This is a genomic window from Nocardioides sp. Root151 (genome assembly GCF_001427925.1).
Lineage (GTDB): Bacteria > Actinomycetota > Actinomycetes > Propionibacteriales > Nocardioidaceae > Nocardioides.
Map to the genome: position 1 here is coordinate 1,178,892 of NZ_LMGG01000001.1, position 57,671 is coordinate 1,236,562.

The following is a 57,671-nucleotide window of genomic DNA, read 5'->3' on the forward strand; positions in this document are numbered from 1 at the left end:
GCACCCCACCAACGGCGGCAAGGTCGGCTCCCCGCACACTGCCTCCGGCGGCAACAACACCGGCAACACCGGCTCGAACAACCCGAGCACGCCCACCGCGGGGTCGCCGTCCGATGACCCGACCACCGGCACCCCCGACCCCGGCACCACCGACCCCGGCGACGACCCGACCGACCCGCTCAACGAGACACTCACGAAGACGGGCGAGGCGATCAAGGGCGCCGTCAAGGACCCGGTCGAAGCGGTGCTCACCCTCACCGACGCGATCAACCTGTGCAACGCCCAGATCCCGAGCCTGGGTCTGCTTGGCGACCGCTCAACTGCCGTCGACCGCTGCGCCCAGCGCGTCCAGGGCTCGACCGAGGAGCGTGCGCTCGCGATCATTCCGAACACCCTGCTCGGCATCCTCGACTGGCTGGGGCTCTGACCCACCCAGGCGAACGGCCCGGACTCCACACGGAGTCCGGGCCGTTCGGCATTTGCGCCACCGGGTGCAGCGAAACGGCCCACTCCGCGTGCAGACGCCGTCCGTTTCGCGACTCTCGATGTGGTCAGCGGGCCTCACCGAGCATGTGCACCCGCGCCGGCGACAACTCGGCCAGACCTCGGCGGCGGACCGTGCGACAGGTAAGTCGGGGGCTCGGCATCAGGTCCACGCGCGGATCCGGCCCGAAGTCGCCGAGTTACCTGTCCTACGGTCCGTTGCGGCCCGGAGGCAGGCGAGGAACTGGTCGCCGATGACCCCTGACGTTCATCTGGGCATACAGTTCGGCAGCCGTGGTGCCGAGCTCACGCTCAGCGGTCGCCCGTGCGGCGTGAACCGTATGTCGACATGTGCAACCATCGGCGCGGCGAGCTGGCCAAGGTCAGATCCGCAGGGGGCGAAGCGCACGGGCAGCGTCACCGGCGGTGACGGTGTGCTCGACCTTGCGCACCGGCCTTCTTGCAGCAGGTGACTGCCCGGCGGTGCACACGCCGGTGGGCCAGGCGGTGCACAGGCCCGTAGGCAAGGCGGTGCACAGGCCGGTGGGCGAGGCGGTGCACACGCCGGTGGGCAGACAGCGCGGCGGCGAACCTCAGCGGCGCAGGAGGCGGGCGGCCTCGGCGGCCCAGTAGGTCAGCACCACGTCGGCACCGGCCCGGCGGATGGAGAGCAGTGTCTCCATGATCGCGGCCTCGCGGTCGATCCAGCCGTTGGCGGCCGCGGCCTCGACCATGGCGTACTCCCCCGAGATGTTGTACGCCGCCACGGGTACGTCGACCGCGTCGCGCACCCGGCGGATGACGTCGAGGTAGGCCAGGGCCGGCTTGACCATCACGAGGTCCGCGCCCTCGGCAATGTCGAGCAGCGCCTCGCGGACGCCCTCGACGGCGTTGCCGGAGTCCTGTTGGTAGGTGCGCCGGTCGCCCTGGAGCGAGGAGTTGACCGCCTCACGGAACGGTCCGAAGAACGCGGAGGCGTATTTCGCGGAGTAGGCCAGGATCGAAACGTCGGAGGCACCGGCGTCGTCGAGGGCAGCGCGGACCACCCCCACCTGGCCGTCCATCATCCCGCTGGGTCCGACCATGTGCACCCCGGCGGCGGCGTGCGCGCGGGCCATCTCGGCGTACACCTCGAGGGTGGCGTCGTTGTCGACCCGCCCCGCGTCGTCGAGGACGCCGCAGTGGCCGTGCGAGGTGAACTCGTCGAGGCACAGGTCGCTCATCACGGTCAGCGCGTCACCGACCTCGGAGACGACGTCGGCGATCGCCACGTTGAGGATGCCGTCGGGGTCGAGGGCACCCGACCCGGTGGCGTCCTTCTCGGACGGGATGCCGAAGAGCATGACGCCGCCGAGTCCCAGAGAGGCGGCCTCGGCGGCGGCCTCCTTCAGCGACGAGCGGGTGTGCTGCACGACGCCGGGCATCGAGGAGATCGGCACCGGCTCGGTGGCGCCCTCACGGACGAAGACCGGCAGCACCAGCTGGCGCGCCTCGAGCGAGGTCTCCGCGACCATCGCGCGCAGTGCCGGCGTACGGCGCAGACGGCGGGGTCGGACTGTCGGGAACTCCATGCTGCTCCTCCGCTCGGGTGGAAAATGCCGGACGTCCTGCGTCGTGGCCGCCGGAGCGACCCCGACGCAGGACGTCACGGATGGATCAGGACGTCGTGGCCCGGCGACGGGTCGACGGCTTGCGGTCGGACGGCTTGGTGACCGGCTGGCCGCTCTCGACCAGCGACGCACGACGCGTGGCACCGAAGTCGGCGAGCGCGTCGACGAGCACCTCGACCGACGGTTCGCTGGCCATCACGTCGACCCGCAGGCCGTGCTCCTCGGCGGTCTTGGCGGTGGCCGGACCGATCACCGCGATCACGGTCGAGGCGTGCGGCTTGCCGGCGATGCCGACCAGGTTGCGCACCGTCGAGGACGAGGTGAACACGACCGCGTCGAACTTGCCCGACTTGATCGCGTCACGCGTCGGCGCCGGCGGCGGCGTGGCCCGCACCGTGCGGTAGGCGGTGACGTCGTCGCACTCCCAGCCCAGGTCGATCAGGCCGGCCACGAGGTTCTCGGTGGCGATGTCGGCGCGGGGCAGGAAGACCCGGTTGATCGGGTCGAGCACGTCGTCGTACGGCGGCCAGTCCTCGAGCAGGCCGGCAGCGGACTGCTGGCCCGAGGGCACCAGGTCGGCGCGCAGGCCCCACGCGGCGATGGCCGCGGCGGTCTTGTCGCCGACTGCGGCGATCTTGAGGCCCGAGAAGGCACGTGCGTCGAGGCCGTACTCCTCGAACTTCTCGCGCACGGCCTTGACCGCGTTGACCGAGGTGAACGCGATCCACTCGTAGCGACCCTCGACCAGGCCGCGCACGGCCTTGTCCATCTGCTGCGGGTTGCGCGGCGGCTCGACCGAGATCGTCGGGACCTCCTCGGGGACGGCGCCGTAGCCGCGCAGGCGCGAGGTCAGCGAACCGGCCTGCTCCTTGGTGCGCGGCACCAGCACCCGCCAGCCGAAGAGCGGCTTGGTCTCGAACCACGACAGGGTCTCGCGCAGGTTGACCACGTCGCCGACCACGGTGATCGCCGGCGGGGCGATCTTGGCGGCGCGGGCGTCGGCGGCGATGCGCTCGAGCGTCGAGGTGACGGTCGACTGGGTGGTGGTCGTGCCGGACTGGGTCATCGCGACCGGCGTCGTCGCCGAGCGGCCGGCGTCGATCAGTGCCTTGGCGATGTCACCGATCGAGCCGACCGCCGAGAGCAGCACCAGGGTGCGGTTGTCGGCGTACCGGCTCCAGTCGATCTTCTCGCCACAGGTGACCACGGCGACCTCGCGGTTGTTGCGCGTGGTCAGCGGCACTCCGGCGTACGCCGGCACCGCGGTGGCCGACGAGACACCGGGCACGATCTCGAAGCCGATGTCGGCCTTGGCACAGGCCTGGGCCTCCTCGGGCCCGGAGGCGTAGAGGAACGGGTCGCCGTTCATCAGGCGTACGACGCGGAGCCCGCGCCTGGCCTGCTTGACGACCACCTTGGCGCGGTTCGCGTGGGTCAGCGGCTGGCCGTCGGGGCCGAACCCACCGTCGACGATCTCGGGGCCGGCGGCCTCCTCGAGCGTCTCGTTGCCGTCCTCGTCGGCGACCACCCGCGGCTCCGGGATGCCGAGCACGGCGCGCACGAACGCGGCATGCTCGGGCAGCTCGGTGACGACGACCTCGGCGTCGCGGAGCAGCTCGGCCGCCCGCACGGTCAACAGGTCGGGGTCACCGGGGCCACTGCCCACGAATGCCACCCACCCGCGTGCCTGCGAAGGGATCGTTGACGGGCCCTGCACGGATGCGGGGGCCGGCGTGGTCTTGATCTTTCGTCCAGTCATGCCTGCTGCCTTCTACCTGGTGTGTCGATCAGTTCAGCTGCGCCCTCTTCGAGCATTCCGGCCGCCAACCGGGTGCCCACTCCTGCCGCGTCGGCGAGTGGGCCACTCGCTGATCTGCGGATGTCGATCGTGCCGTCGTGCGACAACGCCACGGCGCGGATCCAGACCTCGTGTCCGTCCTGCCCGTCGTCGACCACTTCGGCCAGTGCTCCCACCGGGGCCGAGCATCCGGCCTCCAGCGTGCTGAGCACGGCCCGCTCCGCCTCCACGGCGGCCCGGGTGAACCGGTCGTCGAGGTGTTCGCGCAGTCGTGCTGCCAGCTCCGTGTCGGTGGTGCGGCACTCGACGGCGAGGGCTCCCTGCCCCGGGGCCGGCAGCATCTGGATCGGGTCGATGGTCTCGGTGACCAGCTCGAGCCGACCGATGCGCGCCAACCCGGCACGGGCCAGGATCACGCCGTCGACCTCACCCGAGGTGACCTTGCCGACGCGGGTGTCGATGTTCCCGCGAAGTCCCACGATCTCCAAACCGAGACCGAGGGCGCCGAGCTGGGAGGCCCGGCGCGGCGACCCGGTGGCGACGACGGAGCCCTGCGGCAGCTCACCGAGGGTGAGCCCGTCGCGGGCGACCAGCACGTCGCGCGGGTCCTCGCGGGTGGGTACGGCGGCCAGGGTGATGCCCTCGGCCGGTGCGGTTGGGATGTCCTTGAGCGAGTGCACGGCCACGTCGACCCGGCCGTCGAGCAGGGCGTCGCGCAGTGCGCTGACGAAGACGCCGGTGCCGCCGAGCGTGGCCAGCGGGGCACGAGAGACGTCGCCCTCGGTGGTGATCTCGACGAGCTCGACCTCGACGCCGAGGCGCTCGCTGATCATCTCGGCCACGTGGCCGCACTGGGTGCGGGCCAGCAGGGAGGCGCGGGTACCGATCCTGATCGTCATGTCAGACGCCCCGCTCGGGTGACCGCGTCGACGGCCTCCGGGTCGAGGGCGAAGAGCTCGCGCAGGGCAGCCGCGTAGGACACGGCACCGGTCTCGTTGGCGAGCTCCTTGACCCTGGTGGTGGGCTGGTGCAGCAATTTGTCGGCCACCCGGCGTACGGCCTGCTCCACCTCGGCGCGGGACGCGTCGTCGAGGTCGGGCAGGCGGGTGAGCAGCCGCTCGATCTCGCCGTCGACGACGTCGGTGGCCATGCTGCGCAGGGCGACCACGGTCGGGGTGACGCTCGCCTTGCGGCGGGCGCTGACGAAGGCGGCGACCTCCTGGCCGACGATCTCGCGGACGCCGATCACCTCGAGGGCACCGTCAGTGCCGGAGAGGTCGGAGGCGAGTCGGCGCAGGTCGATCACGGAGACGCCGGGGAGGTCGGCCACGGCCGGGTCGACGTCGTGCGGGAGGGCCAGGTCGAGGAAGACCAGGGGGTCGTGGTTGCCGGCCCGTGCGGCGGCCACCTGGCCGGCGGTGACCACCTGACCGGTGGCGCCGGTGCAGGAGACCACCAGGTCGGCCGTGGCCAGCTCGTGAGTGATCTCGGAGAGGGGCAGCGAGCGGGCGCCGTACTCGGTGGCGAGGCGTTCGGCGTTGCCCTCGGTGCGGTTGAGCACGGCGATGTCGGCCGCGCCCAAGCGGGACACGGTGGCCACCGAGAGTGCGGCCATCGCGCCGGCCCCGACGACGGCGACGCGCTTGCCGGCGACGCTGCCGATGTCGGCGGCGGCCAGGTCGAGGGCCGCCGAGACCATGGAGGGTGCGGCGCGGTCGATGTCGGTCTCGGCGTGGGAGCGCTTGCCGACCCGCAGGGCCTGCTGGAAGAGCACGTTGAGCGCGGGACCGACGGTTCCGGACTCCTGGCCGAAGCGGAGCGCCTCGCGGGCCTGGCCGAGGATCTGGCCCTCGCCGACGACCATCGAGTCGAGCCCGGCGGCGACGTGGAAGAGGTGCGACACGGCACCGTCGTCGTAGTGCACGTAGAGGCAGGAGAGCAGGTCGTTGTCGAGCGCCAGATCGGCGCCCCGGTCGCAGAGCAGCCGCGAGATCTCCTCGACGCTGCCGTGGAAGCGCTCGACCTCGGTGTAGATCTCGAGGCGGTTGCAGGTGGCCAGCACGGTGGCCTCGGCGACGTGGTCGACGCCGATGACGTCGGTCAGCAGCTTGGCGACACCGTCCTCGTCGAGGGCGAGACGTTCGAGCAGGTCCACCGGGGCTGTGCGATGTGAGATTCCGACCACGAGGATGCTCACGCGATCACCTCCTGGTCCGTTGCGTGGCCCAGGTCCGCGTCGGGAGCCGCCTTGCGCTGCTCGTGGTAGGCGAGGATCTGGAGTTCGATGGAAAGGTCGACCTTGCGTACGTCGACTCCCTCGGGCACCGAGAGCACCGTCGGGGCGAAGTTGAGAATGCTGGTGACGCCGGCGGCGACCATGCGGTCGGCGACGTCCTGGGCGGCCACCGCGGGCGTGGCGATCACGCCGATGGAGACGGACTCGGCGGCGACAATCTCCTCGAGGTCGTCGAAGGGACGCACCTCGAGGCCGGCCACCGCCTCGTCGTGGCGTTCGGGGGCGGCGTCGAGAAGGGCCACGACGCGGAAGCCTCGCGAGCGGAATCCGGAGTAGTTGGCCAGCGCGTTGCCGAGGTTTCCGATGCCGACGATGACGACCGGCCAGTCCTGGGTGACGCCGATCTCGCGGGCGATCTGGTAGCGCAGGTAGTCGACGTCGTAGCCGACCCCGCGGGTGCCGTAGGAGCCGAGGTAGGAGAGGTCCTTGCGGAGCTTCGCACTGTTCACGCCGGTGGCGGTGGCGAGGTCCTCGCTGGAGCAGGTGCCGATGCCGCGCTCGACGAGCACGGTCAGCGCCCGGAGGTAGATCGGCAGCCGGGCCACGGTCGCCTCGGGGATCTCACGACCAGCGGTCCGGGCCACGCCGTCGACAGGTGCAGCCCCATGGGGGCTGCCGGCGGCGGGCGTCCGTGCGGTCAATTGTCTCGTCTCCAAGGCGCCGCCAGGCACGATTCATCACCTGGCTGGAATGCGAGGCGGTGTTCCTTGCGGCGTCGTTCACTTTAGGAGTTTGTGAACGGAAGAACAAAACGAGTCCGCACCGTGGCTACCACAGGCGGGGTGACCCATCTCACGGGGGTCCCGATCAGCCGGTCAGGGCCTGCCTGAGCCGGGCCTCGTCGACCCTCCAGAAGTCGTGCTGGCGCCCGTCGACGAACGTCACCGGGACCTCGTCGGTGAAGCGTGCCTGCAGCTCGGGATCGGCGTCGATGTCGACCTCGTCGTAGGACTCCCCGAGGTCGGCGCAGACCCGTTCGATGACCAGCCGCGCCTCGTCGCAGAGGTGGCAGCCGGTGCGGCCGTAGAGCCGGACCCGGGGCTCAGCCACCGGACGCCTCGTCGGTCGGCTGGTCGGCCGGCTCGTCGGTCGGCTCGTCGAAGAGGGCCACCCGCTGGCGGGCGGCGGCGCGGAGCCGGCCCTTCTGCACCTTGCCGGTGACGGTGTAGGGCAGCTCGTCGACCACGTGCACGGTGGTGGGCTGCTTGAAGCGGGCCAACCGGTCGGCGCAGCGGGCACGCACCGCCTCCTCGAGCCCGGCCTCGTCACCGTCAGGGGTGGCCACGACGTAGGCCACGACCGCCTCGCCGGTGAGCGGGTCCTCGACCCCGATCACGGCGCAGGCCTGCACCCCGGGGACGTCCGCGATGGTCTCCTCGACCTCGGAGGGGTAGACGTTGAAGCCGGACACGATGACGAGGTCCTTGCGCTTGTCGACCAGGAAGAGGTCCCCGTCGGTGTCGAGGAAGCCGACGTCGCCGGTGGCCCACCAGCCCTCGCCGTCGGGTCCCTCGCGACCGTCGGGCCAGTAGCCGCTGAACAGGTTGCCGCCACGGATCTCGATGTCGCCGGGGTCGCCGCCCTCGACGTCGTGACCGGCCTCGTCTCGCAGCCGGATCTCGATGCCGGGCAGCGCCGCACCGACCGAGCCGGTGGGCGCGTCCTTGCTGCACAGCGTCGAGGTGACCACCGGCGCCGCTTCGGTCAGCCCGTAGCCCTGGTGCACCGCGACTCCAGTGCTCTCGACGAAGGAGTCGATGACCTCGGCCGCCAGCGGCGCCGAGCCCGAGAGCACCAGCCGCACGGGGCCCAGGCGCTCGGCGAGGTCGTCGAGCGGCAGCCAGTGCGCGAACACCGGCGGCGCCACCGGCACCACGCTGATCGCCTCGTCCTCGATGAGGTCGAGGGTGCCGCCCGGTTCGAAGGAGTCGGCGAGCACCACGCGCACCCGCAGCCGCAGCGAGGCGCCGAGCACAGCGTTGAGGCCGTAGACGTGGAACAGCGGCAGCACCCCGAGGACCACGTCGTCGGCGGCCAGCATCGGGGGCTGGACCTCGGCGATCTGCTCGATGTTCGCCAGCAGTGCCCGGTGACTGAGCATGGCCGCGCGCGGGCGCCCCGACGTACCACTGGTGTAGAGGAGCGCGGCCAGGGTCTCGGGGTCCTGGAGCGCGGGGAGCGCGCGGCCGTGGCTGGCACTGAGGTGGGCGTAGGACCGCTCCCCCGGCTGCAACGTCGAGCCGACCGTCACCAGACGGGGCTTCGGGACGTCGGCCAGGTCGTCGGGGTCGATGCCCTCGAACTCGCCGTTGCGGGCCCGCTCGACGATCTGGAGGGCCTCGCGGACCACCGTCACGGTGTCGGTGTCGGCGATGATGATGCGGGTGCCGGAGTCGGCCAGCATGCGGGCCAGCTCGTTGGCGGTCGACCGCGGATTGACCGGTACGACGACCAGCTGCGCGCGCAACGCCCCGAGGTAGCTGGTCACGAACTCGATGCGGTTGCCGAGCACGAGCATCACGCGGTAGCCGGCGACGGCGCCCTCGTTGGCATAGCCGGCGGCGACCCGGTCGACCTCGTCCTCGAGCTCCGACCACGTGACCCGGCGTCCGCTGGACGCCTCGACGACCGCCATGCCGTCGGGCAGTTCGCGCGCGGCCGACGTCAGGAGGTCGGCGACCGAGTTCGTCATGCGCAGATACTTCCACACGAAGGTTGGTCGCTGGCGAGAACCCGAACGCCCCGGGGTACGCAGAGCGCGCCTCCGCAACGTGGGTTGCCCACTAGGGTGGAGGCGTGAACGACAAGCGGCCCCAGGCTCCCCGTCGGATCGACCTCAAGGCGCGGTCGACGATGGCCGGCGAGGCCGCGGCCGCGGCGACCGAGGTGGAGTCCGCCCTCGACGTCCCGCCCGACCCGGGGTCGGCGGCGTTCTTCGACGTCGACAACACGATCATGCAGGGCGCCAGCATCTTCCACCTCGCCCGTGGGCTGCACCGCCGCAAGTTCTTCACCACCCGCGACATCGTCGGCGCGGCCTACAAGCAGGCCTACTTCCGCCTCGTCGGCGTCGAGGACCCCGAGCACGTCGCCGAGGCCCGCAACTCGGCGCTCAGCTTCATCGCCGGACACACGGTCACCGAGCTCGAGGAGCTCGGCGAGGAGATCTTCGACGAGGCGATGGCGCACCGCATCTGGCCGGGCACGCGCGCCCAGGCCCAGCTGCACCTCGACCAGGGCCAGCGGGTCTGGCTGGTCACCGCGGCACCGATCGAGATCGCCAGCATCATCGCCCGCCGACTCGGACTGACCGGCGCCATGGGCACCGTGGCCGAGCACGAGGACGGCGTCTACACCGGCCGCCTGGTCGGCGACATGCTCCACGGTGAGGCCAAGGCCGAGGCGATCAAGGCCCTTGCGGCGCGTGAGCACCTCGACCTGAGCCGTTGCTCGGCGTACAGCGACTCCTCGAACGACCTGCCGATGCTCGGGCTCGTCGGCGACCCGGTGGCGATCAACCCCGACGCGAAGCTGCGGGCCCACGCCCGCGAGCAGGGCTGGCGGATCCGGGACTACCGCACCGGACGCAAGGCCGCCCGGGCCGGGCTGGTCCTGGGCGCCGTCGCCGGAGCGGCAACGGGGTCGGTCGCCGCAGCAGCAGCACTGCGCCGCAACCGCAACTGAACGTGTCGGGCACCTCACATTCTGGAGAGGTGTTCACAGATGACCGAAAATTACCTACTCTTGGGTAGCGGGCCAGGGAGAGGACCGCGGGAGGGCAGGATCGATGTCTTGGGGAGCGCAGGACCTCGCGCGCGGCATGACCGCGTTGCGGGACGCGGTTCTCGCGACCCTCGCCGCTGAGCCCGAGCTGGCCCACGGCCTCGCCGGCGGCTCCGGCGTCGTGCTCACCCAGGACGTGCTGGCCGGCACCCGTCCCTCGGGCGGCGGCAACGGGTCGTACGACGACGCCGACCAGGCCGCGTCCTCCGCGGAGAACGAAGCCGATCGCGAACGCATGATCGCACTGGTCGAGCTGGCCCGTGGAGGCGACAAGGAGGCCTTCGGGCAGCTCTTCGACCACTACCACCCGGCGGTCTACCGGTTCCTCTACTACCGCACCCGGTCCCAGACCCTGGCCGAGGACCTCGCCTCGGAGACGTTCTTCCGTGCGCTGCGGTCGATGAACAACTTCCGCTGGCAGGGCAAGGACTTCGGCGCCTGGCTGATGACCATCGCGCGCAACCTGACCACCGACCACTTCAAGGCCGGCCGCACCCGCCTCGAGATGACCACCGAGGACATGGGCGCCCACGACGACGTCACCGACGGACCCGAGTCCGCCGTCCTCGCGTCCCTCACCAACGAGTCGTTGCTGGCCGCCCTGCAGAAGCTCCCCAAGGAGCAGCAGGAGTGCCTGATCATGCGGTTCCTCCAGGGCATGAGCATCGCCGAGACTGCCCAGGTGCTGGCCCGTTCCGACGGCGCAGTCAAGCAGTTGCAGCTGCGCGGCGTGCGCAACCTGGCGAAGTTGCTGCCCGCGGGGATGAGGGACTGATGTCGCCTACGTCTCAGACCGTAACCTCGGTTCCCCGCGCCTCGTTGTTCCTGTCGACAGGGTCACTGCCGACGGCTGCGTGCGGCCGGCGTGACGTGAACGAACCGACGGGAAGAGCGCGATGATCTCGGTGCTTCCGGCACACAGGCGTGCCGAGGAGTTCAACGCCCAGCTCGAGGGCGCGGGCGGCAGCCACAACTCACGGCATGCCGACCTCCTCGAACTGGTCTCCGCCATGCGCTCGGTCGAGGCCCCCGCACCGCGGCCCGACTTCGTCGCGGACCTGCGGGCCCGACTGATGGCCGAGGCCGACGTCGCCCTGACCGAGGTCGACCGCAAGCTGGCCCTGCCGGCCCACCCGCGCAGCCACCGCGACCGGCGCATCGCCGTGCTGGCCGGCACCGCGGCTCTCCTGGGCGCCACGACCTCGGTCGCCGTTGCGGCCCAGGGCACCCTCCCGGGCGACACGCTCTACCCGGTGAAACGGGCCATCGAGGGCATCCAGTCCTCCCTCACGTTCGACGACACCGCCCGCAGCGAGACCGTCCTCGACCAGGCCACCGGCCGTCTCCTCGAGGTCGAGGCGCTGGCCCGCCAGGTCGACTCCAGCCGGGCCGACCAGCTGCCGTCCACCCTCGACGACTTCTCCAGCCAGGCCGGGGAGGGCGCCGACCTGATCTTCACCGAGTACGACGAGACCGGTGACACCGATCCCCTCGTCGAGCTCAACGGCTTCGTCGACTCCAGCATGAAGAAGCTGGTCGACCTCGACGCGCTGCTCCCCTCGACGGTCACCGACTCGCTGCGCAACGCCACCACCGTGCTGACCCGCATCGACGACGAGATCACCAAGCTCTGCCCCGAGTGCGCCGGCGGCATCCTGCAGCTGCCCGCCCGGCTGACCAGTGCACTGGGCAGCGCCGACCCGGGCCCCGTGGTCACCCCGAAGCAGAAGGCCTCCACTCCCGGCGACTCGACGCCCAACCAGGCGATCGACCCGAAGGACGTCATCCCGCTGCCCCCGGTCGGCGGCGACTCGACGCCTGACTCCCCGACGTCCGACCCGACGAAGACGATCACCGAGGAAACCCCCAAGACGGTGAAGAAGACCGTCAAGGCGGTCGAGGGGACGCTCAAGGGCGGCAACGAGCTCCTGCTCGGCACTAACGGCGTGCTCGGCCCCGTCACCACGACGCTCGACCCGCTGCTCGGGCCCATCCTCGGTGACGGCGGCCTGCTCAGCGACTGAGCCGTCGCCCCGCCCTACACACCGGTCGGCCTTCGAGGACCAGCCCGCGAAGGTCACGTTCTCGCAGGTCAGCCGAAGACCGACTTGCGCTCCATCAGCAGCTTGTAGAGCGACTGCTGGATCGTCTCGCGCACCTGGTCGGTCACGTTGAAGACCAGCATCGGGTCGTCGGCGGCGTTCTCGTCGTACTCGTCGGTGCGGATCGGCTCACCGAACTCCAGCAGCCACTTCGAGGGCAGCGGCACGAGTCCGAGCGGGCCCAGCAGCGGGAAGAACGGCGTGATCGGGATGTAGGGGATGCCGAGCAACCGGGCCAGTGAGGGCACGTTGCCGACCAACGGATAGATCTCCTCGGCACCGACCACGGACAGCGGGATGATGGGTACGCCGGTGCGCAGTGCGGCCGAGACGAATCCGCCGCGGCCGAAGCGCTGGAGCTTGTAGCGCTCGGAGAACGGCTTGCCGATGCCCTTGAAGCCCTCGGGCCAGACTCCGACCAGCTCGCCCTGGCGCAGCATGCGCTCGGCATCCTCGCTGCACGCGAGGGTGGCGCCGCCCTTGCGGGCCACACCGCCGACCACGGGCAGCTGGAAGACCAGGTCAGCACCGAGCGGGCGCAGGAACCGGCCGGCCTTGTCGTGCGTGGTGACCATGGTCATCAACCCATCGATCGGCACCGTGCCGGAGTGGTTGGAGACCACCAGCGCGCCGCCCTCCGCGGGGATGTTCTCGAGGCCGCGCACCTCGATGCGGAACCACTTCTCGGCGACCGGGCGAAGGGCGGCCATGAAGAACTTCTCGGTGATCTCCGCGTCGAAGCCGTACTCGTCGACGACGTACTCGCCGTTGACCCGGCGGCGCAGGAACGCGAGGAAGTGGGCCAGCCGCGGCTCCCAGTCGGTGCCGAAGACCTCACGGGCGGCCTGGTTGATCGCGCTCAGCCAGTCACCGATCGGGATACCGCCGCCGGGGGCGCGGTCGACCGCAGTGGTCGCCGACGTCCCGGGTGTGCGCACCGCCGGCTGCTCGATGACCGGGGTGTCGGTCGTCGGCTCGTCGGCCTTCACCCGGGTCGGCTTGGAGGCAGCCTTGCGACCGGTGGCCAGACCGCGCGCGGCCGACGACGGTCGCTTGCTGCCACTGCCGCGACCGGGGCGGCCACGGGTGCCGATCGGGATGATGTCTGCGTCACCCACGGGCGTCTCCTCGCGTCAGCTGGTGGGAGAGTCCGGCCAGCACGTTGTCCGGAGAGGCAAGGCGCCCCGGTGAGTGGATGCCCGGCGGCAGGGTGGCCGCGAAGTCCGCGAACGCGCCGGCGGTGGTGTACTGCGGCTCGAAGCCCAGCTCGGTGCGCATCCGGGTGGTGTCGACGCCGCGACCGAAGGTCAGGAACTTGACCTGCTCGGGCGAGAAGTCGGCATGGCCGAGCTTGCGGAGGGCGGTGCCGAGGCCGCCGACCGCGAAGGACGGCAGCGGCAGGGTGGCGCGGCCCATGCGGCGGGCGGCCTGGGAGAGCATGATGACGCCGTCGCCGGCGACGTTGAACGTGCCGACGGCATCGGAGAGCACGCCGTGGCGCATCACGGCCATCAGGTCGTCGACGTGCAGGAACTGCAGGCGCGGGTCGAATCCGAGGACGGTCGGCAGCACCGGCAGCTTGAAGTACTGGGTGATCGGCGACTGGACCCCGGGGCCGAGGATGTTGGCCGCGCGCAGGGTCGCCACCTCGACGTCGGGTCGGCGGCGCGCGAAACCGCGCACGTAGCCCTCGACCTCGTAGGCGTCGCGGGAGTAGCCCGAGCTCGGCGTGCGCTTCGGGTTCATCTCCTCGGTGAACATCGCCGGGTCGCGGTTGCTGGCGCCGTACACCGTGGTGGTCGACTTGACCACGAGTCGCTGCAGCCCCGGGGCGCGCTGGCAGGCCGCGAGGAGCTGCATCGTGCCGATGACGTTGAGCTCCTTCATCGTCCCCCGACCGCCGACGCCACCAGGGGTGGCGATGACGCTCATGTGGACGACCGTGTCGACGTCTTCCTTGGCGATCACCTTGGCGATCACGGGCGTGCGGATGTCCGCACGGATGAAGTCGACACCGGAGGTGTCACCACGCGGCGGGACGATGTCCACGCCGATGACGCGATCTACGGCGGGGTCGTCGGCAAGTTCGCGCGCCAGCCGTCGCCCGAGGTCCCTCGAGACCCCGGTGACCAGGACGACCCTGCCCATGACCCCGCCCCGAGTCTTACTTGCCGAGCTTGCGGCGCTGGACGCGCGTCTTCTTCAGGAGCTTGCGGTGCTTCTTCTTCGCCATACGCTTACGGCGCTTCTTGATGACTGAACCCACTGTTTTCCTTCCAGAGCTGTGGTCGCGCCCGACAGAGCGGCCGGGGCGACCGGCACAGCCTATCCGCCAATGGGCAGGCAGCAGAAACCAGCGGTCAATTGACCACTATCCGGCTCTGGAAGGAATTGGGCCCCGGCGCTTCCCCGGGAGCCCGGACTCAGTCTGAACAGGCTCAGCCTGCGTCGAAGAAACTGCGCTCGAGATAGGCGTTGACGTCCTTCTCGGTGACGCGGAAGGAACGGCCGACCCGGACGGCGGGGAGCTCCCCGTTGTGCACGAGGCGGTAGACGGTCATCTTGGACACGCGCATAGTCGCCGCGACCTCAGCGATCGTCAGGAACTTCACCTCGGAGATATCGCCCGAGTTTGCCATGGCACACCACAACTTTCCTCCGGCACGTCACTCGCTTCCCCACGAGTGATCAGCGTGCCTCACTCCCGTGAGAATAGGGCCTGATGTGACCTGTGGGGAAGGGTGGACGGAAAAATAGTTCTGGGCACTCGGCGTGTCGGATTGAACTCACTCCCCCACGAACCGTGGATTGTTGCGTCGCGAGCCGTGGATTGTTGATGCGCGAGCCGTGGGTTCTTGGTGGTTGGCCCAGTTGTGGCACCATCGAGGGGTGCTGACGAACCGCTCCACCCAGTGGTGGCCCGCCTGACCGGCGGACCCCACTTCGACGCACCCCTTCGAAAATCGGCCGCCCTCGGGCGGCCGTCGTGCATTTCGGCTGACCCGTGGGCCCTCACCCCAGGAGTCACCATGATCAAGCTCTCGCTCTTCAAGCCCACGGGTCACCTCACGCTCGGCAACCACCTCGGAGCCCTGCGCCCCATGGTGGCCGGCCAGGCGGAGGGCCGCGGCTTCTACGGCATCGCCGACCTGCACGCGCTGACCGTGCCGCACGAACCGGCCAGGTTGCGGGCGCTCAGCGCCGAGATGGCCCGTCTGATGGTCGCCGTCGGCCTCGACCGGAGCACGCTGTTCGTGCAGAGCCGGGTGCCCGCGCACTCCGAGCTCTCGTTCCTGCTCGAGTCCACGGTGCACACCGGCGAGCTGAACCGGATGATCCAGTTCAAGGAGAAGGGCCGCGACCAGCCCTCCACCCGCGCCTCGCTCTACACCTACCCGGCACTGATGGCGGCCGACATCCTGCTCTACCGACCCGAGCAGGTGCCGGTCGGCGACGACCAGCGCCAGCACGTCGAACTCACCCGTGACCTGGCGCTCCGCTTCAACCGGCTGTACGGCGAGGTGTTCACCGTGCCGGAGATCGTCACGCCACCCTCCGGTGCGCGGGTGATGGACCTCCAGGACCCGATCACCAAGATGGGCAAGTCGCACGTCGACGGTGCCGGCATCATCTACCTGCTCGACCCGCCCGACGTCGTACGCCGGAAGGTGGCACGGGCCGTCACGGACTCCGAGGTCGGTGCCGCCTCGGTGCGCGCAGACCGCGACGCCAAGCCGGGCGTGACGAACCTGCTCGACATCCTCACCGCGTGTGGCGGATCGGCCGACGGCATCACGACGTACGGCGCACTCAAGGCGGCGGTCACCGAGGCAGTGGTCAACGAGCTCGAGCCGATCCAGAAGCGGTTCGCCGACCTCGACGACGCCGCGGTCACGGAGGTCTTCGAGAGCGGTGCGGCAACCTGTCGACAGGTCACTGCCCCGGTGCTGGCCGCCGCCCGCACCGCCATGGGCCTGTGATGACGCGTTCCTGCGCACGGGGGCGGGACGGCGAGTGCCCTAGGTTGATCCGGTGATCCGCGCCGTGCTGTTCGACCTCGACGACACCCTGGTCGACCACACGTCTGCGGCCGACGAGGCTGTCACGGCATGGGCCGCCGAACAGGGGCTGCCCGGCACGCCTGACGAGCAGCGCACGCGCTGGACCGACGTGTCGAGCCGGCACTACGCGCGCTACCAGAGCCGGGAGCTGACGTTCGCCGGCCAACGCCGCGAACGGGCCCGGGACTTCCTCGACCGTGAGCTCTCCGACGACGACGCGGACGCCGTGTTCGCCGGCTACCTGGTCCACTACGAGGCGCGCTGGCGGCCGTTCCCGGACGCCCGGCCCGAGCTCGAGCGGCTCGTGGAGCGCGGCCACCTGGTCGCCGTACTCACCAACGGCGAGCGTGCGCACCAGGTGAAGAAGATCAGCACGGTCGGGCTCGACGATCTCGGACTGCCCGTGTTCGCCAGCTCCGACTACCCGCGCGGCAAGCCAGATCCGGCGCCGTTCCTCGGCACCTGCGCGGCCCTGGGCGTCGACGCCGGTGACACGCTGATGGTCGGCAACTCGCTTCGACAGGACGCGGGCGGCGCGCTCGGTGCCGGGCTGCACGCCGTACTGCTCGACCGGAACGACGAACACCCGCACCACACCGGCCGACGGATCCAGTCGCTGGACGAACTCTGACCAGAGCGGACTAGGTTGCTGGGGTGGATCTCCTTCGCGGCCGCGTGGCCGATGCCGACCCTGCCCTCGAGATGGCTGCCTCACACGCCCTGCTCCGACGGGCCAGCCGGGGCGAGATCGACGCCGCGCTGCGCGTGTTCCGGCCGACGACGATGGTGGCGTTCGGGCGCCGGGACACCAACCGTCCCGGCTTCCCGGCCGCAGCGCAGGCCTGTCGCGACGCCGGCTTCACGCCCGTCGTTCGCGCATCGGGCGGCCGCGCCGTGGCGTGTACGACGACCGCACTCGTCATCGACCACGTGCAGCGCGACCCCACGTCGTTGGGCGGGATGGATGACAGGTTCGAGGACTACGGCGCCATGCTGGCCGGCGTGCTCGCGGACTTCGGGATCGATGCCCGGGTCGGGGAGGTGCCGGGCGAGTACTGCCCCGGGGCGCACTCGATCAACGCGCGCGGCGAGGTGAAGCTGATCGGCACGGCGCAGCGCATGGTGCGCGACGCGTGGCTGTTCAGCTCCGTGGTCATCGTCGACGACGCACCCAGTCTGCAGCCCCTGCTGGCCCGGGTCTACGACGCCCTGGAGGTCCGTTTCGACCCGGCGTCGGTGGGCGCCGTCGCCACCGAGTCAGGCGTGGGGGTCGACGTGCTCGAGGAGGCGTTCATCGGTGCGTACGACGACCGCTTCGGGCTCACCGAGTCGGCGTACGGCAGCCTCGACGAGGCCCGGTCAATGGTCGACGACCACCGGGTGGACTGACCGGCAAGTCATCAAGAATCCACGGTTCGCGACGCAAGAATCCACGGTTCGCGACAGGGAAGGACGTCAGGAACCCTCGGCGAGGGCCTGGGAGCGGTTGCGGGCGGCCTCCATGGCGGAGAGGAACGCGGCACGCACCTTGTGCACCTCGAGCTCGCGGATCGCGGCGGCGGTCGTGCCGGCCGGTGAGGTGACCTGCTCGCGCAGGACGGTCGGGTGGGTGCCGGTCTCGCGGAGCATCTTCGCCGAGCCGACGACGGTCTGGATGACCAGCTCGGTGGCGGTGGCACGCGGCAGGCCGAGGTGCACTCCCGCCTCGATCATCGACTCGACGACGTAGAAGACGTAGGCCGGGCCGGACCCGGAGATCGCGGTGACCGCGTCGAGGTGCTTCTCGTCGAGGCGCATCACGTGACCGGTGGCACCCAGCAGCTGCTCGGCCTCGGCGAGGTGCTCCTCGTCGCAGTGCGAGCCGGGCGAGATCGCGGCCATCCCCTCGTCGACCAGGGCGGGCGTGTTCGGCATGACGCGGACCACTGCCACGCCGTCGGGGATGCGGGACTCGATGAACGCGGTGGTGATGCCGGCAGCCAGCGAGACGATCAGCTGGCCGGGGCGGAGGTGCGGCTCGATCTCCTCGAGCACGGCGCCCATGTCCTGCGGCTTGACCACCAGGGCGAGGGTGTCGGCCTTCTGCGCGGCCTCGACGTTGGAGACCACGGTGACGCCGTACCGGTCCTCGAGCTCACCGGCCCGGACGGCACGCTTCTCACCGACCAGGAGGGTGTCCGGGGCAGCACCGGCCCGCAGCATTCCGGACAGGAGGCTCTCGCCCATGACGCCGGCGCCGATGATGGCGGTCTGTGCCACGCGGTCCACCCCTTCTGTGACTACTTCTTGGAGACCAAGGACTTCACGAAGAATGACAGGTTCTGCGGTCGCTCGGCGAGACGTCTCATGAGGTAGCCGTACCACTCCTGGCCGTAGGGCAGGTAGACCCGCACCGTCTCTCCGGACGCCGCCAGTCGCTTCTGCTCCTCGGGACGAATGCCGTAGAGCATCTGGAACTCGTAGGTGCCCTTGTCGCGACCGGCATCGGCGGCGATCGACGACGCGATCGCGACCATGCGCGGGTCGTGCGTGGCGATCATCGGGTAGCCGCTGCCGCGCAGCAGCACCTTGAGGCAGCGCACGTAGGACTTGTCGACGTCGAGCTTGTCCTGGAAGGCGACCGACTCGGGCTCGTTGTAGGCGCCCTTGCACAGTCGCACCCGCGAGCCCTGGTGGGCCAGCGCGCGGCAGTCCTCCTCGGTGCGGTGCAGGTAGGCCTGCAGCACGGCGCCGGTCTCGGGGAAGTCCTGGCGCAGCTCGGCCAGGATCGCCAGCGTCGCGTCGGTGGTGGTGTGGTCCTCCATGTCGAGGGTGACCGTGGTGCCGGCGTTGCGCGCGGCCCGGCAGATGGTGCGGGCGTTCTCGAGCGCGGTCTTGTGGCCGATGCTCGGCAGCGCCTGGCCGATCGCGCTGAGCTTGACCGAGACCTCGGCCTTGCGGGCCAGGCCTCGGGCCGACAGCTGGCCGAGCAGGTCGAGGTAGGCCTCGACGGTGGCGTCGGCCTGGGCCGCGTCGAGGGTGTCCTCGCCGAGGAAGTCGAGCGTGACGGTCAGGCCGTCCTCGACCAAGGTGGCCGTCGCGTCGACGGCCTCTTCGTTGGACTCACCGGGGACGTAACCGTGCACGATCCCCGACGACACGGGCAGGGTGCTGACCAGCTTCTTCACGCGCTCGCTCCGGGCAAGGAGCAGCAGCGGTTCACGCAACAAGGACATGTGACCAAGGCTACGCTGAAAGTCCCCGCAGAACCCAGTCGGGTGTGCCGACCACTCCGGGTGAATGACCCTTACGTCCGCTCAGGTCGTACGTCGACGCAGCGTGGCCGCACCGAGCGCCAGGGCGGCCAGCGCGAAGCCGACGACCACGGCCAGGTCGCCCCACACGTCGCCGGTCTCGGTGGTCGTGGTCAGGGTGCTCATCGCGTCGACCGCGTAGGAGAGCGGCAGGACGTCACTGATCACGCCGAGCACGTCGGGCAGGAGCTCGCGCGCCACGAACAGGCCGCACAGCAGGATCTGCGGGATCACCAGCAGTGGCATGAACTGCACGGCCTGGAACTCGGTCTGCGCGAAGGCACTGACGAAGAGGCCGAGCGCGGTGCCGAGCACGGCGTCGGCCACCGCGACGACGGTGAGCAACCAGACCGGTCCCTCGACGTCGAGCCCGAGCAGCCCCACGCTGAGCACCACCGCGAGGATCGACTGCACGGTGGCGATCGCACCGAACGCCAGGGCGTAGCCGACCAGGAAGTCGCCCTTGCCCATCGGCATCGACAGCAGCCGCTCGAGCGTGCCGCTGGTGCGCTCGCGCAGCGTGGTGACGCTGGTGACCAGGAACATGATGATGAAGGGGAACATCGCCAGCAGCGCGGGACCGAGCCGGTCGAAGGTGTTGCCGGGCAGGTCGTCGAACATCCACCACAGCAGGGACATCAGCAGGCAGGGCAGCACCAGCAGCATGGCCAGGGTGCGGTGGTCGCGGCGGATCTGGGTGAGCACCCGGCCGGCCACGGCGAACGTGATCCGGGGGGTCATGCCGCACCCCTCACGATGGTCAGGAAGGCCTGCTCGATGTCGTCGGCACCGGCCTTCGCTCGGATCTCGTCGGGCGTTCCGTCGGCGATGAAGACGCCGTCGCGCATCAAGAGGAGTCGGTCGCAGCGCTCGGCCTCGTCCATCACGTGGCTCGAGACCAGCACCGCCGCACCGTCGTCGGCGAGGCGGTGGAACATCGCCCAGAGGTCCTCGCGCAGCACCGGGTCGAGGCCGACCGTCGGTTCGTCGAGCACCAACAGGTCGGGGGTGCCGAGCAACGCCACGGCCAGGCTGGCCCGGGAGCGCTGGCCGCCACTGAGGTTGCCGACGACCGCGTCGGCGTGCGACCCGAGGTCGACCGACTCGATGACGCGGTCCACGTGGTCGGCGCCGACGCCGAGCACCTTGGCGAAGAAGCGCAGGTTCTCGCGCACGCTGAGGTCGTCGTACACGCTCGCGGCCTGGGTGACGTAGCCGATCCGGTCGCGCAGGGCGCGGGACCCGGCCCGCGCGCCGAACACCGTGACCTCGCCCCTCACCCCCGCTTGCACGCCGACGAGCACGCGCATCAACGTGGACTTGCCGCAGCCCGACGGGCCGAGCAGTCCGGTCACCTGGCCCACGGGGATCGTGAAGTCGAGCCCGTGGAGGACCTCCTTGGCGCCGCGGACCACTGCAAGCCCGCGCACCTCCACCGCGTTATTCATCATGTGATGAATTATGCTCCCGAGTCGTCCGGATGACAACCCACCCCTCGCGAGTTCTTCACACTGTGACCCGAGACGAACGGACCGTCGAACATGCAGTTCGGCCAGTACGTCGTACGACGCACGCTCACGTTCGCGGGCCTTGGCGCGAACTGCATGTTGAACGGTCCGCCGAGGCTCTCGGACATCGGCGCTTCAGCGAGCGACCCAGCCGGCCAGCCGGTGAGGACCGCGCCTCCGACCCGTCGTGAGTTCTTCGGAGCTCAGGGAAGCTCGCCCGTGAGGTAGCGCTGGAGGGTGGGCGCGTAGATCGCCACCACTTCGTCGGGCGACATCGAGGCCAGCGGCTCGACCTTCAAGAGGTACCGCACCATGATCAGCCCGAGCACCTGGCTGGCGACCAGCGGCATTCGACGCTCCGGCTCGTCGATGCCCAGCGCCACGCCGACCGGTCCGATCACGACCTTGAGAAAGCCCTCGCGCAGCAGCACCTGGCCGTCTGGCTCGGCGATGCTGCGCACCAGTCCCAACAACGGCAGCTGCAGGGCCGGGTCGTCCCAGACGGAAAGGAAGACCCGCAGCATCCGCTCGCCCGCACCCTTGGGCCCCTCGGCGATCGCGGGGGCCAACAGCACCCGCGGGTCGACCGGAAACCGCAACGCGGCCAGGAACAGCGCGTCCTTGGTGCCGAAGTAGTGGTGCACCAGGGCCGGGTCGACGCCGGCGGACTGGGCGATCGCGCGCACCGACGTACCGGCGAAGCCCCGGGTGCCGAAGAGCTGCCGTGCGGCGTCGAGGATCGCGGCACGGGTGTCGGGAGAGCCGGGCCGTCGTCCGGCCCGACGCGCGGAGCTCATCGTGGCAGCTTCGTGACGAAATGGTCCCGGGCGAACTGCAGCGACTCGGCCAGGTCGGTGGTGCGGGCCGAGGAGGTGCCCGAGCGCCGGGTGTTGATCTCGACCACGATGTGCCCCTCGAACCCGACCTCGGCGAGGTGGCCCAGCAGCTCGGCTGCCGGCTGGTTGCCCCGGCCCGGCACGAGGTGCTCGTCCTTGGGTGTCCCGCTGCCGTCGGTCAGGTGCAGGTGCCGCAGGCGCGGGCCCAGCCTCTTGGCCATCGCCAGCGGGTCGGACTGCGCGGTCGCGGCGTGCGAGAGGTCGAGCGTGGTGTTTGCGTAGTCCTCCTCCGACGGGTCCCACCCGGGCAGGTAGACCTCGACGCCCCGCCGCGACGTGGCCCGCCACGGGTACATGTTCTCCACGGCGAACGCGATGCCGGTCGACTGCTCCAACCCCTCGATGCCCCAGATGAACTCGCGGGCGTAGTCCTTCTGCCACCGGAACGGGGGGTGTACGACGACCACGTCGGCGCCGACCTCGCTCGCCATCTCGGCCGAGCGCTCGAGCTTGCCCCAGGGGTCGGATCCCCAGACCCGCTGGGTGATCAGCAGGCACGGCGCATGCACCGCGCACACCGGGATCGCGTGGTGCTCCGAGAGCTGCTTGATCGCGGAGGTCTGCTGGCTCAGCGCGTCGATGCCGACCATCACCTCGACCGCGTCGTAGCCCAGCTTCGCCGCGTAGGTGAAGGCGTGCGCCGTCGACTCGGGATAGACCGAGGCCGTGGAGAGACCGACGAGGGAAGTCACCTCAGACTGGTTCCACCGGGCCAGACGCCCTCGAGCACGCTGATCTGGTCGAAGCGTTCGAGGATCACGCCCTCACGAAGCGCCCACGGGCAGACCTCCAGCGCGGGGAGGTCGAAGATGTCGAGCACCGCCTCCGCCACCAGCGCGCCGGGAACGATCTGGTGGCTGCGGCTCGGCGAAACACCGGGCAGCACCGCGAGCTCTTCGGGCGACATCGCGATCAGCTTGGGCAGCCACTCGGCCAGGGCCGCGGCCGGCAGCTGGCGCGGCACGAGCGGACCGTCGCCGGACGGCGCGGCGCCGCAGATGCGGGCCAGCGAACGGAACGTCTTCGAGGTGGCCGCGGCACGGTCGGGCGCGCCGGCGCGCAGCAGGTTGCCGGCGTCGCGCGCGATCTCCGCGCGGATCTGGCGGCGCAGGGCGCGGATGCCCTCCTCGTCGGGCACACCGGAGCCGAACCAGTCCTTGGCCAGCCGCGCCGCCCCCAGGGGCAACGACCAGGCCACGTCGGGCGCCTCGTCCTGGCCGCCGGCGATCTCGAGCGAGCCGCCGCCGATGTCGAAGACGGCCAGCCGCCCGGCAGACCAGCCGAACCAGCGGCGTACGGCGAGGAAGGTCAGGCGCGCCTCGTCCTCTCCGGGCAGCACCTCGAGGTCGACACCGGTGACCTCGCGGACGTGCTCGAGGACGGCGTCCGAGTTGCCCGCGTCGCGCACCGCGGACGTGGCGAAGCCGAGCATCTCCTCGCAGCCCTTGTCCTCGGCGACGACCAGCGCCTGCCGGCAGAACTCGGTCAGCGCGTCAATGCCGGCCTGCGACACCGCACCCTCGTCGTCGAGGTGCTCGGCCAGCCGCAGGGGCTCCTTGTAGGAGTAGGCCGGCAACGGCGCAGCACCACCGTGGGCATCCACGACGAGCAGATGACCCGTGTTGGAACCGATGTCGAGCACTCCCAGCCTCATGGCACCACGGTATCCCCGTCCGCCACGTATGGTTGCCGCGTGCCCGAAGTGCCCCTCGACTTTCCGCGCGCATGGGTCGAGTTCCCCGATCCCGGCGACGCCGACCAGGTCTTCCGCTGCGACCTCACGTGGCTGACCTCGAACTACACCTGCATCTTCGGATCCGGCTGTTCCGGCATCTATCGCGACTCCCCCGACGTCGGCTGCTGCACGCTCGGCGCGCACTTCTCCGACAAGGACGACGAGAACCGCGTCGCGGCGTACGTCGACCAGCTCGACGAGACCACGTGGCAGTTCCACCCGGGCCGCAAGGTGCGCAAGAAGGACTGGATCGAGAAGGACGACGAGGGCGCACGCAAGACGCTGGCCATCGAGGTCGACGGCCAGAACGCGTGCGTCTTCCACAACCGTGCCGACTTCTCGACGGAGAACTGGACGGTCGGCGCCGGCTGCGCCCTGCACGGACTGGCCCTCGCCCAGGGACGCAACCCGCTGGAGACCAAGCCCGACGTGTGCTGGCAGCTGCCGATCCGGCGCACCTACCGCGACGTCGAACGCCCGGACGGGTCGACGTACAGCGAGGTCACCGTGACCGAGTACGACCGCCGCGGCTGGGGCGCGGGAGGTCACGACCTCGACTGGTACTGCACGGGCAACACCGAGGCGCACGTCGCGATGGAGCCGTTCTACGTCACGAACGCCGCCGAGCTCGTGGAGCTGATGGGGCAACCGGCGTACGACGAGCTGGCGCGTCACTGCGAGCACCACCTGCGATCGCGTTCCCTGCTTGCGATCCACCCCGCCGATCCGCGCTGACCCACCCGCCGGATCACTTCCACGACAACAGTCTCGACGTCAAGAGACAGCACCCCCGATGTGACGTACGGATCATCGAGAGACCAGAATGCTGGGCATGCGCCTGGACCATCTCTCTTTCGCGGCCGGACCCGACGGTCTCGCCGCCACAGCTCAGCGGCTCGGGGAACTGCTCGGCAAGGAGTTCACCGATGGCGGTATCCACCCCCGCTTCGGCACCCGGAACCGCATCCTCCCGCTCGCTGAGAACACCTACCTGGAGATCGTGGAGGTCCTCGACCACCCGGCCTCCGACAAGGCTCCGTTCGGCCAGGCCGTCCGTGCCCGCTCCGCCCTCGGCGGTGGCTGGCTCGGCTGGGTCGTCGCAGTCGACGACATCGCACCTGTCGAACAGCGCCTCGGTCGCGCCGCCGTCGACGGCTCGCGGCACCGCCCCGACGGCAAGGCCCTGTCGTGGAAGCAGATCGGCATCAACGGCCTGATCTCCGACCCGCAGCTGCCGTTCTTCGTGCAGTGGCTCTCGCCTGCCGAGGACCACCCGAGCAACGGCGCGAATGCCGACTTCTCCCTTGCCTGCCTGGAGATCGCCGGCGACCCGCACCGCGTGAGCGAGTGGCTCGGCGAGACCGTCGAGGCTCCGCTCGAGGACGTCAAGGTCGAATGGGTCGCCCCGCACGGCACCCCCGGCGTGATCGCCGCCCAGTTCCAGACCCCCAACGGCCTCGTCCGCATCTGAGTCGGCCAGCCCGACGCGAGGAACGAGCGCCGGGCGTGGGGCCGACCAGGTCGAGCAAGCGACGTGACTGAGGAACGAAGTCACGCGAGCGCGTCGAGACCAGGACCCGCAGGCCGAGAGCGGTCCGAGACCAGGGCCCGCAGTCCGAGACTAGGACCCGCAGGCCGAGAGCGGTCCGAGACCAGGGCCCGCAGTCCGAGACCAGGACCTGCAGGCCGATGACCAGGCCCAGCCAGGGCGCGGTGCCCAGCCCAAACATCTGGCACCACCCGGAGACCTACGAGATCGAGAACCACGCCGCGGACCCCGACGGCGTGATCGAGTCGGCCATGCGCGCGACCACGGACTGGTCCGGGCGCACGTTCCTCGACCTGGGCTGCGGCACCGGCTTCCACCTCGCCCGGTGGGCCGAGACCGCACGCGAGGTCATCGGTGTGGAGCCGCACCCCGACCTGGTCTCGATGGCCCGGCGGCGCGTCCGCCGACTGGGCAACACGCAGGTCCGTCAGGGCACGGCCCAGGAGATCCCGCTCCCCGACGCGTCGGTCGACGTGATGCAGGCCAGGTGGGCCTACTTCTTCGGCCCCGGATGCGAGCCGGGGTTGGCGGAACTCGACCGGGTGATGCGTCGCGGTGGCACCGCGTTCGTGATCGACAACGACGCCTCGCGTTCCACGTTCGGCGGCTGGTTCCGGCGCGGCTACCCGATGATCGACCCCGATGCGGTCGAGCGGTTCTGGTCGCAGCGCGGCTGGACCCGCCAGCCCCTCGACATCCGCTGGTCGTTCGCGAACCGCACCGACTTCGAGGCCGTCGTCCGCATCGAGTTCGACGCTGCGACCGCCGCGCACGTGCTTTCGACGTACGACGGGTTCGAGGTCGACTACGCGGTGAACCTCTGGATCCGCGGCTTCTGAAGCCGCCTCACCGAGCAGCGGCCGCCCACGATGCGACCACCGCGCGGCCGTGGTTGACCACGTGTCGTAGGCTGCAGGGCATGAACACCCGTTGGTATGCGTATTTTGCGTTGGCTCTGGAGGGGCCCGCGACTTAACTGACGCGCACCAACACCCACCAGAGCCACAGGGCGGAGAGCAATCTCTGCCCTTTCGTCATTTCATCGGCGGGCTCTGACCGGGTCCGCCTCACCGGACGGGAACACCATGGAAACCATCAAGGCCAGTGCCGCCACCTCGGACCTGCGGGTCCGCCGCTTCGAGGCACTGCCCGAGCCCCGCGAGATCACCGACGAGATCCCGCTGACCTCCGCACGCGCCGACGTGGTTGCCCGCGGCCGCGACGAGATCCGCGCGATCCTCGACGGCGTCGACGACCGACTGCTGGTCATCGTCGGCCCGTGCTCGATCCACGACACCGACGCCGGCCTCGAGTACGCCGCACGCCTGGCCGAGCAGGCCACGCGGCACGCGGACCGCCTCCTGGTCGTGATGCGGACCTACTTCGAGAAGCCTCGCACCACGGTCGGCTGGAAGGGCCTGGTCAACGACCCGCACCTGGACGGCAGCCACGACATCGCCACCGGCCTGCGCTCGGCGCGCCAGTTCCTCGCCGCCGTCACGGACCTCGGGCTGCCCACGGGCACCGAGTTCCTCGAGCCGATCAGTCCGCAGTACCTCTCCGACCTGATCAGCTGGGGCGCGATCGGTGCGCGCACCACCGAGAGCCAGATCCACCGCCAGCTCGTCTCGGGCCTCTCGATGCCGGTCGGCTTCAAGAACGGGACCGACGGGGGCCTGCAGGTGGCGTTGGACGCGTGCGCCGCGTCCGGCGTACCGCAGGCGTTCCTGGGCATCGACGACCGCGGGCGGGCCGCCCTGGTCGCCACCGAGGGGAACGCCGACGCGCACCTGATCCTGCGCGGCGGGGCCGACGGACCCAACTACTCCGCCACCCACGTGGCTGCGGCGAGCGCCCGACTGGCCGAAGCGGGTCTGAACCCGCGGCTGATCGTCGACGCCAGCCACGCCAACAGCGGCAAGTCGCACGTGCGTCAGGCCGAGGTCGCCGCCGAGCTCGCCGATCAGGTCGCCGGAGGATCCCCGATCGCCGGGGTGATGCTCGAGTCGTTCCTCGTCGAAGGGGCCCAGAAGCTCGACGTCACCGTCGGGCCGGCCGCATTGACCCGCGGGCAGAGCGTGACCGACGCCTGCCTCGGCTGGGACACCACCGTCGACGTGCTCGACCGACTGGCCGGCGCTGCCGGCTGATCCGGCTGCTCGAACCGGGTGTCGGTGCCGTCGCCTAGGTTGTGAGCCATGAGCACCAAGAAGGCAGCCCGTTCGACGTACCGCTGCAGCGAGTGCGGTTGGGAGACCGGCAAGTGGGTCGGTCGTTGCGGCGAGTGCCAGGCGTGGGGCTCGGTCAACGAGGTGGGCGCCGGCCCGGTTCGCGCCACCAAGGCGTCACCGGTGACCACCGCAGCCGTCCCGATCGGCAAGGTGTCGGTCGAGGAGTCCACCACCCGCAGCAGTGGCGTGGCCGAGCTCGACCGGGTGCTCGGCGGCGGGCTGGTCCCGGGCGCCGCGATCCTGCTCGCCGGTGAACCCGGCGTCGGCAAGTCGACGCTCCTCCTCGAGGTCGCCGCCCGTACGGCGCAGGGTCGGCGCCGCACGCTCTACATCACCGGTGAGGAGTCGGCCTCCCAGGTGCGGCTGCGTGCCGACCGCACCGACGCCGTGCACGACGAGCTCTACCTCGCCGCCGAGACCGACCTCGGCGCCCTGCTCACCCACATCGAGGACGTCCGTCCCGAGCTGCTGGTGATCGACTCGGTGCAGACCATCGCCGCCTCCGACGTCGACGGCGTGCCGGGCGGGGTCAGCCAGGTCAAGGAGGTCGCCGCGGCGCTGATCCGGGTGGCCAAGACCCGCAACATCACCACAGTGCTGGTCGGTCACGTCACCAAGGACGGCACCATCGCCGGCCCGCGGGTCCTCGAGCACGTGGTCGACGTCGTGCTCCACTTCGAGGGCGACCGCAACTCCCGCTTCCGCATGCTCCGGGCGATGAAGAACCGCTTCGGCCCGGTCGACGAGGTCGGCTGCTTCGACCTCTCCGCCGGTGGCATCACCGCGGTCACCGACCCGAGCGGGCTCTTCGTCGAGCACCACAACCAGCAGGTCGCCGGCACCTGCGTCGCGGTCAGCATGGAGGGCCGCCGGCCGATGCTGGCCGAGGTGCAGTCACTGGTCACGCCCTCGCCGTCCGACAAGCCGCGGCGCACGACGTCGGGGCTCGACTCGTCGCGCGTCGCTATGGTGCTCGCCGTCCTCCAGAAGCACGGCAACCTCCGGCTCCACCAGCAGGACGTCTTCGGGTCCACGGTCGGCGGCGCCAAGCTGACCGAGCCGGCCACCGACCTGGCCATCGCGATCAGCCTCGCCTCTGCGACGTACGGCCGCCCGGCACCGCAGGGCATCGTGGCCATGGGCGAGCTGGGGCTGGCCGGCGAGCTGCGCCGCGTCCGCGACCTGCCCCAGCGGCTGGCCGAGGCCGCCCGGCTCGGCTTCAAGTACGCCATCGTCCCGAGTGACCGCACCGGCGGCGGCACCCAGCGCAAGGCACAGGCGCGCATCCTCGACGGCATGGAGGTCATCGACGTGCCCGACATCGGCGCCGTGCTCCAGCTCCTGGGCTTCCGCGGGCCGGTCGACCCCGTGAACTGAGCGCCGCGTCGATGCCGAGCGTGTGTCGGGTTCCCCTAGACTGACGGCAATTCGACCGGAACCACGAACGGGGACACCTGGCCATGATCGAACGCTCCGAGGACAGCCTGCGCCTGCGCGCCACCCTCGCGTCGATCGCACCGGGCACAGCCCTGCGCGACGGACTCGAGCGAATCCTGCGCGGCCGCACCGGCGCCCTGATCCTGATCGGCTACGACAAGACCGTCGAGTCGATCGCCACCGGCGGGTTCACCCTCGACGTTCCGTTCACCGCGACCGGTCTCCGTGAGCTGGCCAAGATGGACGGCGCGATCATCGTCGACTCCGACCTGACCCGCATCCACCGCGCCGCCGTGCACCTCATGCCCGACCACACGATCCACAGCGAGGAGACCGGCACCCGGCACCGCACCGCCGACCGGGCCGCCCGGCAGACGGGGTTCCCGGTCATCTCGGTGTCGCAGTCGATGCAGATCATCGCGGCGTACGTCGGCGAGACCCGGCACGTCCTCGAGGACTCCGCGCAGATCCTGTCCCGCGCGAACCAGGCGCTGGCCACCCTCGAGCGCTACAAGCTGCGCCTCGACGAGGTGTCCAGCACCCTGTCGGCTCTCGAGATCGAGGACCTCGTCACCGTGCGCGACGTGGCGGTCGTGGCCCAGCGGCTCGAGATGGTCACCCGCATCGCCCGCGAGATCGAGGACTACGTGCTCGAGCTGGGCACCGACGGCCGGCTGCTCTCCCTGCAGCTCGAGGAGCTGATCACCGGCGTCGACACCGAGCGCGAGCTGGTGATCCGCGACTACCTGCCGACCGGACGCCGGGCCAAGAGCCCCGAAGACGTCCTCGGCCGTCTCGAGACCCTCTCCCCGACCGAGCTGGTCGACCCGGCGTCGGTCGCCAAGGCGCTCGGCCTGAGCGCCAGCGAGCACCTCGACGGCGCGGTCGCACCGCGTGGCTTCCGGCTGCTGGCCAAGGTGCCGCGGCTCCCACCCGCCGTGGTCGACCGCCTGGTCGAGCACTTCGGCACACTGCAGAAGCTGCTCTCCGCGGGCATCGACGACCTGCAGGCCGTCGAGGGTGTCGGCGAGCTCCGGGCCCGCAGCGTGCGTGAGGGCCTCTCGCGCCTCGCCGAGTCCAGCATCCTCGAGCGATACGTGTAAGCAGGCGGCAGCGGGTCTGAGACGCGTCAGCGGATCAGACGATGGTGGTCGAGCGAGCGGCAGGCCTGAGGAACGAAGGCGTGACCCGCGTGTCGAGACCTGGTGAGGTGCAAGCAGACCTGGACCGCGGGTGCTGGCTCAGAAACGAACCCTAGTTGGGCTCAACCGCACCTGATGGCGATGACGAGGCCGACGACGAAGGCTTCTCGGACGTCTTGTCCGACGACTTCTTCTTCGGCTTCGGCTTCTCGGTCTTGTAGACCGTCTTGGGCTTCGGGTTGACCAGCTCGAACTTGTCGGAGGTCGGCTCGCCACCGAGCGCCGCGGCCTCGACGTGGTACCAGCCGGCGGTGGCCCACTTCGCCGTACGGCTGCAGTCGTCGTCGGAGCGTCGACCGTTCCAGACCAGCACGATCCTGGTGGAGGTGGCCGAGCGGACGACGACGTCCTCGCTGGGCACCTTGGCGCACTCCTGGCTGGTCCAGATCAGGTCGCTGCCCGAGGTGATCTTGATGACCATCGTGGAGTTGGAGACCTGGAAGGTGCAGGCCTCGTCGGTTCCGGAGAGCAGGAACGGGATCTCGATGCTGCCGTCGGCCGCGACCCGGTCGAGGTCGGGCTCGACGGTGATGTCGTCGGGCGAGCAGGGGCCGTCGGGCTGCGGCAGCGGTGTGCGGGTCTTCTTCGGCTTCGCGGTCGTCGTGGGGGTCGTGTCGGCGGAGGGCCGGTCCGTCGGGTCGCCCGCGGCCTGCTCGGCGACCGGCGTGCCGGACCCTTCGGACCCTCCGTCGCCGTCGTTGCCCGACCCGAGCAGACGCGCGAATCCGAAGATCAGCAGGAACGCGGTGCCGAGCACCAGGGCGCGCCGCACCCAGTAGACGCGGGCGGGCAACGGGCCGCGCGGCCGGGTGGCACCACTCATGGGCCCACGGTATCCAGCGGGATCCCCCGATCCGGGGAGCAACACTCGACGCCGCGCCCCGGAGACGTAACATGCGCCCGTGAGCGACCTCCATGACCCACTGCTGGAGTGGTACGACGAGCACGCGCGCGAGCTGCCGTGGCGTGGCAACGGCGCCAGCGCCTGGTCGGTGATGGTCTCGGAGTTCATGCTGCAGCAGACGCCGGTGGCGCGGGTGCTGCCGATGCACGAGGCGTGGATGCAGCGGTGGCCGACACCCTCCGACCTGGCCGACGACGACGCCGGCGAGGCGGTGCGCGCCTGGGGCCGGCTCGGCTATCCGCGTCGCGCCCTGCGGCTGCACGCCGCGGCCACGGCGATCCGCGACCTGCACGACGGCGAGGTCCCCACCGCGCACGACGACCTGCTGGCACTGCCCGGTGTCGGCGACTACACCGCCGCCGCTATCGCGTCGTTCGCCCACGGCCAGCGGCACGTCGTGCTCGACACGAACGTGCGTCGCGTGCTGGCCCGGGCGGCCAGCGGTGTCGAGTTCCCCGCTCCCTCGGTCACGAAGGCGGAGCGCGACCTGGCCACGTCACTGCTGCCCGACGACGCCCCCACGGCCGCCACCTGGGCGGTCGCCACGATGGAGCTCGGCGCCCTGGTCTGTACGGCGAGCAACCCGGCCTGCGGTCGTTGTCCGGTCAGCGACCGCTGCGCGTGGGTGGCCGCGGGGCGCCCGGCGTACGACGGACCGGCGCGACGGACGCAGACCTATGCGGGCACCGACCGCCAGGTGCGGGGCCGGCTGCTGGGCGTGGTGCGTGACAGCGAGGGCGCCGTACCCCGGCACCGGCTCGACGCGGTGTGGAGCGACGAGCCGCAACGCGACCGGGCGCTGGCCAGCCTGGTCGCCGACGGACTGCTGGTCAGGGTCGAGCCCGACCACTTCGCCCTCCCCTGAAATGCACGACAGTCCCCAACGTCCGGCTCCTGCCTTCCCTCGGTGAGGGCGCCAGACGTTGGGGACTGTCGGTGAGAGCTCAGTCCTCGGCGCGGGGCACGTCGACCGGGCCGTCGCTGTCGTCGGGACCCTCGGTCGTCTCACCGAGCACGTCGCCGGAGACCACGTCGACGGGCTCCAGCGGCAGGCTGTCGGGCAGCGCGCCGACCTTCTGGCCCTTGAACGTGAACGTGGCCGTGGGGCCTTCGCCCTCGACGTCGACCAGCACGATCTGGCCGGGGCCGACCTCGCCGAACAACATCTTCTCGGCGAGCACGTCCTCGATCTCGCGCTGGATCGTGCGACGCAACGGCCGCGCTCCCAGCACCGGGTCGAAGCCACGCTCGGCAAGGAGGTTCTTCGCGTTCTGGGTGAGCTCGAGAGACATGTCGCGGTCCTTCATGCGAAGCTCGACCGAGGCCACCATGTTGTCGACCATCGCGACGATCTGCTCCTGCGACAGCGGCGGGAAGACCACGATCTCGTCGACACGGTTGAGGAACTCGGGCCGGAAGTGCTGCTTGAGCTCCTCCGTGACCTTCGCCTTCATCTTGTCGTAGGTGCCCTGGGTGTCGGACGCGTTGCCGAAGCCCAGGCTCACCCCCTTCGAGATGTCGCGGGTGCCGAGGTTGGTGGTCATGATGATGACGGTGTTCTTGAAGTCGACCACCCGGCCCTGCGAATCGGTCAGGCGACCTTCCTCGAGGATCTGCAACAGCGAGTTGAAGATGTCGGGGTGGGCCTTCTCGACCTCGTCGAAGAGCACCACGGAGAACGGCTTGCGGCGCACCTTCTCGGTGAGCTGGCCACCCTCTTCGTAGCCGACGTAGCCGGGAGGCGAACCGAAGAGCCGCGAGACCGTGTGCTTCTCGGAGAACTCCGACATGTCGAGCTGGATCAGCGCGTCCTCGTCGCCGAAGAGGAACTCGGCCAGGGTCTTGGACAGCCACGTCTTGCCGACGCCCGAGGGCCCGGCGAAGATGAACGAGCCACCAGGACGCTTCGGGTCCTTCAAGCCGGCACGGGTACGACGGATCGCCCGCGAGAGCGCCTTGACGGCCTCTTCCTGGCCGATGACGCGCTTGTGCAGCTCGTCCTCCATCTTGAGCAGCCGGGTCGACTCCTCCTCGGAGAGCTTCACGATCGGGATGCCGGTGGCGACGGCGAGGACCTCGGCGATGAGCTCCTCGTCGACCTCCGCGACGACGTCCATGTCACCGGCGCGCCACTGCTTCTCGCGGTCGGCCTTCTTCAGGATGAGCTGCTTCTCCTCGTCGCGGAGGGCGGCAGCGGCCTCGAAGTCCTGGCCGTCGATGGCGCCTTCCTTGCGCTGGCGCACCTCGGCGATCTGCTCGTCGAACTTGCGCAGGTCCGGCGGGGCGGTCATCCGGCGGATGCGCAACCGGGAACCGGCCTCGTCGATCAGGTCGATGGCCTTGTCCGGCAGAAAACGGTCGGAGATGTAACGGTCGGCGAGCGTGGCCGCCGAGACCAGCGCCTCGTCGGTGATGGTCACCCGGTGGTGCGCCTCGTAGCGGTCGCGCAGGCCCTTGAGCATCTCGATCGTGTGCGCGATCGACGGCTCGTTGACCTGGATCGGCTGGAAGCGGCGCTCGAGGGCGGCGTCCTTCTCGAGGTACTTGCGGTACTCGTCGAGGGTGGTCGCACCGATCGTCTGCAGCTCGCCACGGGCCAGCATCGGCTTCAGGATCGAGGCCGCGTCGATGGCGCCCTCGGCCGCACCGGCACCGACGAGGGTGTGGATCTCGTCGATGAACAGCACGATGTCGCCGCGGGTGCGGATCTCCTTGAGCACCTTCTTGAGGCGCTCCTCGAAGTCACCGCGGTAGCGCGAACCGGCGACCAGGGCACCCAGGTCGAGGGTGTAGATGTGCTTGTCCTTGAGCGTCTCGGGCACGTTGCCCTTGACGATGTCCTGGGCGAGGCCCTCGACGATCGTGGTCTTGCCGACGCCGGGCTCACCGATCAGGACCGGGTTGTTCTTCGTGCGGCGCGACAGGATCTGCATGACGCGCTCGATCTCCTGCTCGCGGCCCACGACCGGGTCGAGCTTGCCCTCGCGGGCCTGCTGGGTCAGGTTGCGACCGAACTGGTCGAGGACCAGCGAGGACGACGGGGCCTCGGACCCGCTGCCGGACGGCGCGCCAGCGGCCGCGCTCTCCTTGCCCTGGAAGCCGGAGAGCAGCTGGATGACCTGCTGCCGGACCCGGTTGAGGTCGGCGCCGAGCTTCTGCAGCACCTGGGCGGCGACGCCCTCACCCTCACGGATCAGGCCGAGCAGGATGTGCTCGGTGCCGATGTAGGAGTGGCCGAGCTGCAGCGCCTCGCGCAACGAAAGCTCGAGCACCTTCTTGGCGCGCGGTGTGAAGGGGATGTGCCCGCTCGGGGCCTGCTGGCCCTGGCCGATGATCTCCTCGACCTGTGCGCGCACTGCCTCCAGCGAGATGTCGAGGCTCTCGAGCGCCTTTGCGGCGACGCCCTCACCCTCGTGGATGAGGCCGAGCAGGATGTGCTCGGTCCCGATGTAGTTGTGGGAGAGCATGCGTGCCTCTTCCTGGGCAAGCACGACCACCCGACGGGCTCGGTCTGTGAACCGCTCGAACATGTACGCACTCCTCAAACTCAGGTACCAGCACCCCGGGACGGGAGGGGCGCGGACATTGGTACCAACGTCTGGCTCCACCCTACGTGTTCCCGACCAACGAGTAATCCGCTCTCAGCGAACAGGATGCCGCTCGACCCGGCGTGAGCAGGTCCTCCAGGGTGAGATCACGACGGGTCGAGGGGCCACCAGGTCAGTTGGCGGCGTCGTAGGCGGCGCGGACGTCGGACGGGATGCGGCCGCGCTCGGGAACGTCGTACCCGTTGTCGCGGGCCCAGGCCCGCACCTCGGCGGCGCTCGTGCCGGACGCGGCGACGGTGCTGCCGGACTTGCGGCGACCGGAGATCCGGCGACCGTGGCCGACGTACGTCGCGAGGGCTTCGCGCAATTGCTGTGCGTGCGCTTCATTGAGGTCGATCTCGTAGTTCACGCCGTCGAGGCCGAAAGTGAGCGTTTCAGAGGCTTCACTGTCGTCGATGTCATCGACAAGGATGATGTTGACCTTCTGCGCCATGAATTCCTCTTTCTCGTGAATTGAAATTCGATCGAAGGCATCATGGCACGAAGGAATTGTCGCCGAAAATGCCAGCGCGCATTCTTCACAATTCTGCGGATCTGCATTCCGGGCGCCTCGCCCCACTGGATTCCGTGACGGTCCGGGCCCCCGGGTAGTTTGAGCGCATGTCCCAGCCCACTCCGCCGCTCCCCGAAGACGCCGTCCTGCTGCACATCGGCCCGCACAAGACCGGCACCACCGCGATCCAGGGCATCCTTGCCGCCGCGCGCGAGGACCTTCTGGAGCACGCAGTGACCTATCCGGGACGCCATGGTGCCCACCACGGCCATGCTCGCGCCCTTCGTCAGCACCCGGCGGGCTGGACCAACGACACCGAAGAAGTCCCGAGCGAGAAGCAATGGGAGAACTTCGCCCGCAAGGTCAGGAACACGCCCGGGCGGGTGGTGGTCAGCAGCGAGTTCTTCGCGCAGTCCGAGCCCGCGGAGATCTCACGCGCGGTCGCAGATCTCGACCCCGAGAGACTCCACGTCCTCATCGCCGCCCGGAATCCCGGTTCGATCGCTTTGTCGACCTGGCAACAGGTTCTGAGGGACGGCAAGGCCGGGCACCTGTCCGCGTGGCTGGACAAGGGGTTCAAGCGGCAGAGCCCTGCGGTGGTGTCGCGAGGCTTCTGGTCGTGGGCCGACACCGCGACCCTGGTCGAGCGCTGGAGCGAGGTTCTCCCCGTCGACCGAATTCGGGTCGTGGTGATCGACGAGGCGGACCGGGCACTGCTGCCCGCCACTTTCGAACAGCTCCTCGACCTTCCGCCCCAGTTCCTCTCGACCCGCACTCCCGCTTTCAGCAACCGAGGGTTGACCGCCCCGGAAGCCGAACTGTTGCGGCAGGTCATCGAGGAGAACCGCGACCGGCTGACCTGGACCCAGTTCTCGCTGATGATCCGCTACGGGATGGTGGCCCGCATCCTCAAGGAGCGCCGGCCCGACTCGGATGAACCCAAGAGCGCACTGCCTCCTTGGGCTGTCGAGCAGGCCCGGGTCGAAGCAGACTGCATCATCGAACGCCTCAGGGCATCCGGCGTCGCCGTCAGTGGCGACCTCGAGAACCTGCGTCGGCTCCCGGCCACCGGCGAGACTCCGGAGTTCGACCAGATCCCCATCTCCATCGCGGTCCAGGGAATCTCCGGCGCCATCACCTCGGCCCTCAAGGGCATGGAACAGGCCGATGCCCACGGCCGGGAGGAGGCTCTCCGGGAGACCCAGCTGGCTCGCAAGCCCCGCAAGCCCGGTCGCAAGAAGCGCCAGGTCGAAGACATGAGCACGCGTGAGCTGACGAAGGTCCTGAACGCGCGGGTCAGGGCCGGCCTCCGCCGTCGCCTCGACCCGCGCGTCCGGCGCAAGGCCTGAGGCCAGCGGTTGGGACCGGCCCCGCGTCACGCCCTAGGGTGATTTCCCAGCCGCCGTACGACGAGTTCGCCAGACGCACCACAGATCAGACCCGGAAGGAACCCTGCACCTATGAGCAATGAGGCGCGTCCCCTCTTCTCGATCGTGAGTGCCGTCTACAACGTCGCGCCCTACCTCCCCGATTTCATCGCCTCGATCGAGCGCCAGACCCACGGCCTCGACGACGTGGAGATCCTGATGATCGACGACGGGTCCACGGACGAGTCGCCGCGCCTCCTCGCCGAGTGGGCGAACAGGCATCCGAAGACCGTGCGGGTCATCACCCAGGAGAACGCCGGCCAGGGAGCCGCTCGCAACGCAGGCATCAAGGCCGCCCACGGCGAATGGATCACCTTCCCCGACCCTGACGACACCGTCAACGACAAGTACCTCCAGGTGGTGGCGGACTTCATCGAGGCGCACCCCGACGCCCACATGGCGGCCACGCACCGGCTGATCTGGAACGAGGCCGAGGACAAGGTCACCGACCGGCACCCGCTGCGCTCGATGTTCCACGCCAACCCCTACGTCGACCTGTCCCTGAACCCCGAGCGGTTCCACGGCAGCTCGCCTGCGACGTTCTTCAGGCTCGACCGGATCCGTGACCTCGGACTCGAGTTCGACGGCCGGATCCGCCCGAACTTCGAGGACGGTCACTTCAACTCCCGCTACCTGCTGAGCTTCGACCAGCCGCGGGTCGGGTTCCTCGACGCTGCCCGCTACCACTACCGCAAGCGCGCCGACGACAGCTCCACCCTGCAGACCGCGCAGGCACACCCCGGCCGCTACAACGTCGTCCCGAAGCTCGGCTACCTCGACCTGGTCGAGCGCGCGCGCGAGCTGCACGGCCGGGTTCCGCGCTGGTTGGAGTCCTTCCTCCTCTACGAGCTGCACTGGTACTTCAGGGCGACCGACTCCCACGCGGCTTCCACCGGCCGCCCACAGGGGGGCCCCGTCACGGATGAGTTCCACGCCGTGGCCGCCGAGATCCTCGGACAGATCGACGTCGACGAGGCATTGCGCTACGTCCCGCCGACGGTGCCCGGGCAGACCCGACTGATCCTCGCGCACGGCTACGAGGAGCAGCCGTGGCACGACCCGTTCGTCCACCTCAAGAAGTTCGACGTGGACCAGGTGATCGTCAAGGCGTCGTACTTCTACACCGGGGACCTGCCGACCGAGGTGTGGCGTGCCAACGGTGAGCCGATCGAGCCGCTGCACGCCAAGGTCCGCGACCTCGAGTTCTACGGTCGCACACTGATGCACGAGCGTTCGGTGTGGCTGCCCGCCAACAGGTCCCTGCAGCTCGACCTCGACGGCGCCGCTGTCGACATCGTCTACGAACGCCCGTACGGACCGACACGGGTCGCACCGCCCGGGCAGATCCGCTGGTTCGGCAGCCCGCTGTCGCAGCGCGCCCGCAGCCGGGTCCCGAAGCACCTGCAGATCAAGAAGCCCGAGTCCAGGCAGGGCAAGATCGCCCAGAGACTGATGCGGACGCCGCAGGTCCGCAAGAAGTACGCCGACGCCTGGGTGCTGATGGACCGGGTGCATGACGCGGCCGACAGCGGCGAGATCCTGTTCCGGTACCTGCGTGCCCACCATCCCGAGATCAACGCCTGGTTCGTCCTGGAGAAGGGCGGCAAGGAGTGGGAGCGATTCCGCAAGGAGGGCCACGGCGACCGGCTGGTCGCCTACGGCTCGCTGCAGTGGCGGCTCCTGCTCGCCCACGCGAAGCACCTTCTGTCGTCCCACGCGGACGCCGCAGTCGTGGCGCCGGCCGAGATCACCGAGTTCACGCCCCGCAACTGGCGCTTCCACTTCCTGCAGCACGGTGTGATCAAGGACGACATCTCCTCGTGGCTGGACTCCAAGGAGATGGACACCTTCGTGGTCAGCACTCGCCAGGAGATGGCCTCGATCGCCGGCGACCACACGCCGTACGTCTTCACCACCCGCGAGGTCGCCCTGACCGGACTGCCGCGCTTCGACCGGCTGCGCGAGGTCGGCCTGCGGTTCCCCCCGGACAAGCGCGATCTGCTGCTGGTCACCCCGACGTGGCGAAACGGACTGCTGCCGCCGGTGATCAAGGGCAGCCAGCGTCGCGAGCTGGACAGCTCGCTGCTCGAGTCCGACTTCGTGCAGCAGTGGATGTCCTACATCTGCGACGACACGCTGGCCGAGGCGTGCCGGCGACACGGGCTGAAGCTCGGGTTCCTGCCGCACCCCAACCTCCAGCCGCTGCTGCCGATGATGCACCTGCCCGACCACGTGCTCCCGCTGTCCTACGAGGGCGGTGACCCTCAGGAGCTGTTCGCCCGTGCCCGCGCCGTGGTCACCGACTTCTCCTCGATCGCGTTCAATGCCGCCTACCTGCAGCGCCCGGTCGTCTACTTCCAGTTCGACGCCGACACGGTGCTCGGCGGTGGCCACGTCGGACGGGCCGGCTACTTCGAGTACCCCCGTGACGGCTTCGGTCCCGTCGAGGAGGACAAGGACTCGGCGGTGGCCGCCACCATCCAGGCCCTCGACCACGGCCCGGACCCCCTGCCGGCGTACCAGGCCCGCATCGACGCCAGCTTCCAGGAGCGTGACGGCAAGTGTTGCGAGCGGGTCGTGGCCCACGTGAAGCTCACCGAGGGCAACCGGTCGAGGCTCCCTGCGGAGCCGACGCCACAGATGCCCGCGACGGTGGTCCGACCATGAGCGACCCCCGTGTCGTGGTGGTGATGGGCAGCTGCATCACGCGCGACAACTTCAACTCCCGGTTCAACGCTGACTACAAGCAGTGGTTCGAGGTCGGGGCGACCACCAACCAGAGCTCGATGATCGCCCTGATGTCACCGCCGGTGGACGAGCCCTGGGAACCACTCGAGCCGATGAAGCCGTACGGCCTGTGGAACGTCGCCTCAGACCTCAATCGCGAGATCCTGGGCCTCATTGCGGAGAATCCGCCGGAGATCCTGATCCTCGACTTCTTCGGTGACGTGCACTTCGGCGTGCTACGCATGGCCGATGGCCGTTTCGTGACCAACAACCGGTGGCGGATCCACAAGACAGACCTCTACCAGCGGCTCATCGACGACGAGCGCACCGAGGTGCTGAGCTGGCAGGCGGACGCCGATGCCTACTTCGAGCTGTGGACCGAAGCGATGGACCGCTTCGCTGCGTTCGTCACCGAGCACTGCCCCACCACCCGGGTCATCGTGCACTGCGGCTTCAACGCCACCGAGGTGATGCGGCCCAACCTGCCGATCCCGGGACGGCTGCACCCGGTCAACAAGGAGGTCAGGCTCACGCACGTCCGCGGCAACGACTTCTGGGCCCGCCTCAACAAGTACGCCAGCACGTCGTACGGCTGGGACAGCATCGACCTCGGCGGCGAGTCGTACACCTCCTTCAAGGAGCACCCGTGGGGGCCCTTCGAAGTGCACTACACGATGGACTACTACCACCGGTTCCTCGGTGAGCTGCACCGACTGGCTCTGCGCGATGACCTGGCCCCCGACGTGATGACGAAGGTCGACGAGATCGCCGACGCGTCCGCGGAGCGTGTCCGCACCGAGCTCGACCGGCTCAGCAAGGCGTTCGACGCAGTCGCGAACCCGCCGGCACGACCCTCGCCCACCGGATGGCGGAAACTGCTGCCGCGCAAGACGGGCGAAGGCACCGACCCCGGCCCTCCCGCGGAGGTGGCCTGCCGCGACCACGACCTGCTCGACGCACTCCGCGGCTACGTCGACGACGAGACGTTCGAACGCGTCGCCCAGCTGCCGGCCAGCGCCGACGAGCACGTCGCCGTGCTCCGCGGCATCTGGCTGGCGAGGATCGAACGCAGGCGCGACACGGACGGATCCCGATGACCACGGCACAGGAGGGCACCAAGATGACCACAGTGGCCGTCGTCGGCCAGGGGTACGTCGGACTTCCCGTGTCGATGGGCGCGGTGCGCGCGGGCTGCACCGTGATCGGGATCGACACCGACACCGCTCGTGTCGAGCGCCTGCGTGCAGGCGACTCCTTCATCGAGGACGTCAGTTCCGAAGAGCTGAGCGAGGCGCTCACCACCGGTCGCTACACCGCGACCAGCGACTGGACCGGGATCACCGCGTTCGACGTCTGCGTGATCACGGTCCCGACGCCGCTGCGCCAGGGAGCACCCGACCTGACCTACGTCGAGGAGTCCGGCCGCGCGATCGCGCCCCACATCACTCCCGGTGCCACGATCATCCTCGAGTCGACGACCTACCCCGGGACCACCGACCAGTTGCTGCTGCCGATCCTCGAAGCCGGCAGCGGCCTGACCGCCGGCAAGGACTTCTTCCTCGGCTACAGCCCCGAACGCATCGACCCCGGCAACCCGACCTTCGGCCTGACCAACACGCCCAAGGTCGTCTCCGGTGTCGACGACGAGTCCCTGTCCAGGGTGCAGCAGTTCTACGACCTGTTCGTCGAGCAGACCGTCCCGGTGTCGAGCACCCGCACGGCCGAGATGACCAAGCTCCTGGAGAACACGTTCCGGCACGTGAACATCGCACTGGTCAACGAGATCGCCACGGTCTCGAGGGACCTCGGCGTCGACGTCTGGGAGGCCATCGACGCGGCCGACAGCAAGCCCTTCGGCTTCATGAGGTTCACCCCCGGGCCGGGCGTCGGCGGGCACTGCCTGCCGATCGACCCCTCCTACCTCCTGTGGCAGGTGCGGCAGACCTCGCGGGGCGACATCCGCATGATCGCAGCGGCCAACGACATCAACGACCACATGCCGGACTACGTCGTGTCCCGGCTGCAGGCCGGCCTGAACAGACGTCGGCTCGCGGTCAACGGTGCCAAGGTGCTCGTCCTCGGGCTCGCCTACAAGAAGAACGTCGGCGACATCCGCGAGTCCCCCGCACTCACGGTGCTCGAGCAGCTGCAGGCACTGGGAGCCGACGTGCGCGTCGCAGAGCCGTTCACCGAGGACAGCCTGATGCCCCGGGGCGTCGTGCGGGCCGCCCTGGACGCCGACAGCCTGGCGTGGGCCGACGCAGCCGTGCTGCTCACCGACCACGACCAGTTCGACTACGACCTGTTGTCGGCCTCGGAGACCTACGTCCTCGACACGCGGAACCGGTGTGCCGGACCGCAGGTGGAACTGCTCTGATCCCGCCCGCTCGCGGGGGCGCCAGACGGCTACCCTTGCTGCTCCATCCCGCAGTGAGGTGTTCATGACGGTGCCCGATGTCAGTGTGATCATCCCGGCGTACAACGCATTGCCCTGGTTCCATCGTTGCCTGGACTCACTGGAAGCGCAGACCATCGGCACCGACCGGATGGAGATCATCGTCATCGACGACGGCTCCACCGACGGGACAGCGGAGGAGGCCGACCGGCGAGCACTCGCCCACGACGGGCTCTACCGGGTCGAGCACCACCCCGCCTCCGGCGGCCCCGCGGGCCCGCGCAACCGTGGGTTGGACATCGCCACCGGGCGTTACGTCTACTTCGTCGACGCTGACGACTACCTCGGCGTCGAGGCGCTGGAACGCCTGGTCACCGTCGCCGACGAGCAAGGATCCGACGTCGTCGCGGGCAGCCTGGCCAGTGACTCCGAGCGTGGCGTGGGCGCATCGGCCTTCCGCAGGACGGACCTGGACGCCGACCTCTTCACCTCACAGGCCTACTGGTCCATCTCGGTCCTGAAGCTCTACCGGCGGAGCATGGTGGAGGAGCACAAGATCAGGTTCCCCACCGAGTTCCCGGTGCTCAGCGACCAGCCGTTCGCGGTGCTCGCCTACCTGCGCGCCACGAAGATCAGCCTCCTCGCGGACTACGAGTACTACTGGGTCGTCCTTCGTGATGACGGCGGCAACATCACCTACTCCGGGAAGGCCGCCAGCCGGGTCGACGTCATCGAGTCGATGTGTGCCCTCCTGGTCCGCGAGGTTCCCGACCCCGACAAACGGGGCCGCCTGTTGGCCCGCCACTTCCAGCTCGAGTTGCAGCGCGTCCTGCTCGCCCTGCCGGAGCTCGATCCGAACGAGCAACGAGAGTTGCTGGTGCGGGTCGCAGCCCTGGTCGCGGACCACCTCACTCCTTCCGTCATGAAGTGGCTCAGCCCGGACATGCGGCTCCTCTACCACCTGGTCGGACGAGACCTTCGTGAAGAGCTCGTCACCGCCGCCTCCGAGGAGTCGGTGCGGCACAGGTCCTGGAAGGTCGGCATCAGCGACGGTCGGGCACACGCGCTTCTCCCCTACTTCCGCGACGCTGCCGTCGGTGTCCCCGACGAGGTGTACGACGTCACCGAGCGGTTGGGTTTCCGCCAGCACCTGACGTCTGTCTCCTGGAACGGGGCGACCCTGCACCTGGAGGGCGAAGCAGCCTGGGACAGGACGCCCGCCGACTCGGTGGGAACCGTCACCATGCGTCTGCACAGTCGAGACGAACCCGGCACCGACCACCTGGTGACGGCTCGACGTGGCGACGGCGACACGTTCCGGGCCGACCTCGACACGCTCGCGCTCGGCGGCGATCGGCTGCATGACGCGATCTGGGACGTCCACACGCAACTGAGCCACGAGGGCCTCACCCGGGAGCAACAGACTCGGTTGGGCGAGGACGCGGTCACCGGTGACGAGCCGTTCCTGCACTGGGAGATCACGGACGGCTGGACCGTCGCGTCGTACCTCAGTCCCGACCGGCGCCTCAAGCTCGACGTCGGGCAACGCAAGCACCGCGTCGGCAAGATGCTCCGCGACTGGCGCGTCTCCTGGCAGGCCGGGGACCTGGTGGTCGAGGGCCGCCTCGATCTCGATCTCGATGCGCCCCTGAGCCTGATCGCCCGGAAGGACAAGGAGTCGGTCGAGCGCGAGGTGTCACTCGCCGCCGGGCAGTTCAGCGGACGGATCCCGGTCGGCGACCTCGAGCCCGGAAGATGGATCGTCCGCATACGGGCCGGGCAGCCCCCGCACCACGAGAGGTTCGCGGTTCCGGCGCCCACCGGTCTCGGCACCCACACCGTGGGCAAGGGCCTCACGCAGATCGTCGCGGAGGCGGTCACCCTGAAGAGTGGCGGCCTGGCCGTCGATGTCGTCGCGTCGAGCCCACTGCGTTCGGTGACCCAGGCACTTCGCCAGCGGGCCGCCGGCCAGGACAGGACCTAGGAGTCGGGGCTCACCCAGGCATGCGGGCCGACGTCAGCCCCTGCGGGCTTTCGCCAGACGCCTGCGGACCCGGCCGGCCGACCTCCGGGCCCGACTTCCGGCCTTGCGGATCGGGTTGACCGACAACCGGGCGACGTCGTCCTCGAGGGCGGCGATCCGCTTGCGGGACTGGTCGTTCTCGGCGCGCTCGGTGCGGGCGAGTCGGTGAAGCTCGTCGATACGCCGGCCGAGCTGCGACTCGGTCTCACATGCGGCCAGATCCTTGTCGCTCCACGGCTCAGCGGCCTCCGTGCGGGAGAAGTCCCAGAGGTGGCCGAAGCGGTCGAAGTCATCTGCATACAGCTCTTCGATGCGTTCGCGGATGCCGTTCTCGAAGAGCGCCCCGATGGGTCGCAGGGGCGTCGGGTTCGCCCGTGGAACATGCACCTCGCCCTGGTATCCGACCTTCGTCAGGTGTTCGGAGAGATCACTCGTGAGCTGCTTGAACTCGCTGATCTCATAGACGCGGGTGTAGGGGATCGCGTGCTCGACCAGCATGTCGACCTGCCCACGGAAGTGGGGGTCTCGACGGAGAATGTGCTGGGGCTCGTTCTCGAAGAAGGCAACGAACTTTGCGAAGTCCTCGATGACGCTCTCGCGGGTGAGCGGATGACGGGGGTACCAGTCCCGGTTCCGGAACTGCGTGATGTGCGGGTTCTCCATCAGGACCTTGTTCTGCCACGCGGAGAACAATCGGAGCCTCGGGTCTCGCACGACAGCGAAGATGAACCAGTCGTTGTCGGGACGGATCTCGGCACGCTCTTCGGGAGTGAGTTGGCTCAGGCGTGGAGACACCTGCCACAGGTCACGGTTGTGCACGGCCTCCGAGTCCGCGATGTAGCCGCTCCAGCCGGCCTTGAAGGTGGAGAGGTCCTCGCCGGCGAGGTCCGCCATCATCCACTTCAGACTGGTGCACGCGTTCTTGTTCAGCGACTCGAACATCACCTTGGCCTCGGGTGCCAGGTAGGTGCGCAGGACCGCCCCGGGCACCTCACGCATGGCTTGGAACATCGCATCGTCCGGCGGTGACAGTTCCTCGCTCATGACCGAAAGCATAGGCGGAGGCTACCCGGCGCTACGCCGGGGTGTTGCGGTGGAAAACGATTTCGAGACCGATGAGTGTCAGGTGCGGCGCGAACGACGTCAGGGTGCCGCACTCGTCGAGCACGATCGGCGCCATGTGGCCCGTCGCCACGACGTTCACCGACCCGTTCGGCTCGCCCAGCTCGGCGATCATGCGGGTGGTCAGCCCGTCGACCATGCTGGAGTAGCCGTAGAGCATCCCGGACTGGAGCGCCTCGACGGTGTTCTTGGCGATCACTGTGCGTGGGCGCAGGATCTCGACCTTGCGCAGCTGCGCGCCACGGCGGCCCAGCGCCTCCAGGGAGATCTCGAGGCCGGGCGCGATCGCGCCACCGATGTATTCACCGTTGGCGCTGATCACGTCGAAGGTGGTCGCCGTGCCGAAGTCGACCACCACCGTCGGGCCGTTGTACAGGTGTGCCGCGGCGAGGGCGTTGATGATGCGGTCGGCGCCGACCTCGCGCGGGTTGTCCATCAGCACCGGGACCCCGGTGCGGATGCCGGGCTCGACCACGACGGCCGGCACCGTCGGGTAGTGGCCGGTGAGCATCTCGCGCCATTCGTGGAGTACGGCGGGCACCGTCGAGCACACCGCGATGCCGGTCAGGTCGGCCTCGTCGATCGCGCCGGAGACGAGACCGCGCACGAGGACGGCCCACTCGTCGGAGGTGCGGCGCTCGTCGGTGGAGACGCGCCAGTGGGCCGCGACCTGTCCGCCGTCGAGGAGGCCGAGCACGGTGTGGCTGTTGCCGATGTCGGCGGCCAGGACCGTCACGGCCGCAGGTCCATCGCGATGTCCATGACTCGCGCGGAATGGGTCAGCGCACCGACCGCCAGGAAGTCGACCCCGGTGGCGCCGTACTCGGCGGCGTCCTCGAGGGTCAGCCCGCCGGAGGACTCGAGGGTGGCCCGGCCCGCGGTCAGCGCGACCGCCTCCCGCAGGGTGGCCGGGTCCATGTTGTCGAGCAGGATCTGGTCGACACCGATCTCGAGCAGCTGGCGCAGCTGGTCGAGCGAGTCGACCTCCACCTGCACCGGCACCTTGGGGTAACGCGCCCGGATCAGGTTGTAGGCCTCGACGACCCCGCCGGCAGCCACGACGTGGTTGTCCTTGACCAGTGCCATGTCGGAGAGGGAGTGCCGGTGGTTGACCCCGCCGCCGGCGCGAACGGCGTACTTCTCGAGGTCACGCCAGCCGGGAATGGTCTTGCGGGTGTCGCGCACCCGGGCGCCGGTGCCCTCGAGCGCACGCACCCAGTCGGCGGTCGCCGACGCGACGCCGGAGAGGTGGCACGTGAAGTTCAGGGCGGTGCGCTCGGCGGTCAGCAGCAACGCGGTGGGGCCGGTGACGGTGAGCAGCACGTCGCCCTTGCTGACCCGGGTGCCGTCCTTGACCGGCCGCTCGACCGTGATGTCGTTGCCCATCACGTAGCGGAAGACGAGCTCACCGAGGGCCAGGCCGGCCACGGTGCCGTCCTCACGGGCAACGAAGTCGGCGGTCTCGACCTGGTCGGCCGGGATGGTCGCCCAGCTGGTCACGTCGTCGCCGGGGAGGTCCTCAGCAAGGGCCGCGACGACCGCGCGGTGGATCGCCCGGGCCTCGAGGCCCGCCTCACCGAGCTCGACGGCCAGGTTCGCGGGCATGTCGTCACACGGCAGGGCGACAATGCGGTCGACGGCACTCATGGGCGGGCTCCTGCCGGTTCGGCGGGGTGGGACGGGTCGGTCGAGGGCGCCGGGTGGAACGTGACGTCGAGGTCGTCACCGACGAGGTGGGCGTCGAAGTGGCCGGACCACGCCTCGTCGCGCTCGGGGAAGTCCTCGCGCCAGTGCGACCCGCGCGTCTCGCGACGGCCGAGAGCGGCCTGTGCCAGGGCGGTGGCGATGGTGAGCAGGTTGGTGGCCTCCCAGGCCTCCACCCCCTCGTCGCCGGCCGTGGCCGCCAGCGCCGGGAGCTCGGCGAGGGCCTTGCGGACGCCGTCCTCGCTGCGCAGCACGCCGACGTACTCGGTCATCAGGGTCTGCATCTCGGGGCGTACGGCAGCCGAGGCGACGTGCGCCTCCCGGTCGTCGTCGACCGGGCCTGCCCATGGCCGCAGCTCGCCGGGCAGTACGTCGGCGATGCGGCGCGAGAACACGAGGCCCTCGAGCAGCGAGTTGGAGGCCAGCCGGTTGGCGCCGTGCACGCCGGAACAGGCGACCTCGCCGGTGGCGTAGAGGCCGGCCACGTCGGAGCGACCGAACAGGTCGGTGGCCACGCCGCCCGAGGCGAAGTGGTGTGCGGGTGCGACCGGGATCAGCTCGCTGATCGGGTCGACGCCGTGGGAGCGGCAGACCCCGAGGATCGTCGGGAAGCGCTTCTCCCAGAACTCTGCGCCGAGGTGGCGGGCGTCGAGCCACATGTGGGCCTTGCCGGTCTCGTGCATGCGGCGGGTGATCGCCTTGGCCACCACGTCGCGCGGCGCCAGGTCGGCGAGCTCGTGCTGTCCCTGCATGAACCGGTTGCCCTCGAAGTCGACCAGGAACGCGCCCTCGCCCCGGACCGCCTCGGAGATCAGCGGTTGCTGGCCGCGGGAGTCGGGGCCGAGGTACATCACGGTGGGGTGGAACTGCACGAACTCGAGGTCGCGCAGCGCGGCTCCTCCGCGCAGGGCCAGCGCCATGCCGTCGCCGGTGGAGACCGACGGGTTGGTCGACTGGGCGAAGACCTGGCCGAGGCCGCCGCTGGCCAGCACCACCGCGCGGCAGCGCACGGCGCCGACGCCGTTGCGTTGCCCCTCGCCGATCACGTGCAGGGTCACCCCGGCGACGCCGCCGTCGGCCGCGCGCATCAGGTCGATGGCCAGCGCGTGCTGGATGACCTCGATCTCGGGGGCGGCCTCGACCGCGGCGATCAACGCGCGCTGGATCTCGGCACCGGTGGCGTCTCCGCCGGCGTGCGCGATGCGGTCGCGGTGGTGGCCGCCCTCACGGGTCAGGGAGAGCACGCCGTCGTGGTGGTCGAAGTTGGTGCCGAGGGCGATCAGCTCGCGCACGGCATCGGGCCCCTCGGTGACCAGGACGCGTACGGCGTCGGTGTCGCAGGCCCCGGCGCCGGCCACGAGGGTGTCGCGCTCGTGCTGCTCGGGGGTGTCGCCCGGGCCGAGCGCGGCGGCGATGCCGCCCTGGGCCCACTGCGTGGAGCCGGCGTTGAGGACGTCCTTGGTGACCACGAGGACCGTGGCACCGTCGTCGTCGGGCCTCTCCCGGAGGGCGGCATGGATGCGCAGGGCAGCGGTCAGCCCGGCGATGCCGGAGCCGATGACCACGACGTCTGAGCGCGTGGTCCAACCGGGCTCGGGGGCACTGAGGCGTCCCGTCAGTCCGGCGTTCTCGAGGAGGGCCATTCGGGCAGGTTAGCGGCTGGCCGTGACGTCGCCGCGCAGCAGGCCGGACCCCTCGGGCGCCTCGGCCGGGTCGAACCCTGTGGCCAGGACCTTGTTGTCGGCGTCGACGAAGACCACCGACGGCTTGTACTCCTTGGCCTCGGCGGTGTCCATCTGGCCGTAGCCGATCAGGATCACCACGTCACCCGGGTGCACGAGGCGGGCAGCGGCACCGTTGATGCCGATGACGCCCGAGCCACGCTCTCCCGCGATCGTGTAGGTCTCGAGGCGGGCGCCGTTGGTGACGTCGACGATGTGGACCAGCTCGCCGGAGAGCAGGTCGGCGGCGTCGAGGAGGTCCTCGTCGACCGTGACCGACCCGACGTAGTGCAGGTCCGCCTGGGTGACGGTCGCGCGGTGGATCTTGCTCTTCATCATGGTGCGCAGCATGTGCTGTCTCCCTTGTTGGTTACGGAGTTCGGAGAGCCGCGGACGGCTCCGGGTGGTCGGCGGTGCCCAGGTGGACGGGCATGTTGTCGATCAGGCGGGTGGTGCCCACGCGGGCGGCGATGATCACCCGGGCCTCGCCGTGTGCGGGGGCCGGGCCCAGGTCGGTCCCGGTGATCACGAGGTAGTCGAGGTCGACGCCGTCGGAGGCGCGCAGCTCGGCGCGGGCCGCGGCCAGGGCCGAGTCGGCGCCGTACATCGCGTTCTCGCGGGCCCGCAGCAGTGTGCGGGACAGGGCGACCGCGTGCTCGCGGTCGGCCGCCTCGAGGTAGCGGTTGCGCGAGCTCAGGGCCAGGCCGTCGGCCTCGCGGACGGTCTCGCCGCCGACCACCTCGACGCCCATGCAGAGGTCGTCGACCATGCGGCGGATCAGGGCGAGCTGCTGGTAGTCCTTCTGCCCGAAGACCGCCACGTCGGGACGGACCAGGCCGAAGAGCTTGGCGACCACGATCAGCACGCCGCGGAAGTGGCCGGGTCGGGTGGCACCTTCGAGGATCGAGCCGAGCGGCCCCGGGTCGAGGGTCACCTGCGGTTCGACGACACCGTCGACCGAGCCGGGGTAGACCTCGTCGACGGCCGGCGCGAACACGATGTCGACACCGTGCTCGCCGCACAGCGCCAGGTCGGCGTCGAGGGTGCGGGGGTAGCGGTCGAGGTCTTCTCCGGCGCCGAACTGGAGCGGGTTGACGAAGATCGAGACGACGACCGGACCGTCGCCGACCTCGGCCCGGGCGGCCTCCATGAGGGAGGCGTGCCCGACGTGGAGCGCACCCATCGTGGGCACGAAGCCGACCCGCTTGCCGGCGCCGCGGGCGTCGGCGAGCAGGCCGAGGAGCTCCTCGCGGGTGCTCGCGAGAACGGGGGTGGAGGTCATCGCCGGACGACTCCGGTGACCGGGATCGTGGGTGCGACGGCGCCGTCGAGGACGCGGGTGAGCGTGGCCGCACGGATCGGCAGCAGTCGGCCGTCGGAGACCGCGCGGGACAGCGTGGCGCGGGCCATCGCGACGTACGACGGCACGGTCTGCGGTGCCGAGACCACGAGATCGGCGAGGTGTGCACGGACGGTGTTGACGTCACCGCGCACGATCGGGCCGGTCAACGCAGCGTCGCCGTGGTTGAGCGCGTTGTCGAGGGCCGCCTCGAGGAGCGGGCGGAGGGTGCCGGCCGGGTCGTCGCCACCGGCGGCGACCAGCATCTCCATCGCCTCGGCGACGAGGGTGACGAGGTGGTTGGCACCGTGGGCGAGACCGGCGTGGTAGAGGATCCGCTTGTCCTCCGGCACCCACATCGGGCGGCCGCCGAGGTCGGCGACCAGGGACTCGGTGAAGCGGCGTTCGGCCGGACCGGCGGTCACGCCGAACACGATGTCGTGCAACCGGTCGAGGTCGAGCTCCGTGCCGGTGAAGGTCATCGCCGGGTGCAGGGCCACGGCGCGGGCGCCGAGGGCGGTGGCCGGAGCCAGCACCTCGAGGCCGTGCCGGCCGGAGGTGTGGACGACGAACTGGCCGTCGCGCAGGGAACCGCTGGCGGACAGCATCTGCACGACGTTGTCGAGCATGTCGTCGGGCACGGTGAGCAGGAGCACGTCGCAGGCCCGGGCCACGGCGCTGGGCTTGTCGACGACGACGCCGGGCAGCAACGCGTCGATGCGACTGCGGGAGGCCTCGGACTCACCGGCGACGGCCACGATCTCGTGGCCCGCGGTGCGGAGCGCGGATGCGAGTACGGCGCCGACGCGTCCTGCGCCGACCACGCCGATACGGAGCGGTTCAGACATGTGCTGCAAGCCTTTCGTTCCAGTCCCTCCGATTTCCTGCTCCTCGTGGGCGAGGGGCTGGCCGGTGTGGGTACCAGACGGTGTGCCTTCAGTTGATTGCAACAACGAGGCTACGCCGATCGTTTCCGGCTGGGAACATGCCGGTCGGTGGGATGGATCACAGCCCGCGTAACCTCCTTGACCATGAGCACCACCAGTCTCGGCATGCCCGCGTTGCCTCCCCGGACCGCCCAACCGACGTGGAAACAGGCCTGGGACTCCGCGCTCTACGGCCCCGACGGCTACCTGCGCACCCAGCCGGTGGCGCTGGAACGCGACCGCGACGAGCTCGTGGACTTCCTGCTGCCCCGGCTGCGCCAGCACTCGTCCGTCGCCCTGCTCGGAGCGGCCGGCACGCTGGCCCCCGCGCTCTCCGGGCTGCTTCCCGGCGTCTCGCTCCGACCCGACCTCCCCACCGGGTTCCACGGCATCGTGGTGGCCGTCGACTGGCTCTCCCACGTGCCGACCCACGTCGTACAGGCCGATGACGACGGCCGCCCGCGCATCGTGCACGTCGACCCGATCTCCGGCCAGGAGTCACTCGGCCTGCTGCTCTCCGAGCCTGGGGTTCCACCGACGCTGCGCGAGTGGCAGGAGTCGTACTGGCCGCTCGAGGCCGACTTCGCGCGCGCCGAGATCGGCACCACCCGTGAGGCGGCATGGCGCGACGTACTGCGGTGCCTGGAGTCCGGCGAGGCGATCGCGGTCGAGCACGGGCACCAGCTCGACGACAGGCCCGAGGCGGGCACCCTGCGCGCGCCCGGCGACCTGCCGGCGATCCCCGACGGCACCCGCGACCTGTCGGCCGACGTCGCGCTCGACGCACTCGTCGAGGCGTGCGGCGGCGCCGTCGTCACGACCGACGGCCCCCAGCGCATCGAGTGGAGCAGCCGGGGCTGACGACGCTTCGTCAGGCCGACCCGCGGCGAGCGATCACCCGGTAGAGCACCGGGTCCTCGTTGCGGTACGGCGACAGCCCGGTGCCCTCGATGTCGTAGAGCACCTCGAAGCCGTGGCGCTCCTCGAGGGAGCTGCGGAACGTCTCGGCGGACTGGAACCGGCGGTAGTGGTTGCCGTGGATCTTGGCGTTCGCCTCGTCCTTGTCGGTGCGGAACTCGGCGGCGAACAGGTCGCCCGGGCGCGCAGTGGAGGCGATCGCGTCGAGGACGACGTCCTGCACCTGCTCGTGGACGGCATGCAGGAAGAAGCGGAGGTAGAACGCGACCGGGCCCTCAGCGCCTGCAATGACCTCTTCGAGGCTGGCCTGGAGGGCGCCGGGCACGGCCACGTCGCACACCTCGAACGCCACCCGCTCCAGGCCCGCCTCCGTGGCCCCGTGGGTGGCGTGGTCGATGGCGACCGCGGACTGGTCCAGGCCCACGACCCGTCGGCCGGCGGCGCCGAACGCCCGTGAGTCACGGCCGTCGCCGCAGCCGATGTCGACGACGGTGCCGGGCAGGTCGGGTCGCGCGGAGACGAGGTCGAAGAAGGTCGAGCCGTCGGCGAAGCTGTTGCGCGCGTAGAAGGCGGCCCAGTAGACGCGGGAGCGCTGGGCGTCGCTCAGCGTGGCGTCGTCGGCCACGTCGGTGCGGCTCAGCGTCCAGTTGAAGCCAGGCTTGGGCAGCCGCCAGTCGTCGCCGTACACGTGCTCGACCATCTGCTCGGCGTTGGCCGGCACCAGCACCCGTCCGCCGGGGAAGTCGACGGACTTCGTCTCCGTCCAGTCGCTGCGCGTGAGGGTGCTCGTGCCGGCCACGCCCCACGGGCAGCGCAGTCGCTCGTCGTCGTCGAAGAAGAGGTGAAACAGGTCGATGCGCAGGCGGCGCTGGTCGGGGTCGTGGATGTGCAGCATGCGGTGGCGCAGGTCGACGTGGAGTCCGGCCTCGAGCAGTGCGAGGGCGATCTCGACCAGCTCGGCCGCCGCTTCCGGTCCGGTGGTGTGACCGGAGACGTAGGCGCAGTCGAAGTCTGCGTCGTGGCCGATGTAGCCGCCTTCACGCACGGCGCCGAGCAGCGTGCCGTACATCGCGAACACGTCGTGGCCGAACCGCTCGCCGACGACCTCGGCGGTGCGCCGGTAGAGGCCCATCATCGCCGCCTGCCACTCGGTGTCGACCTTCTTCGACAGCGTGATGTGGCCGAACTGGGTGAGCACGTGGCCGTCGGCGACCCGCTCTGCGAGGTCCTCGGGGGTCAGGTCGCCGTTGCTGCGCGGGGAGAGGTAGGTGCCGTGGCCGACGATCGGAAGCGCTTGGTCGAGGTGGCGCACGGTGAGCTGGTGTCTGCGTTGCATGAAGGCCCAGACGCCCTGGATCTGGAACGAGAACGTGCGGATCTCGTCGGGTGAGTTGCGCCGGCCCTCACGCGGTCCCGCCGCCACCCCCCGCTTCACCGGCACCTGGTCCTCGGCGCGACCCTCGTCGCTCCACGAGACCGCCATGCCGTCCATCGATCCGCCCGCGGTGGGGTATGTCGACGAGAGCTGCACGTGGCCGACGTGCAGCGTCACCGGCGTCGGCGGGGTGCCGACCGGCACCGAGATCCATCCGGCGAGCTGCTTGCGACCGACTCGTTCGACGACACCGAGGACCTGTGGAGCGCCTGCGTTCGGACGGGCCTCGCGAAGCCGGGTCCGCACCCGCCGTGCGACCGCCCCGGCCCGTCGTCGTACTTCCCCGGTCAGTCCGGCGTCCCGGTCCGGCATGCGTTCTCCAGTCTGCTCTGCGTGATGGCTCGGCCCTGCTCTTCGAATTGACCCACCTTGCCAGAGACGCCACCCGCTTCGTCGGAGGTGCCACCCCGGGTCACGTCGGCCGACCCCGGGCCCGGCTCCCGGTCGACCACCTCTGCACTCCCTGATGCGTCGTACCGCCGCTGTTAGAGTGCGGTCGCGGCGGCCGGATCACCTCCGGCGCCCCGAACTTCGCGAAAGGCTCCGATGTTGCTCCCCTCCCACGGCGAAGCCCGCTGAGCGTGGCCGCCGAAGGAGTGCGCGCGGCTCCCGGCAAGGTGCGCCGGGCCGTACGCCGACGCCTGGCCGCGAGCAACCCGGTCCTGACGGTCGTCATCCCGGTCTACAACGTGGCGGCGTACCTGCCCGAGTGCCTCGACAGCGTGCTGGGCCAGACGCTGTCCGAGCTCGAGGTCATCGCCGTCGACGACGGTTCCACGGACTCCTCCCCCGAGATCCTGCGTGACCGCGCCCGTCGTGACCCACGGCTGCGGGTGATCACGCAGGCAAACTCCGGTCAGGGCATCGCCCGCAACGTGGCGGCCGCCCAGGCCCGCGGTGAGTTCCTCACGTTCTGCGACGCCGACGACACCGTGCCGCCGCGCGCGTACGCCCACATGATCGGCGTGCTGCGAGAGACGGGGTCCGACTTCGTGGTCGGGGCCGCCCGACGGGTCGCCGCCGGGAAGAACCTGGGCGTCGCCTTCCGCGATGCGCACCTCGTCGACCGGCTCGGCACCACGATCGAGGAGACGCCGGTCGCGATGCAGGACATCATCGCCTGCAACCGGGTGGTCCGGACTGCGTTCTGGGTCGATCGGGTGCCGGCGTACCGCGGCCACATCGCCTACGAGGACCACGTGCCCGGGTTGGCGGCGTACGTCCGGGCGGAGCGCTTCGACCTGCTGACCAACGTCACCTACAACTGGCGGGTCCGCGAGGACAACACCTCCACCGGGCAGCAGAAGGCGAACCTCGAGAACCTCCTCGACCGGATCGCGGTGAAGGAGGAGGCCAGCGAGTTGCTCCTCGCCGAGGCCCCGCCGGCGGTGTACGCCGCGTGGGTGGGCCGCTGCCTGAGCGTCGACTTCCCGCCGTTCCTCGCACACGGGCTGGTGGGGAACGACATGTACCGCAACGTGCTGAGCGCGACGTACCGCACGTTCCTGGACCGCGCCTCGACGGAGACGTGGCTGGCCGTGCCCCAGGTGAACCGTCTGCGTGGGTGGCTGTGCGCGCAGGGGCGCTGGAGCGACCTGGCCGCGGTCGACGAGCGGATCGAGACCCGGGGACGCCTGCCCCGCACGGAGGTGCGTGACGGGCTCGTCCTCGCGGTCCGCGAGCCCAGCCTGGCCGACGTCCCCGACGAGCTCTGGCAGATGTCGGAGCAGGAGACCGGGTTGATCGCCGCCGTCAGGTCGGTGCACTCACCGGCCCCCGGCACCGTGCGCATCTCCGGCTTCGCGGCGATCCGTGCCCTGGACTGCTCCCACGAAGACCCGCAGACGCAGGCCTGGCTGCACGACCCGTCGACCGGCCGCACGGTCCCGCTGTCGGTGGAGCAGTACGCCGACCCGGCGGCGAACGTCTGGACCAGTCACCTCAACGCCAGCTACGACCACGCGGCGTTCCACGTCGACGTGCCCGCCTCGGAGCTGGGTTCGAACCCGGACGCGACCTGGGTGCTGCACCTGAAGGCCTCGCAGCAGGGCGTCGTCCGCGAGGGCACCGTGCATGCCGCCGTCGAGGGATCTGCCGGACACCACCTGCGTCCGGTCGAGGTGGGCTCCGGCTCCGTCACCCCCGCGCTCTCCGGTGGTCTCGGCCTCCACCTCACCGTCAGCCCCGACAACGCGGGTTCCGGTGACGAGCTCGCTGACGCGGTTCTCCGCGACGTCGAGCTGACCGACGGGACGCTCGTGCTGACCATGGAGTCACCGGACGGCCGACGCCCGGCCGCACTGCGCCACGAGACCACCGACCTGGAGCCGACGTACGTCGAGCCGGCGCACCTCGAGCCGGCATACGCCGAGCCCGTCGGCGACGTCGAGCCGGGGCACGTCGAGCCCGGCGGCGACGTCACGCGGATCGGCTTCGGACTGGCCGACCTGCCCGACGGCGACCTGCTCCTCGGCACCCCGGACTCCCTCACCGTGGCGCCTGACCTCTGGCGGCGCCTGCCCGTGGCGCTGACCTCCGGCGACCCGGCCTCCGGCGACCCGGCCTCCGACGACCTGGCCTCCGGCGACCTCAGCGTCGCCGTGCTCGTACGCCGAACCCGCCAGCTCGTCCTCCGCCTGTCGCGAACCGTGCATTCTTGATGCGCGAGCACCGGGTTCTTGATGCGCGAGCACCGGGTTCTTGGTGAACGCGGCGCCGCCTTTCGCGTTCAGCGGTAGCGGAAGGCTCGGCGAAGGGGTCAGGACAGCCCTGGGCTACCGCTGAACGCGATCTCGCTGGTTCCACCAAGAATCCGGTGTTCGACGCGCAAGAACGCACGGTTCGCGCATCAAGAATCCACGGTTCGAGGGGCGTGCTGGGTCAGCGCTTCTTGTTGAGGGACTTCTCGACCATCGGCACGAGGTCACGGCCGAGGAACGGGCCGAGCGTCTCGGAGTACGTCGCGGTGATGTGCGAGGCGTCGAAGTAGACCGCGACCCCACCGACGGCGACGTCGCAGTACTTCGGGCCGCAGATGCGGTCGGTCAGGTCGACGACGGAGACCATCGGGTCGTCGATGTCCTCGGCCGCGTTGGCGAGGGCGTCGTTCGGCACCCAGTCCTTGCGGAGGCCGGTGCAGGCACCCAGGCCGTCCTCGTGCTCGGCCGTGCACTCCGGGCCGTTCACGTCGGTGGAGCCGGGCAGCGGGGTGTCGTGGATGACCACGACGCGCTGGCCCTGGGCGATCCAGTCGGAGAGGTAGTCGCGGTAGCCCTGCTCCCACAGCTCCTGCTCGTTGCCGTCCTCGGCGTCCACGGGCTTGCGACCGTTCCGCTCGGAGGTGACCACGACGTCGAAGTCGCCCTTCGCGGTCGTGTCGAGCACCCGCTGGCCCCAGTCGAGGCAGCCCTCGGACTCCTCGTCGGTCTTGAACTCGACCTTGGTGCGGGTCGCGGTGCACTCCGAGGCGAGGATCGTGGTGATGTGCCAGCCCTGCTTCTCGGCGACCACCTGCAGCGCGGGAAGCCAGTGCCCGGCGTGCGAGTTGCCGACCAGCGCGATGTGTACGTCGGACGCCTCGTCGCCGTACTCACACGTCTTGAGGCCGTCGAACGGGATCCACTCCCAACAACCGTCGCGGTAGGCGTCGGACTTGTCGTCGATGGCCAGGTTCGGCGCGGGAACGACCGGGCCCTCGGTGATGCGCGGGCACTGTGACCCGTCGGCGAGCGAGGCCGCGCCGAAGCAGGGGTCGTCGCTGCCCTTGGCGTCGGAGAGTGCCTGGCGGGCCTGGTCCTGCTGCTTCTCGAAGTAGCGGTCGAGCGTGTGGGCGGCGCCCCAGACCAGTGCCATTGCGAGCACCATCGCCAGGAACGGCTTGAACAGTGGCTTGCGGAACCGGGCCTGCCGGAAGACGTCCTCGATGAAGTACTTCGTCAGGGTGGCGAGCACGAGGGTGACGACGATGATCGCCAGCTTGTTCTCGAGGGTGAGCGGGTGGCCGGTCGCCTGCGGCACCAGCACGACCATCGGCCAGTGCCAGAGATAGACCGAGTAGGAGATGTCCCCGAGGAACTGGATCGGCTTCCACGCCAGGATCGGTCCGGGCGAGTGCCCCTTCAACGGTGCGTCCACGGCGATGACGGCCACCGTGCCGAGCACCGGCAACAGGGCCTGCCAGCCCGGGAACGGCGTGCTGCCGGTGTAGGTGAATGCGGTCAGCGCGATTGCCCCGAAGCCGAGCCAGGCCACGGCGGAGCGGGCCGCCTCGGGGATCAGCACGTGCTCGTGGTCGACGTCGCGGCCGAACGCGCGCCGCGACAGCAGGCCGGCCAGCACGCCGCCGAGCCCGAGCTCCCAGATCCGGGTGGGGGTGACGAAGTAGGCCGCGGCCGGGTTCGAGGCGGTCTCGGTGATCGAGTAGACCAGCGAGGCGGCCACGGCGAGGGCCAGACCGGGTACGACGACCCGGGTCGCCGGGCGCCTGAGGACCCGCGCCAGCACGAAGAGCAGCAGGAGCAGGATCGGCCAGCCGAGGTAGAACTGCTCCTCGATCGAGAGCGACCAGTAGTGCTGCACCGGCGACGGGGCAGCCTCGGCCGCGAGGTAGTCGACCGAGCTGGAGGCGAGGTTCCAGTTGACGTAGTAGAGGGTCGCGGCCTTGATCTGGGCCGCGGTGCTCCCCCACTCGGTCTCGGGCGCGAACATCCGGCTGCCCACCACGGAGAGCGCCAGCACAAGCAGCGACGCCGGCAGCAGCCGCTGGATGCGACGCGCCCAGAAGCCCAGCAGGTCCTTGGCACCGGTCGGCGGGTGCGCCAGCAGGTGCGAGGTGATCAGGAAGCCCGAGATCACGAAGAAGACGTCGACGCCGACGAAGCCGCCGGTCATCCGGTTCGGCCAGAGGTGGAACAGGAAGACCAGGCTGACGGCCAGTGCTCGGAGG

Annotated in this window: 50 protein-coding genes and 1 pseudogene (1 of these 51 only partly in view); 21 read left to right on the forward strand and 30 right to left on the reverse strand. The window is 70.1% G+C overall.

The features are described 5' to 3' along the window. A pseudogene (locus ASD66_RS24680) lies at positions 1-427 on the forward strand (hypothetical protein); the annotation flags it as partial. 649 nt (positions 428-1,076) lie between these two features. Here ASD66_RS24680 and hemB read toward each other — a convergent pair. The 7 genes from hemB to ASD66_RS05645 form a co-directional block, all read right to left on the reverse strand. Continuing rightward, positions 1,077-2,054, reverse strand: a complete 978-nt coding sequence (gene hemB, locus ASD66_RS05615; protein WP_056688668.1) for a porphobilinogen synthase — start codon at positions 2,052-2,054, stop codon at positions 1,077-1,079. 85 nt (positions 2,055-2,139) lie between these two features. Continuing rightward, complete coding sequence (locus ASD66_RS05620; protein WP_056890263.1) at positions 2,140-3,852, reverse strand: uroporphyrinogen-III synthase; 1,713 nt, start codon at positions 3,850-3,852, stop codon at positions 2,140-2,142. Continuing rightward, positions 3,849-4,790, reverse strand: a complete 942-nt coding sequence (gene hemC, locus ASD66_RS05625; protein ID WP_056890264.1) for a hydroxymethylbilane synthase — start codon at positions 4,788-4,790, stop codon at positions 3,849-3,851. Before hemC ends, ASD66_RS05620 begins: the two co-directional genes overlap by 4 nt. Next, entirely contained in the window at positions 4,787-6,088 is a 1,302-nt protein-coding gene (locus tag ASD66_RS05630) for a glutamyl-tRNA reductase (RefSeq protein WP_056688677.1), read from the reverse strand. Before ASD66_RS05630 ends, hemC begins: the two co-directional genes overlap by 4 nt. Then, the gene (locus tag ASD66_RS05635) at positions 6,085-6,771 is read right to left on the reverse strand and encodes a redox-sensing transcriptional repressor Rex (protein WP_056688679.1); all 687 of its coding nucleotides are present in this window, start codon (positions 6,769-6,771) and stop codon (positions 6,085-6,087) included. The genes ASD66_RS05630 and ASD66_RS05635 overlap by 4 nt, the downstream gene beginning before the upstream one ends. A 223-nt stretch (positions 6,772-6,994) precedes the next feature. Next, positions 6,995-7,237, reverse strand: coding sequence for a glutaredoxin family protein (locus ASD66_RS05640; protein WP_056688681.1), 243 nt, complete (start codon positions 7,235-7,237; stop codon positions 6,995-6,997). Next, positions 7,230-8,879, reverse strand: coding sequence for a class I adenylate-forming enzyme family protein (locus ASD66_RS05645; protein WP_082599332.1), 1,650 nt, complete (start codon positions 8,877-8,879; stop codon positions 7,230-7,232). Before ASD66_RS05645 ends, ASD66_RS05640 begins: the two co-directional genes overlap by 8 nt. Positions 8,880-8,983: 104 nt before the next feature. On the opposite strand from ASD66_RS05645, the gene ASD66_RS05650 reads away from it, so the two are divergent. From ASD66_RS05650 to ASD66_RS05660, 3 genes are all read left to right on the forward strand, one after another. After that, positions 8,984-9,871 carry an HAD family hydrolase gene (locus ASD66_RS05650; RefSeq protein ID WP_235529968.1) on the forward strand — a complete coding sequence of 296 codons (888 nt, stop codon included), beginning with the start codon at positions 8,984-8,986 and terminating at the stop codon, positions 9,869-9,871. Positions 9,872-9,974: 103 nt separating this feature from the next. After that, positions 9,975-10,745, forward strand: coding sequence for a sigma-70 family RNA polymerase sigma factor (locus ASD66_RS05655; protein WP_056890265.1), 771 nt, complete (start codon positions 9,975-9,977; stop codon positions 10,743-10,745). A 121-nt stretch (positions 10,746-10,866) separates the two neighbouring features. Further along, positions 10,867-11,994, forward strand: coding sequence for a DUF5667 domain-containing protein (locus ASD66_RS05660; protein ID WP_056890266.1), 1,128 nt, complete (start codon positions 10,867-10,869; stop codon positions 11,992-11,994). Between the two features lie 68 nt (positions 11,995-12,062). On the opposite strand, the gene ASD66_RS05665 is transcribed toward ASD66_RS05660, so the two are convergent. The 4 genes from ASD66_RS05665 to ASD66_RS05675 all read right to left on the reverse strand — a co-directional run bounded on the left by ASD66_RS05665 (position 12,063) and on the right by ASD66_RS05675 (position 14,711). Beyond that, a complete protein-coding gene (locus ASD66_RS05665) occupies positions 12,063-13,190 on the reverse strand; it encodes a lysophospholipid acyltransferase family protein (protein ID WP_056688688.1) in 1,128 nt (375 codons plus the stop codon). Further along, positions 13,183-14,220, reverse strand: coding sequence for an NAD-dependent epimerase/dehydratase family protein (locus ASD66_RS05670; RefSeq protein ID WP_056688690.1), 1,038 nt, complete (start codon positions 14,218-14,220; stop codon positions 13,183-13,185). The genes ASD66_RS05665 and ASD66_RS05670 overlap by 8 nt, the downstream gene beginning before the upstream one ends. Positions 14,221-14,236: 16 nt before the next feature. Beyond that, a complete protein-coding gene (locus tag ASD66_RS24075) occupies positions 14,237-14,338 on the reverse strand; it encodes a 30S ribosomal protein bS22 (protein WP_008356322.1) in 102 nt (33 codons plus the stop codon). 172 nt (positions 14,339-14,510) lie between these two features. Next, a complete protein-coding gene (locus ASD66_RS05675; protein ID WP_056688692.1) occupies positions 14,511-14,711 on the reverse strand; it encodes a helix-turn-helix domain-containing protein in 201 nt (66 codons plus the stop codon). Between the two features lie 390 nt (positions 14,712-15,101). On the opposite strand from ASD66_RS05675, the gene trpS reads away from it, so the two are divergent. The 3 genes from trpS to ASD66_RS05690 are packed head-to-tail and all read left to right on the forward strand — an operon-like array spanning position 15,102 to position 17,522. Further along, a complete protein-coding gene (gene trpS, locus ASD66_RS05680) occupies positions 15,102-16,052 on the forward strand; it encodes a tryptophan--tRNA ligase (protein WP_056890267.1) in 951 nt (316 codons plus the stop codon). A 52-nt stretch (positions 16,053-16,104) separates the two neighbouring features. Next, on the forward strand, positions 16,105-16,764 hold the full coding sequence (locus tag ASD66_RS05685; protein ID WP_056890268.1) for an HAD family hydrolase: 660 nt from the start codon (positions 16,105-16,107) through the stop codon (positions 16,762-16,764). A gap of 23 nt (positions 16,765-16,787) precedes the next feature. Next, positions 16,788-17,522, forward strand: a complete 735-nt coding sequence (locus ASD66_RS05690; RefSeq protein ID WP_056890269.1) for a biotin/lipoate A/B protein ligase family protein — start codon at positions 16,788-16,790, stop codon at positions 17,520-17,522. Positions 17,523-17,588: 66 nt separating this feature from the next. Here ASD66_RS05690 and proC read toward each other — a convergent pair whose 3' ends face one another. The 7 genes from proC to ASD66_RS05725 form a co-directional block, all read right to left on the reverse strand. Continuing rightward, positions 17,589-18,392, reverse strand: coding sequence for a pyrroline-5-carboxylate reductase (gene proC / locus ASD66_RS05695; protein WP_082599389.1), 804 nt, complete (start codon positions 18,390-18,392; stop codon positions 17,589-17,591). Positions 18,393-18,412: 20 nt separating this feature from the next. Beyond that, positions 18,413-19,342 (reverse strand): proline dehydrogenase family protein, encoded by a 930-nt coding sequence (locus tag ASD66_RS05700; RefSeq protein WP_056890581.1) that lies wholly within the window; start codon positions 19,340-19,342, stop codon positions 18,413-18,415. An 87-nt stretch (positions 19,343-19,429) separates the two neighbouring features. After that, positions 19,430-20,167, reverse strand: coding sequence for an ABC transporter permease (locus ASD66_RS05705; protein ID WP_056890270.1), 738 nt, complete (start codon positions 20,165-20,167; stop codon positions 19,430-19,432). After that, a complete protein-coding gene (locus ASD66_RS05710; protein ID WP_056890271.1) occupies positions 20,164-20,877 on the reverse strand; it encodes an ABC transporter ATP-binding protein in 714 nt (237 codons plus the stop codon). The genes ASD66_RS05705 and ASD66_RS05710 overlap by 4 nt, the downstream gene beginning before the upstream one ends. A 260-nt stretch (positions 20,878-21,137) precedes the next feature. Beyond that, entirely contained in the window at positions 21,138-21,731 is a 594-nt protein-coding gene (locus ASD66_RS05715; RefSeq protein ID WP_056688703.1) for a TetR family transcriptional regulator, read from the reverse strand. Further along, positions 21,728-22,522, reverse strand: a complete 795-nt coding sequence (locus ASD66_RS05720; RefSeq protein WP_056688705.1) for a sugar phosphate isomerase/epimerase family protein — start codon at positions 22,520-22,522, stop codon at positions 21,728-21,730. Before ASD66_RS05720 ends, ASD66_RS05715 begins: the two co-directional genes overlap by 4 nt. Then, on the reverse strand, positions 22,519-23,484 hold the full coding sequence (locus ASD66_RS05725) for a Ppx/GppA phosphatase family protein (protein WP_056890272.1): 966 nt from the start codon (positions 23,482-23,484) through the stop codon (positions 22,519-22,521). Before ASD66_RS05725 ends, ASD66_RS05720 begins: the two co-directional genes overlap by 4 nt. Positions 23,485-23,523: 39 nt before the next feature. Between ASD66_RS05725 and ASD66_RS05730 the strand changes: the two genes are divergently transcribed. The 6 genes from ASD66_RS05730 to disA all read left to right on the forward strand — a co-directional run bounded on the left by ASD66_RS05730 (position 23,524) and on the right by disA (position 29,885). Continuing rightward, positions 23,524-24,300, forward strand: a complete 777-nt coding sequence (locus ASD66_RS05730) for a hypothetical protein (RefSeq protein WP_056688711.1) — start codon at positions 23,524-23,526, stop codon at positions 24,298-24,300. 97 nt (positions 24,301-24,397) lie between these two features. After that, complete coding sequence (locus ASD66_RS05735) at positions 24,398-25,036, forward strand: VOC family protein (RefSeq protein ID WP_056688968.1); 639 nt, start codon at positions 24,398-24,400, stop codon at positions 25,034-25,036. Positions 25,037-25,254: 218 nt separating this feature from the next. Then, the gene (locus ASD66_RS05740) at positions 25,255-25,953 is read left to right on the forward strand and encodes a class I SAM-dependent methyltransferase (protein WP_056688714.1); all 699 of its coding nucleotides are present in this window, start codon (positions 25,255-25,257) and stop codon (positions 25,951-25,953) included. A 246-nt stretch (positions 25,954-26,199) separates the two neighbouring features. Beyond that, complete coding sequence (locus tag ASD66_RS05745; protein ID WP_156388546.1) at positions 26,200-27,264, forward strand: 3-deoxy-7-phosphoheptulonate synthase; 1,065 nt, start codon at positions 26,200-26,202, stop codon at positions 27,262-27,264. Positions 27,265-27,312: 48 nt separating this feature from the next. Continuing rightward, positions 27,313-28,722 carry a DNA repair protein RadA gene (gene radA / locus ASD66_RS05750; protein WP_056688719.1) on the forward strand — a complete coding sequence of 470 codons (1,410 nt, stop codon included), beginning with the start codon at positions 27,313-27,315 and terminating at the stop codon, positions 28,720-28,722. 83 nt (positions 28,723-28,805) lie between these two features. Beyond that, positions 28,806-29,885, forward strand: coding sequence for a DNA integrity scanning diadenylate cyclase DisA (disA, locus tag ASD66_RS05755; protein ID WP_056688722.1), 1,080 nt, complete (start codon positions 28,806-28,808; stop codon positions 29,883-29,885). A gap of 151 nt (positions 29,886-30,036) precedes the next feature. Here the strand turns inward: disA and ASD66_RS05760 are convergent, their stop codons facing one another. Next, a complete protein-coding gene (locus ASD66_RS05760; RefSeq protein WP_056890273.1) occupies positions 30,037-30,807 on the reverse strand; it encodes a hypothetical protein in 771 nt (256 codons plus the stop codon). A gap of 79 nt (positions 30,808-30,886) precedes the next feature. On the opposite strand from ASD66_RS05760, the gene ASD66_RS05765 reads away from it, so the two are divergent. Beyond that, positions 30,887-31,753 (forward strand): A/G-specific adenine glycosylase, encoded by an 867-nt coding sequence (locus tag ASD66_RS05765; RefSeq protein WP_056688727.1) that lies wholly within the window; start codon positions 30,887-30,889, stop codon positions 31,751-31,753. Positions 31,754-31,832: 79 nt separating this feature from the next. On the opposite strand, the gene ASD66_RS05770 is transcribed toward ASD66_RS05765, so the two are convergent. Both ASD66_RS05770 and ASD66_RS05775 read right to left on the reverse strand, forming a co-directional pair. Continuing rightward, positions 31,833-34,418 carry an ATP-dependent Clp protease ATP-binding subunit gene (locus ASD66_RS05770; protein ID WP_056890274.1) on the reverse strand — a complete coding sequence of 862 codons (2,586 nt, stop codon included), beginning with the start codon at positions 34,416-34,418 and terminating at the stop codon, positions 31,833-31,835. A 190-nt stretch (positions 34,419-34,608) separates the two neighbouring features. After that, the gene (locus tag ASD66_RS05775) at positions 34,609-34,929 is read right to left on the reverse strand and encodes a histone-like nucleoid-structuring protein Lsr2 (RefSeq protein WP_056688734.1); all 321 of its coding nucleotides are present in this window, start codon (positions 34,927-34,929) and stop codon (positions 34,609-34,611) included. A 167-nt stretch (positions 34,930-35,096) separates the two neighbouring features. On the opposite strand from ASD66_RS05775, the gene ASD66_RS05780 reads away from it, so the two are divergent. The 5 genes from ASD66_RS05780 to ASD66_RS05800 all read left to right on the forward strand — a co-directional run bounded on the left by ASD66_RS05780 (position 35,097) and on the right by ASD66_RS05800 (position 43,522). Next, positions 35,097-36,338 carry a sulfotransferase family protein gene (locus tag ASD66_RS05780; protein ID WP_056890275.1) on the forward strand — a complete coding sequence of 414 codons (1,242 nt, stop codon included), beginning with the start codon at positions 35,097-35,099 and terminating at the stop codon, positions 36,336-36,338. Positions 36,339-36,449: 111 nt separating this feature from the next. Beyond that, on the forward strand, positions 36,450-39,083 hold the full coding sequence (locus tag ASD66_RS05785) for a glycosyltransferase (protein ID WP_056890276.1): 2,634 nt from the start codon (positions 36,450-36,452) through the stop codon (positions 39,081-39,083). Next, a complete protein-coding gene (locus ASD66_RS05790) occupies positions 39,080-40,240 on the forward strand; it encodes a DUF6270 domain-containing protein (RefSeq protein ID WP_056890277.1) in 1,161 nt (386 codons plus the stop codon). Before ASD66_RS05785 ends, ASD66_RS05790 begins: the two co-directional genes overlap by 4 nt. Beyond that, positions 40,237-41,520 carry a nucleotide sugar dehydrogenase gene (locus ASD66_RS05795; protein ID WP_200949879.1) on the forward strand — a complete coding sequence of 428 codons (1,284 nt, stop codon included), beginning with the start codon at positions 40,237-40,239 and terminating at the stop codon, positions 41,518-41,520. The genes ASD66_RS05790 and ASD66_RS05795 overlap by 4 nt, the downstream gene beginning before the upstream one ends. A gap of 64 nt (positions 41,521-41,584) precedes the next feature. Further along, positions 41,585-43,522, forward strand: a complete 1,938-nt coding sequence (locus ASD66_RS05800) for a glycosyltransferase family A protein (protein ID WP_056890278.1) — start codon at positions 41,585-41,587, stop codon at positions 43,520-43,522. A gap of 33 nt (positions 43,523-43,555) precedes the next feature. Here the strand turns inward: ASD66_RS05800 and ASD66_RS05805 are convergent, their stop codons facing one another. From ASD66_RS05805 to ASD66_RS05835, 7 genes are read right to left on the reverse strand one after another with little or no spacing between them, the layout of a single operon-like run. Beyond that, positions 43,556-44,605, reverse strand: a complete 1,050-nt coding sequence (locus tag ASD66_RS05805; protein ID WP_162251056.1) for a sulfotransferase family 2 domain-containing protein — start codon at positions 44,603-44,605, stop codon at positions 43,556-43,558. A gap of 31 nt (positions 44,606-44,636) precedes the next feature. Beyond that, entirely contained in the window at positions 44,637-45,419 is a 783-nt protein-coding gene (locus ASD66_RS05810; RefSeq protein WP_056890279.1) for a type III pantothenate kinase, read from the reverse strand. Continuing rightward, a complete protein-coding gene (nadC, locus tag ASD66_RS05815; RefSeq protein ID WP_082599333.1) occupies positions 45,416-46,330 on the reverse strand; it encodes a carboxylating nicotinate-nucleotide diphosphorylase in 915 nt (304 codons plus the stop codon). The genes ASD66_RS05810 and nadC overlap by 4 nt, the downstream gene beginning before the upstream one ends. After that, positions 46,327-48,030: an L-aspartate oxidase gene (locus ASD66_RS05820; RefSeq protein ID WP_056890280.1), complete on the reverse strand. Its 1,704-nt coding sequence runs from the start codon at positions 48,028-48,030 to the stop codon at positions 46,327-46,329. Before ASD66_RS05820 ends, nadC begins: the two co-directional genes overlap by 4 nt. 9 nt (positions 48,031-48,039) lie before the next feature. Continuing rightward, complete coding sequence (gene panD / locus ASD66_RS05825; protein WP_056688758.1) at positions 48,040-48,459, reverse strand: aspartate 1-decarboxylase; 420 nt, start codon at positions 48,457-48,459, stop codon at positions 48,040-48,042. A 19-nt stretch (positions 48,460-48,478) separates the two neighbouring features. Then, positions 48,479-49,390, reverse strand: a complete 912-nt coding sequence (gene panC, locus ASD66_RS05830; protein WP_056890281.1) for a pantoate--beta-alanine ligase — start codon at positions 49,388-49,390, stop codon at positions 48,479-48,481. Beyond that, positions 49,387-50,295 carry a Rossmann-like and DUF2520 domain-containing protein gene (locus tag ASD66_RS05835; RefSeq protein ID WP_056890282.1) on the reverse strand — a complete coding sequence of 303 codons (909 nt, stop codon included), beginning with the start codon at positions 50,293-50,295 and terminating at the stop codon, positions 49,387-49,389. The genes panC and ASD66_RS05835 overlap by 4 nt, the downstream gene beginning before the upstream one ends. Positions 50,296-50,478: 183 nt before the next feature. Between ASD66_RS05835 and ASD66_RS24370 the strand changes: the two genes are divergently transcribed. Beyond that, a complete protein-coding gene (locus tag ASD66_RS24370) occupies positions 50,479-51,234 on the forward strand; it encodes an SAM-dependent methyltransferase (RefSeq protein WP_056890283.1) in 756 nt (251 codons plus the stop codon). 10 nt (positions 51,235-51,244) lie between these two features. Here the strand turns inward: ASD66_RS24370 and ASD66_RS05845 are convergent, their stop codons facing one another. Continuing rightward, entirely contained in the window at positions 51,245-53,038 is a 1,794-nt protein-coding gene (locus tag ASD66_RS05845) for a class I SAM-dependent methyltransferase (protein WP_056890284.1), read from the reverse strand. A 269-nt stretch (positions 53,039-53,307) separates the two neighbouring features. On the opposite strand from ASD66_RS05845, the gene ASD66_RS05850 reads away from it, so the two are divergent. Next, positions 53,308-55,386 (forward strand): glycosyltransferase family 2 protein, encoded by a 2,079-nt coding sequence (locus tag ASD66_RS05850; RefSeq protein ID WP_056890285.1) that lies wholly within the window; start codon positions 53,308-53,310, stop codon positions 55,384-55,386. Between the two features lie 220 nt (positions 55,387-55,606). Here ASD66_RS05850 and ASD66_RS05855 read toward each other — a convergent pair whose 3' ends face one another. Further along, a protein-coding gene (locus ASD66_RS05855) for an acyltransferase family protein (protein WP_056890286.1) crosses the window boundary here: on the reverse strand, positions 55,607-57,671 show its 3' portion. It continues 74 nt past the right edge of the window; the window shows 2,065 of its 2,139 coding nt (coding positions 75-2,139); its start codon lies off the right edge, out of view; its stop codon occupies positions 55,607-55,609.

Excerpts from the sequence above, each read along its gene's own strand:
- hemB (WP_056688668.1), bottom strand. The coding sequence starts at position 2,054 with ATGGAGTTCCCGACAGTCCGACCCCGCCGTCTGCGCCGTACGCCGGCA.
- ASD66_RS05620 (WP_056890263.1), bottom strand. The coding sequence starts at position 3,852 with ATGACTGGACGAAAGATCAAGACCACGCCGGCCCCCGCATCCGTGCAG.
- hemC (WP_056890264.1), bottom strand. The coding sequence starts at position 4,790 with ATGACGATCAGGATCGGTACCCGCGCCTCCCTGCTGGCCCGCACCCAG.
- ASD66_RS05645 (WP_082599332.1), bottom strand. The coding sequence starts at position 8,879 with ATGACGAACTCGGTCGCCGACCTCCTGACGTCGGCCGCGCGCGAACTG.
- ASD66_RS05655 (WP_056890265.1), top strand. The coding sequence starts at position 9,975 with ATGTCTTGGGGAGCGCAGGACCTCGCGCGCGGCATGACCGCGTTGCGG.
- ASD66_RS05660 (WP_056890266.1), top strand. The coding sequence starts at position 10,867 with ATGATCTCGGTGCTTCCGGCACACAGGCGTGCCGAGGAGTTCAACGCC.
- ASD66_RS05670 (WP_056688690.1), bottom strand. The coding sequence starts at position 14,220 with ATGGGCAGGGTCGTCCTGGTCACCGGGGTCTCGAGGGACCTCGGGCGA.
- ASD66_RS05675 (WP_056688692.1), bottom strand. The coding sequence starts at position 14,711 with ATGGCAAACTCGGGCGATATCTCCGAGGTGAAGTTCCTGACGATCGCT.
- trpS (WP_056890267.1), top strand. The coding sequence starts at position 15,102 with ATGATCAAGCTCTCGCTCTTCAAGCCCACGGGTCACCTCACGCTCGGC.
- ASD66_RS05705 (WP_056890270.1), bottom strand. The coding sequence starts at position 20,167 with ATGACCCCCCGGATCACGTTCGCCGTGGCCGGCCGGGTGCTCACCCAG.
- ASD66_RS05710 (WP_056890271.1), bottom strand. The coding sequence starts at position 20,877 with ATGATGAATAACGCGGTGGAGGTGCGCGGGCTTGCAGTGGTCCGCGGC.
- ASD66_RS05715 (WP_056688703.1), bottom strand. The coding sequence starts at position 21,731 with ATGAGCTCCGCGCGTCGGGCCGGACGACGGCCCGGCTCTCCCGACACC.
- ASD66_RS05725 (WP_056890272.1), bottom strand. The coding sequence starts at position 23,484 with ATGAGGCTGGGAGTGCTCGACATCGGTTCCAACACGGGTCATCTGCTC.
- ASD66_RS05735 (WP_056688968.1), top strand. The coding sequence starts at position 24,398 with ATGCGCCTGGACCATCTCTCTTTCGCGGCCGGACCCGACGGTCTCGCC.
- ASD66_RS05740 (WP_056688714.1), top strand. The coding sequence starts at position 25,255 with ATGACCAGGCCCAGCCAGGGCGCGGTGCCCAGCCCAAACATCTGGCAC.
- ASD66_RS05745 (WP_156388546.1), top strand. The coding sequence starts at position 26,200 with ATGGAAACCATCAAGGCCAGTGCCGCCACCTCGGACCTGCGGGTCCGC.
- radA (WP_056688719.1), top strand. The coding sequence starts at position 27,313 with ATGAGCACCAAGAAGGCAGCCCGTTCGACGTACCGCTGCAGCGAGTGC.
- disA (WP_056688722.1), top strand. The coding sequence starts at position 28,806 with ATGATCGAACGCTCCGAGGACAGCCTGCGCCTGCGCGCCACCCTCGCG.
- ASD66_RS05760 (WP_056890273.1), bottom strand. The coding sequence starts at position 30,807 with ATGAGTGGTGCCACCCGGCCGCGCGGCCCGTTGCCCGCCCGCGTCTAC.
- ASD66_RS05770 (WP_056890274.1), bottom strand. The coding sequence starts at position 34,418 with ATGTTCGAGCGGTTCACAGACCGAGCCCGTCGGGTGGTCGTGCTTGCC.
- ASD66_RS05775 (WP_056688734.1), bottom strand. The coding sequence starts at position 34,929 with ATGGCGCAGAAGGTCAACATCATCCTTGTCGATGACATCGACGACAGT.
- ASD66_RS05780 (WP_056890275.1), top strand. The coding sequence starts at position 35,097 with ATGTCCCAGCCCACTCCGCCGCTCCCCGAAGACGCCGTCCTGCTGCAC.
- ASD66_RS05785 (WP_056890276.1), top strand. The coding sequence starts at position 36,450 with ATGAGCAATGAGGCGCGTCCCCTCTTCTCGATCGTGAGTGCCGTCTAC.
- ASD66_RS05790 (WP_056890277.1), top strand. The coding sequence starts at position 39,080 with ATGAGCGACCCCCGTGTCGTGGTGGTGATGGGCAGCTGCATCACGCGC.
- ASD66_RS05795 (WP_200949879.1), top strand. The coding sequence starts at position 40,237 with ATGACCACGGCACAGGAGGGCACCAAGATGACCACAGTGGCCGTCGTC.
- ASD66_RS05800 (WP_056890278.1), top strand. The coding sequence starts at position 41,585 with ATGACGGTGCCCGATGTCAGTGTGATCATCCCGGCGTACAACGCATTG.
- ASD66_RS05805 (WP_162251056.1), bottom strand. The coding sequence starts at position 44,605 with ATGAGCGAGGAACTGTCACCGCCGGACGATGCGATGTTCCAAGCCATG.
- nadC (WP_082599333.1), bottom strand. The coding sequence starts at position 46,330 with ATGAGTGCCGTCGACCGCATTGTCGCCCTGCCGTGTGACGACATGCCC.
- ASD66_RS05820 (WP_056890280.1), bottom strand. The coding sequence starts at position 48,030 with ATGGCCCTCCTCGAGAACGCCGGACTGACGGGACGCCTCAGTGCCCCC.
- panD (WP_056688758.1), bottom strand. The coding sequence starts at position 48,459 with ATGCTGCGCACCATGATGAAGAGCAAGATCCACCGCGCGACCGTCACC.
- panC (WP_056890281.1), bottom strand. The coding sequence starts at position 49,390 with ATGACCTCCACCCCCGTTCTCGCGAGCACCCGCGAGGAGCTCCTCGGC.
- ASD66_RS05835 (WP_056890282.1), bottom strand. The coding sequence starts at position 50,295 with ATGTCTGAACCGCTCCGTATCGGCGTGGTCGGCGCAGGACGCGTCGGC.
- ASD66_RS24370 (WP_056890283.1), top strand. The coding sequence starts at position 50,479 with ATGAGCACCACCAGTCTCGGCATGCCCGCGTTGCCTCCCCGGACCGCC.
- ASD66_RS05845 (WP_056890284.1), bottom strand. The coding sequence starts at position 53,038 with ATGCCGGACCGGGACGCCGGACTGACCGGGGAAGTACGACGACGGGCC.